This is a genomic window from Goodfellowiella coeruleoviolacea, from assembly GCF_024171785.1.
GTDB lineage: Bacteria > Actinomycetota > Actinomycetes > Mycobacteriales > Pseudonocardiaceae > Goodfellowiella > Goodfellowiella coeruleoviolacea.
This window is the reverse complement of the sequence record NZ_JAMTCK010000002.1, coordinates 575997-631338: the sequence shown is the minus strand read 5'-3', so window position 1 is coordinate 631338 and position 55342 is coordinate 575997. Positions and strand designations below refer to the sequence as shown.

General features: G+C 73.3%; 21 protein-coding genes (1 of these 21 running past the window's edge). 5 read left to right on the top strand and 16 right to left on the bottom strand.

The window, feature by feature from the left end; all coding sequences use genetic code 11:
- Together LX83_RS05995 and LX83_RS05990 are read right to left on the bottom strand one after the other, a co-directional pair.
- Positions 1-9261: type I polyketide synthase (locus tag LX83_RS05995; protein ID WP_308203916.1), on the bottom strand; the 9261-nt coding region annotated here is incomplete at its 3' end.
- A gap of 169 nt (positions 9262-9430) precedes the next feature.
- Positions 9431-12703, bottom strand: a complete 3273-nt coding sequence (locus LX83_RS05990) for an AfsR/SARP family transcriptional regulator (RefSeq protein WP_253767888.1) — start codon at positions 12701-12703, stop codon at positions 9431-9433.
- A 1262-nt stretch (positions 12704-13965) separates the two neighbouring features.
- Here LX83_RS05990 and LX83_RS05985 point away from each other — a divergent pair.
- On the top strand, positions 13966-14646 hold the full coding sequence (locus LX83_RS05985; RefSeq protein WP_253767886.1) for an RICIN domain-containing protein: 681 nt from the start codon (positions 13966-13968) through the stop codon (positions 14644-14646).
- Between the two features lie 84 nt (positions 14647-14730).
- Here the strand turns inward: LX83_RS05985 and LX83_RS05980 are convergent, their stop codons facing one another.
- On the bottom strand, positions 14731-15561 hold the full coding sequence (locus tag LX83_RS05980) for a hypothetical protein (RefSeq protein ID WP_253767884.1): 831 nt from the start codon (positions 15559-15561) through the stop codon (positions 14731-14733).
- Positions 15562-15720: 159 nt separating this feature from the next.
- On the opposite strand from LX83_RS05980, the gene LX83_RS05975 reads away from it, so the two are divergent.
- Positions 15721-16263, top strand: a complete 543-nt coding sequence (locus LX83_RS05975; protein WP_253767882.1) for a DinB family protein — start codon at positions 15721-15723, stop codon at positions 16261-16263.
- A gap of 209 nt (positions 16264-16472) precedes the next feature.
- Here the strand turns inward: LX83_RS05975 and mppR are convergent, their stop codons facing one another.
- From mppR to mppP, 3 genes are read right to left on the bottom strand one after another with little or no spacing between them, the layout of a single operon-like run.
- Complete coding sequence (mppR, locus tag LX83_RS05970) at positions 16473-17282, bottom strand: enduracididine biosynthesis enzyme MppR (protein ID WP_253767880.1); 810 nt, start codon at positions 17280-17282, stop codon at positions 16473-16475.
- Between the two features lie 12 nt (positions 17283-17294).
- On the bottom strand, positions 17295-18485 hold the full coding sequence (locus LX83_RS05965; RefSeq protein WP_253767878.1) for an aminotransferase class I/II-fold pyridoxal phosphate-dependent enzyme: 1191 nt from the start codon (positions 18483-18485) through the stop codon (positions 17295-17297).
- Complete coding sequence (gene mppP, locus LX83_RS05960; protein ID WP_253767876.1) at positions 18485-19636, bottom strand: enduracididine biosynthesis enzyme MppP; 1152 nt, start codon at positions 19634-19636, stop codon at positions 18485-18487. Before mppP ends, LX83_RS05965 begins: the two co-directional genes overlap by 1 nt.
- A gap of 350 nt (positions 19637-19986) precedes the next feature.
- Here mppP and LX83_RS05955 point away from each other — a divergent pair, with 350 nt between their 5' ends.
- Positions 19987-21501, top strand: a complete 1515-nt coding sequence (locus LX83_RS05955) for a glycosyltransferase family 39 protein (protein WP_253767874.1) — start codon at positions 19987-19989, stop codon at positions 21499-21501.
- A gap of 81 nt (positions 21502-21582) precedes the next feature.
- Here LX83_RS05955 and LX83_RS05950 read toward each other — a convergent pair whose 3' ends face one another.
- The 10 genes from LX83_RS05950 to LX83_RS05905 form a co-directional block, all read right to left on the bottom strand.
- Entirely contained in the window at positions 21583-22251 is a 669-nt protein-coding gene (locus LX83_RS05950; RefSeq protein ID WP_253767872.1) for a response regulator, read from the bottom strand.
- Complete coding sequence (locus LX83_RS05945) at positions 22227-23423, bottom strand: sensor histidine kinase (protein WP_253767870.1); 1197 nt, start codon at positions 23421-23423, stop codon at positions 22227-22229. Before LX83_RS05945 ends, LX83_RS05950 begins: the two co-directional genes overlap by 25 nt.
- Positions 23416-24723 (bottom strand): MFS transporter, encoded by a 1308-nt coding sequence (locus LX83_RS05940; RefSeq protein WP_253767868.1) that lies wholly within the window; start codon positions 24721-24723, stop codon positions 23416-23418. Before LX83_RS05940 ends, LX83_RS05945 begins: the two co-directional genes overlap by 8 nt.
- Positions 24720-26018: a serine hydrolase domain-containing protein gene (locus LX83_RS05935; RefSeq protein ID WP_253767866.1), complete on the bottom strand. Its 1299-nt coding sequence runs from the start codon at positions 26016-26018 to the stop codon at positions 24720-24722. The genes LX83_RS05940 and LX83_RS05935 overlap by 4 nt, the downstream gene beginning before the upstream one ends.
- A gap of 7 nt (positions 26019-26025) precedes the next feature.
- Positions 26026-38226 carry a non-ribosomal peptide synthetase gene (locus LX83_RS05930; RefSeq protein WP_253767858.1) on the bottom strand — a complete coding sequence of 4067 codons (12201 nt, stop codon included), beginning with the start codon at positions 38224-38226 and terminating at the stop codon, positions 26026-26028.
- Entirely contained in the window at positions 38223-47522 is a 9300-nt protein-coding gene (locus LX83_RS05925; protein ID WP_253767856.1) for a non-ribosomal peptide synthetase, read from the bottom strand. The genes LX83_RS05930 and LX83_RS05925 overlap by 4 nt, the downstream gene beginning before the upstream one ends.
- Before the next feature lie 34 nt (positions 47523-47556).
- Entirely contained in the window at positions 47557-48576 is a 1020-nt protein-coding gene (gene gntD / locus LX83_RS05920) for a guanitoxin biosynthesis L-enduracididine beta-hydroxylase GntD (RefSeq protein ID WP_253767854.1), read from the bottom strand.
- A gap of 121 nt (positions 48577-48697) precedes the next feature.
- A complete protein-coding gene (locus LX83_RS05915; protein ID WP_253767852.1) occupies positions 48698-49645 on the bottom strand; it encodes a TauD/TfdA family dioxygenase in 948 nt (315 codons plus the stop codon).
- A gap of 3 nt (positions 49646-49648) precedes the next feature.
- Positions 49649-49873, bottom strand: a complete 225-nt coding sequence (locus LX83_RS05910) for an MbtH family protein (protein WP_253767850.1) — start codon at positions 49871-49873, stop codon at positions 49649-49651.
- A gap of 28 nt (positions 49874-49901) precedes the next feature.
- A complete protein-coding gene (locus LX83_RS05905) occupies positions 49902-50804 on the bottom strand; it encodes an ArsR/SmtB family transcription factor (protein WP_253767848.1) in 903 nt (300 codons plus the stop codon).
- Positions 50805-51215: 411 nt separating this feature from the next.
- Between LX83_RS05905 and LX83_RS05900 the strand changes: the two genes are divergently transcribed.
- Both LX83_RS05900 and LX83_RS05895 read left to right on the top strand, forming a co-directional pair.
- Entirely contained in the window at positions 51216-54884 is a 3669-nt protein-coding gene (locus LX83_RS05900; protein ID WP_253767846.1) for an nSTAND1 domain-containing NTPase, read from the top strand.
- Between the two features lie 136 nt (positions 54885-55020).
- Positions 55021-55342, top strand: partial view of an AraC-like ligand-binding domain-containing protein gene (locus tag LX83_RS05895; RefSeq protein WP_253767844.1) — the 5' portion only. Its footprint extends 686 nt past the window's final position; the window shows 322 of its 1008 coding nt (coding positions 1-322); it begins with the start codon at positions 55021-55023; its stop codon lies beyond the right edge, outside the window.

Here is a 55342-nt window from a genome sequence, read left to right as displayed (position 1 = left end):
CACCGGCCGATCCTGACCATAGGTCGCCAACACCGCCTGCGCCTCGATCGGATCACCCAACGTCGTACCGGTGCCGTGCGCCTCCACCACATCCACATCGGACGGATTCAGGCCGGCGTTGGCCAACGCAGCACGGATCACCCGCTGCTGCGACGGACCGTTCGGCGCCGTCAGCCCGTTCGACGCACCATCCTGGTTCACCGCACTACCACGCACCACCGCCAGGATCGGGTGCCCGTTGCGCCGCGCATCCGACAACCGCTCCACCAACAGCATGCCCACACCCTCAGCCCAGGCAGTGCCATCAGCAGACTCGGCAAACGCCTTGCACCGACCGTCCGGAGCCAACCCACGCTGCCGGCTGAACTCCACGAAGGTGCTGGGCGTGGCCATCACGGCCACGCCACCGGCCAGCGCCAGTGAGCACTCGCCCTTGCGCAGCGCCTGGATGGCCAGGTGCAGCGCCACCAGCGACGACGAACACGCCGTGTCCACCGTGACCGCGGGGCCCTCGAAGCCGAAGGTGTAGGCCACCCGGCCGGAGATCACGCTGCCGGAGCCACCGATGAAGGAGTACGCCTCGATCTCCTCGGGCAGTCGGCCCACGCGTGCGGTGTAGTCGTGGTACATGGCGCCGGCGAACACGCCGGTCTGGCTGCCGCGCAGCGACGCGGGGTCGATGCCGGCCCGCTCCAGCGCTTCCCAGGTGGTTTCCAGCAGCAGCCGCTGCTGGGGGTCCACGACCACGGCCTCGCGTGGGCTGATGCCGAAGAACTCGGCGTCGAACAGGGCGGCGTCGTGCAGGAAACCGCCCTCCCGCACGTAGGACCGGCCGGGCTGGTCGGGGTCCGGGTCGTAGAGCCCGTCCAGGTCCCAGCCCCGGTCGGTGGGGAATCCGGTGATGGCGTCCTGGCCGTTGATGACGAGTTGCCACAGTTGTTCCGGTGTTCGGACGTCACCGGGGAACCGGCAGCTCATGCCCACGATCGCGATCGGTTCGTCGTCGGTTCCGGTCGTGGTCGGCGCGGACGGGGTCGGCGCGGACGGGGTCGGGGCGGCCGGCGCGGCGCTGGTGGACAGTTCCGCGCGCAGGTGCTCGATGACCAGGGCTGGGCTGGGGTAGTCGAACAGCAGGGTCGCCGGCAGCCGGAGTCCGGTCGCGGCGCCCAGCCGGTTGCGCAGTTCGACCGAGGTCAACGAGTCGAAGCCGATCTCCTTGAACGCCTGGCCGAGATCGATCGCGGCGGTGCTGGTGTGGCCGAGCACGGTCGCCACCTCGGACTGGACGATCCGGGTGATCTCCTGGTCCAGCTGGGTTCCGGTCAGCGCGGCCAGCCGGTGCTGTGCGGGCTCGCCGCCGGTCGCGGCCTTCCGCGGGGTGCTCCGGACCAGGTTGCGCAGCAGCGCGGGCACCGCGTCGGACGCGGTGTGGTCGAGCCGCAGCGGCACCAGGTTGGGTGCGCCGGTCGCGCGTGCCGTGTCGAACAGCGCGAGTGCCTCATCGGTGGCCAGCACCCCGACCCCGGAGCGGGCCATGCGCACCCGGTCGGTCTGGCCGAGGGTGCCGCCCATTCCGTCTTCCTGCTCCCACAGGCCCCATGCCAGGGCGGTGGCGGGCAGGCCGAGGGCGTGCCGGTGGCGGGCCAGCGCGTCGAGGAACACGTTGGCCGCCGCGTAGTTGCCCTGTCCGGCGGTGCCCAGGGTGCCGGAGATCGACGAGAACAGGACGAACTCGGCGAGGTCGTCGTCGCGGGTGAGTTCGTGGAGGTGCCAGGCCGCGTCCACCTTCGGCCGCAGCACCTCGGCCAGCTGCCGCGGTGTCAGCGACGACACCACGCCGTCCGCCAGCACCCCGGCGGCGTGCACCACCGCGGTCAGCGGCTGGTCCGCGGGAATGCCCGCGAGCACCCCGGCCAGCGCGGACCGATCGGCCACGTCGGCGGCGACCAGCCGCACGCCGGCCCCCAGCTCCCGCAGTTCGGCCAGCATGGCCGCGGCACCCTCGGCGGCCGGTCCACGCCGGCTCACCAGCACCAGGTTCCGCACGCCGGCCGCGGCCACGAGATGCCGGGCCAGGGTGCGGCCGAGTCCGCCGGTCGCACCGGTCAGCAGGACCGTGCCGTGCGGGTCGAGCGGCCTGGTGGCCGGCGCGCCGGTCGTGTTCGGGTCGAGCCGGGCGAGCCGGGGCACCAGGAGCTGGCCGGCGCGCACCGTGGCCTCGCGCTCGCCCGAGGCCACGGCCGAGGCCAGCTGGCCGAGATCGGCCGCGCCGGTCACGTCCAGCAGCCCGAACCGGTCCGGCTGTTCGGTCGACGCGGACCGGAACAGGCCCCGCACCGGGGCCACGGCCAGGTCCTCGACGGCCTGCCCGGTGTGCTCGTCCAGCGCGCTCTCGGTGAGCAGGACCAGCCGGGTCGTGGCGAACCGGTCGTCGGCGAGCCAGTCGCGCACCAGGGCGAGGGCACGCTGGGCGCTGTCCACGGCGGACTCGGGCAGCGCGCCAGTCGCCGACCACGGCAGCAGCACCACCGCTGGCGGTCGGGCGCCGGCGGTCACGGCCGCGCCGAGCGCGGCCAGGTCCGGGTGGGACGGCAGGCCGAACCGGTCCGCCCCCAACACCACCCAGTCCGCGGGCGTGGCGGCGGGGGTGGCCGGCAGTGCGGTCCACTCGACGTGGAACAGCGAGTCGGGCCGGGTGCGCTCGGCCCGGTCCAGTTGTTCGGCGGACACCGGGCGCAGCGCCAGCGCGTCGATCACGGCGACGAGCGCGCCGGTTGGGTCGGCGAGGGTGACCGAGACGGTGTCCGGACCGGCGGGTGCGAACCGCACGCGCAGCCTGGTCGCGTTGCTGGCGAGCAGCCGCACGTCGTGCCAGGAGAAGGGGACGCGCCCGTTGGCGACGGCGTGCAGGGCCGCGTCGGCCAGCGCGGGGTGCAGGCTGAACCGGCTGGCCTCGGTCAGCTCCGACTCGCCGAGGGCCACCTCGGCGAACACCTCCTCGCCCCGCTGCCAGACGGCCCGCAGGCCCTGGAACACCGGTCCGTAGGCGAAGCCGAGGCGGGCGAGGACGTCGTAGCGGTCGGTGAGGTCGACCGGGGTGGCGTTCGGCGGTGGCCAGGTGGTCAGGTCGATCTGCTGGGCGGGGTCCGGCGCGCCCGCGCCTGGCTCGTCGGCTGCGGTGGCCAGCGTCCCGGTGGCGTGCCTGGTCCAGGCGGTGTCCTCGGTGCTGTCGCCGGGCCGGGAGTGCAGGTGCAGGGCGCGCCGGCCGGTGGTGTCCGGGGCGGCCACGGACAGCTGCACCTGCAGCCGGCCGCGCTCCGGCAGGACCAGTGGCGACTCCAGAACCAGTTCCTCGACGCGGTCGGCACCGGTCCACCGGCCGGCCAGCAGCGCCATGTCCAGCAGTGCGGTGCCCGGCACCAGGACCCGGCCCAGCACGGCGTGGTCGACCAGCCAGGGGTGGGTGTGCCGGGAGAGCTGACCGGTGAACAGCAGGTCTCCGCTGGTCGCCACGGTCACCGCGGAGCCGAGCAGGGGGTGGTCGGTGTCCACCAGGCTGGCCGGCCTGGTCCCGGCCCTCGGGGTGAGCCAGTAGCGCTGGCGGTCGAACGGGTAGGTGGGCAGGTCGATGACGGTCGGTGCGGTGCCGGCGAAGACCTCGGGCCAGTCCAGGGCGTGTCCCCTGGTGTGCAGGCCGGCCAGCGCGGTCAGCAGGGTCGGCAGTTCGGGGCGGTCCGCCCGCAGGGCAGGCAGGAACGCCAACTCGGCGTGGCCGGCCGGTTCGACCGGTTCGGTCAGGCAGTCCTGGGCCATCGAGGTCAGCACGCCGTCCGGGCCCAGCTCCAGGAAGGTGGTGGCACCGGCCGCGTGCAGGTGGCGCACGCAGTCGGCGAACCGCACGGCGGCCCGCACGTGCCTGACCCAGTACTCGGGGTCGCCCAACTGTTCGGCCGTGGCCAGGGCGCCGGTGACGTTGGAGACGACCGGCAGCTGGGGCGGGTGGTAGGTGAGCGTCCGGGCCACCGCGCGGAACTCGGCCAGCATCGGCTCCATGGCCGGGGAGTGGAAGGCGTGGCTGACCCGCAGGCGCCGGGTCCGCCGCCCCCGGGCTCGCCACTGCTCCCGCACGGCGAGCACCGCGTCCGTCGCGCCGGAGACCACCACGGCGGTGGGGCCGTTGACGGCGGCGATGTCCAGCACGCCCGCGTGCTCGACCAGCAGCGGCCGGATCTCGTCCTCGGTGGCTTCCAGCGCGACCATCGCGCCGTCGGCGGGCAGTGCCTGCATCAGCCGGCCCCGCGCGGCCACCAGCCGCGCCGCGTCGGTCAGCGACAGCACCCCGGCCACGTGGGCGGCGGTCAACTCGCCCACGGAGTGCCCGGCCACCAGGTCGGGGCGCATCCCCCACCGGTCGAGCAGCCGGTGCAGTGCCACCTCCACGGCGAACAGCGCGGCCTGGGTGAAGCCGGTCTGGTGCAGGTCCTGCGCCGCCGGGGTGTCCGCCTCGGCGAACAGCACCTCGCGCAGCGGGCGCGGCAGGTGCGGGTCGACGGCCGCGCACACCTCGTCCAGGGCCTCGGCGAACACCGGCAGGGTCTGGTACAGCTCGCGGCCCATGCCCACCCGCTGGGCGCCCTGTCCGGTGAACAGCACGGCGAGCCGGCCCTCACCGACCCGGCCGAGCACGGTGTGCGGCGCGGACTCACCCCGCGCCAACAGGTCCAGGCTGGCCAGCAGGCCGGCGCGGTCCGGTGCGGTCAGCACGGCGCGCCGCTCCAGTGCCGGGCGCGCGGTGGCCAGGGTGAAGGCCACGTCGTGGCTGGACAGGTCGGGGTGGGCGGCGAGGTGCGCGCGCAGCTGCGCGGCCTGGGCGCGCAACGCGGTCTCGGTCCTGGCGGACAGCGTCCAGGGCGCGGTGAACGGGGGTTCGGGTCGGGGTCGCGCGGTGGGTGCCGACTCGGCCGCCGGGGCCTGTTCGAGGATCGCGTGCGCGTTGGTTCCGCTGATGCCGAACGAGGAGACCGCGGCTCTCCTGGGGCGGCCGGTCGCCGGCCACGGTGTGCTGTCGACGAGCAGCCGCACCGCACCCGCCGACCAGTCCACATGCGACGACGGCTGGTCCACGTGCAGTGTCTTGGGCAGCACGCCGTGTCGCATGGCCAGCACCATCTTGATGACCCCACCGACGCCGGCGGCGGCCTGGGTGTGGCCGATGTTGGACTTCAGCGAGCCCAGCCACAGCGGCTCGGTGCGGTCCTGGCCGTAGGTGGCCAGCAGCGCCTGCGCCTCGATCGGGTCACCGAGGCGCGTTCCGGTGCCGTGCGCGTCCACGGCGTCCACATCGGACGGTCGCAGCCCGGCGTTGGCCAGGGCCTGGCGGATCACCCGTTGCTGGGACGGCCCGTTGGGTGCGGTCAGCCCGTTGGAGGCGCCGTCGGAGTTGACCGCGCTGCCCCGCAGCACCGCGAGCACCGGATGCCCGTTGCGTCGGGCGTCGGACAGCCGCTCCAGCAGGAGGACGCCGGCGCCCTCGGCCCACGCGGTGCCGTCGGCGGCCTCGGCGAACGCCCGGCACCGGCCGTCCGGGGAGAGCCCGCCCTGCCGGCTGAACTCCACGAACATGCCGGGGCTGGACATCACGGTCACGCCGCCGGCCACGGCCAGCGCGCACTCCCCCGCCCGCAGGGCCTGGCCGGCCAGGTGCACCGCGACCAGCGAGGACGAGCAGGCGGTGTCGATGGTGAGGGCCGGGCCCTCCAGCCCGAAGGTGTAGGCGATCCGACCCGAGGCCACGCTGGTGGTGGTGCCGGTCAGCAGGTGGCCCTCCACGCCCGGCTGGGCCTCGTGCAGGCGGGGGCCGTAGTCGTTCGCGGTGGCGCCGATGAAGACACCGGCGCGCTGGCCGCGCAGCCGGGTGGGGTCGATGCCGGCCTGTTCGAACAGCTCCCAGGTCGTCTCCAGCAGCAGCCGCTGCTGCGGGTCCATGGCCAGCGCCTCGCGGGGGCTGATGCCGAACAGGGCGGGGTCGAACTCGGTGGCGTCGGCCAGGAAACCGCCGTGGCGGGCGTAGCTGACGCCGGGCCGCTCCGGATCGGCGTGGTGCAGCGCGTCCAGGTCCCAGCCCCGGTCGGTGGGGAACTCGGTGATCGCGTCCGCACCGGCCAGCACCAGCCGCCACAGCTCCGCTGGGGAGCGCACGTCACCGGGGTAGCGGCAGGCCATGGCGACGATCGCGATCGGCTCGCCGTCCAGCGCGGTCGTGGCCACCGGGGTGTCGGCCGCGGCGCCGAGCGAGTGCCGGGCGAGGTGGTCGGCCAGCACGGTGGGTGTCGGGTAGTCGAACAGCAGGGACGCCGGTAGCGGCAGCCCGGTGGCCTGCCCGAGCCGGTCGCGCAGTTCGACCGAGGTCAGCGAGTCGAACCCGAGGTCCTTGAACGTCCACTCGGGATTGACCGCCCGCGCGTCCGGGTACTCCAGCACGGCCGCGACCTCGGCGCGGACCAGGGCGAGCAGCCCGGCGGGATCAGTCGGCACCGAGGGTCCGGCCTGCTCGACCGGCTCCGCCGGGGTGCTCCCGCCCGGCTCGCGCTCCGGGGCGCTGTGCCGGGCCGGCTCGGATGTGCCGGGGGTGGCGCCGGCTGGCGCGGTGGAGTGGTTCAGCCAGTGGGGTTCCCGCTGGAACGCGTAGCCGGGCAGGGGCGCGCGCCGCCCACCCCAGTCCGCGAACACCGCCGACCAGTCCACGGCAACGCCGCGCACGTGCAAGCGGCCCACCGCGCCCAGCACCGACGCGACCTCGGGCCGGTCGGCGCGCAGCAGCGGCACCCGCGTCGCGGCGGTGGGCGTGCGCAGGCAGTCCCGGGCCATCGTGGTGAGCACGCCGGCCGGGCCCAGCTCGACGAACGTGGAGACACCCGCTGCCTCCAGCGCGCGCACCCCGCTGAGGAAGCGCACCGGCTCACGCACGTGCCGCACCCAGTACTCGGCGCGGGCCCACTGCTCCGGGTCGGCGAGCTGACCGGTGACGTTCGAGATGACCGGCAGCTTCGGGTCCTGATAGGACAGTCCAGCGGCCACCTCGGCGAACTCCGCGAGCATGCCGTCCATGTGCGGGGAGTGGAAGGCGTGGCTGACCCGCAGGCGCCGGGTCCGGTGGCCCCGCTCGGCGAGTGCGGCCGCCAGCTCGGTGACCGCGTCGACGTCACCGGACAGCACCACCGCGGCCGGTCCGTTCACCGCGGCGATCCCGACCTGGTGCTCTCGGCCGACCAGCAGCGGCCGCACCTCGTCCTCGTCGGCGTCCACCGCGATCATCGCGCCGGTGGCGGGCAGCGCCTGCATCAGCCGGCCCCGCGCGGCCACCAGCCGCGCCGCGTCGGTCAGCGACAGCACCCCGGCCACGTGGGCGGCGGCCAGCTCGCCGATCGAGTGGCCGGCGAGGTGGTCGGCAACGACGCCCCAGTGCTCCAGCAGCCGGTACAGCGCCACCTCGACCGCGAACAACCCGGCCTGGGTGTAGTGGGTCTGGTCGAGCGCGGCGGCGTCGGTGAACACCACCTCGCGCAACGGCCGAGGCAGGTGCTCGTCCAGTGCGGCGCACACCTCCGCGAACGCCTTGGCGTAGGCCGGGAACGCGGCCACCAGTTCGCGGCCCATGCCCAGCCGCTGGCTGCCCTGGCCGCTGAACAGCAGCGCCAGTCCGCCCCGGTCACCGGTGACGCCGAGCGCCCCGCCCCGGGCCGGTTCGCCCTGGGCCACCGCGGTCAGCCCGGTCAGCAGCTCGTCCCGGTCCTCGGCGAGCAGCACGGCGCGGTGGTCGAAGGCGGTGCGGTGGACGGCCAGCTCGTGGCCGATGTCGACCAGGTCCAGCTCGGGCCGGGCGAGCAGGTGTGCGTGCAACCGCGTGGCCTGCGCGCGCAGCGCGGGCCCGGTGCGCCCGGACAGCACGACCGGGACGGCCGGCGGGCGCTGCCAGGTGGCTGGCTGGCTCGGCGCCGGGTCCGCCGGGCTGGCTGGTGCCTCGGCCAGCACGACGTGGCAGTTGGTGCCGCCCATGCCGAACGAGGACACCCCGGCGACCAGCCGCTCGTCCGGTCGGGGCCACGGCCCGAGTTCGGTCTGCACCCGCAGCCCCAGGTCGGCCAGTGGGATCGCGGGGTTGGCCGTCCGGAAGTTCAGGCTCGGCGGCAGCTGGCGGTGGCGGATCGCCAGTGCGGTCTTGATCAGCCCGGTGATGCCGGCCGCCGCTTCCAGGTGACCCAGGTTGGTTTTGACCGAGCCGACCGGCAGTCGAGCGTCGACCGGTCGGCCCTGGCCGAGCACCGCGCCCAGGGCCGCGGCCTCTATCGGGTCGCCGACCCGGGTGCCGGTGCCGTGCAGTTCGACGTACTGGACCGCCGTCGGGTCCAGGCCGGCGGCGCGGTAGGCGCGCGCCAGCAGGTCCCGTTGCGCCGGCTCGCTCGGGGTGGTCAGGCTCGCGCCACCGCCGTCGTTGTTCGCCGCGCTGCCCTCGATCACGCAGTAGATCCGGTCGCCGTCGGCGAGCGCCCGGTCCAGTGGTTTGAGCACCACGAGCCCGGCGCCCTCACCGCGCACGAAGCCGTTGGCGCGCTCGTCGAACGTGTAGCACTGGCCGTCCGGGGACAGCGCGCCGAACCGGGCCGCCACGGTCGCGCCCACCGGCGCCAGGTTCAGGTTCACCCCGCCGGCCACGGCCACGGCTGACTCGCCCTGGCGCAGGCTGGTGCAGGCCAGGTGCACGGCCAGCAGCGAGGACGACTGGCCGGCGTCCAGGGTCAGGCTGGGGCCGCGCAGCCGCAGCGCGTAGGACAGCCGGTTGGCGATGACCCCGCGGTGCACCCCGGTCATCGTGTGCTGGGTCACCGCGTCCGCGCCGCCGGTGAACAGCAGGGTGGCGTAGTCGTCGGAGGCCGCGCCGACGAAGACCCCGGTGGGGGTGTCGGCCAGCGCCGCCGGCACGATCCCGGCGTCCTCCAGTGCCTCCCACCCCAGTTCCAGCACCAGGCGCTGCTGCGGGTCGATGGCCGCGGCCTCACGGGGCGAGATCCCGAAGAAACCCGCGTCGAAGTGGTCGACGTCGTCGAGGAACCCGCCCCGCTCGCCCGCTCGGTGTCCCGCCGAGTCACGCCGCCCGGCGGGGATCTCCCGCACGGCGCTGCGACCCGACCGGAGCAGCCCCCAGAACTCGTCCGGGTCGCCAGCGCCTGGCAACCGGCATGCCATACCGATGATCGCGATCACAGCGTTCCCTTGCTCCGTCCCAGGGGTCGGTACCTAGCTCAGGGATCGCCTGGCGAACAACGAGCCGACCGATTCGTTGGAGTTGCCGCGACGCTACGTCCGGGCACTTCCAAAGCGGTTTCAACCGGCTACCGGCAGCGCGGGAGTCACCATCCGTGTCGATGGCGTCTCACAACGTGCAGGCCAGGGACACCGCCTGCGCGAGTTCGCCCTCGCCCGCACCGTCCGTCGTGGACCGTCCGGAACGGATCTGGTCGAGCAGTCGCCACGCCCGCGTCTCCGCCGTGGCCAGCCCGATCTGCTGACAGATCAGGATGCCGTCGCGGCACAGCCGCGCCGCCTGGTCGCGCTCCCCCATGCCCTGGTGCGCCCACGACTGCCCGATGAGCGCCCGCGCCTCGATCACCCGCAGCCCGCTGGCCCTGGCCGTGGCCAACGCCTCGTCGCCGGCCCGGAGCGCCTCGGCGAACTCGCCGCGTCGAGCGTGCACACAGCTCAACCCGACCAGTGCCTCACCGATCGTGCTGGCGGACTCCGACGCCCTGGCGATCCGCACGGCCGCCAACTGGTGCTGCTGGGCCTCGTCCACCCGGCCCAGCCCGAGTTCGGCGCGGGCCAGCGCCTGCAACGCGTTGCCCTCGGTGACCCAGCTCCGTTCCTGCCTGGCCAGTTCGAGCGCGCGGTCGGCGTACTCGTGGGCCTGCTGGTAGTCGCCGGCGTCCACGGCGAGCAGGCTCAGCCCGGTGAGGGCGAACGACTCCCCGTGCACGTGCCCAAGGTCGCGGTGCAGCTGGCTGGCCCTGGTCAGGTGCTCGACGGCCTGTGCGCCGTTGCCGCGCAGCCACAACACGAAGCCGAGGCTGACCAGCACCGCGGCCTCGACCGCGCCCTTCTCGGCGCTCAGGGCCAGCGCCGCGGTCAGGTACTCGGTCGCCTCGGTCAGCTGGCCGAGTTGCCGGCACATGTAGCCCAGGTTGTTCAGCACCATCATCTCGCCCACCCGCGAGCCCACCATGCGGTGCAGTTCCAGGGCGCGGGCGAACTCCTCCCTGGCCTCGACCAGGCGCCCCGCCGCCCGCAGCGCGATGCCCAGGGTGTTCCTCGTCGACGCCTCGCCCTCCAGCCAGTCGCTGGTGCGGTGCACCCGCGCGGCCTCGGTCAGGCACTCGATGGCCTGTGCCCGGCGGCCCACGTGCAGGGCGCTGTTGCCGATGCTCTGCAGCATGAACGCCTCGACCCTCGGTTCACCCTTGGCGCGGGCCGCCGCCAGCACGTCCGGCGCGATGTCCAGCCACTCGACGCGGCGGCCCCGGTGGTGGAACAGGAAGCGCACGGCGTCGGCGAGGTACCAGGCCACCGGGTGCGGGCCGCGTTCGGCGGCCAGCGGCAGCAGGGCGGCGAGGTTCTCGTGCTCGCTGTCCAGCCAGGCCAGCGCCTCGGCCGTGGAGCCGAACCGCACGGGGGGCGCGTCAACCGCCGGCTCGTCCCGGGGCATCCGGGCCGCGTACCGCTGGAACCTGGCCTCGGCGGCGTCCACCCACGCGAGGTAGCACCGCGTCAGCCGGGTCCAGGCCGCGTGCCGGTCCTGGTCGTTCTCCTCGCCCTGCGCCCGGTCCAGCGCGTAGCGGCGCAGCAGGCCGTGCAGCCGGTAGCGGCCCGGGACGTGCTGTTCCAGCAGGTGCGCGGCGGCCAGGCGGCTGAGCTGGCGGGTCACCTCGTTGACGGGGGCGTCGACGAGCGCCGCGGCCACCGGAGCGGTGAAGTCCGGGCCGGGGATCAGGCCCAGTCGACGGAACAGCTGGCGCAGCTGCGGGGTGAGCGTCTCGTAGGACACGGCGAAGGCCCGGGTGATCGGGCTCTCCTCGGCGCCGTCCACGGTCAGCACGCGCAGCGGGCTGCCGTAGGCCAGTTCGGCCGCGAGTTCGCCGATCCGGGGAACCGGGGTGGCGGTGAGGTTGGCCGCCGCGATCCGCAACGCCAGCGGCAGGTGTCCGCACAGCCTGGCCAGCTCGTCGACCGCGGTCGGCTCGGCGCGCACCTGCGTCTCCCCGAGCACGCTGGCCAGCACGGCCCTGGAGTCGGCGGCCGACAGCACCCCCAGTGGCAGCGAGCGGGCACCGCAGCGCACGATCAGCTCGCCGAGCCGGTTGCGGCTGGTCACCACGACCGTGCCGACCGGTGGCAGCAGTGGGAGCACCTGGTCGGCGTCCCTGGCGTTGTCCAGCACCAACAGCATCGACCGGTCGGCCATCATCGACCGGTACAGGCCGATCCGGCTGTCCAGGTCGGCCGGCAACCGCTCGGCGTCCACCCCGATCGCCAGCAGCAGGCGACCCAGCGCCGCCAGCGGCGTGATCGGCTCCTGGTCCGCGTCGAAGCCCCGCAGGTCGACGTACAGCTGACCGTCCGGGAAGCGTTCCCGCACGCGCCACGCCCAGTGCACGGCCAGCGCGGTCTTGCCCACCCCGGCGCTGCCGTTGACCACCCACACGTCCGCGGCCGATCCCGCGTTCAGCTGACTGTTCAGCACCTGGAGTTCGGCGTAGCGACCGGCGAAGCCGCGGACGTCGAAGGGCAGTTCGGCCGGCCTGACCCGGGCCGCCACCTGGACGGCGGGGGCGGGCTCGTCAACGGCGTACTGGTCGTCCTGGTCATCCAGTCCCTGCAGGATCTGCAGGTGCAGCTCCTGCAACGAGCGACCGGGTTCGATGCCCAGTTCCGTGGCGAACCGGCGGTGGGTGTCGGTGTAGACGGCCAGCGCCTCGGAGGCGCGGCCGGACCGGTGCAGCGCGACCATCAGGTGGGCCTGCAGCTGCTCGCGGAACGGGTAGGTCTCGCTGACCCGTCTCAGTTCGCCGACGACCTGGGCGTGGCGGCCAGCGGCCAGTTCCGCGGCGAACAGCTTCTCCCACGCCGCGATCCGCCGTTCTTCCAGCACCTTGCCGTCCCGACTGGCCAGCGCGTCGGTGACCCCGCCCAGTGGCGGGCCCTGCCACAGTTCCAGCGCCTCCCGCAACCGCACCGCGCTCTCCCGCGCCCGGCCGGCGGCCAGGTCGGCGGTGGCCGCGACCACCGCGTCCTCGAACACCTGCACGTCCAGTTCACCTGGCCGCACCTCGATGAGGTAACCGGGTGAGCGCCGGACGATGACCGACCGGCCGAGCAACTTGCGCAGCTCCCACACCCGCACCTGAACCTGACCGCGCGCGCTCGTCGGCGGCTCGTCCTCCCAGAGCAGCGCGATCAATTCCTTTTCCGAAACAACTCTGTTCGCATTGAGCAACAACGACGCGAGTACGGTTCGCTGCTTTGGCCCCCCCAGGCGCAAAGTCCCGTCACCGTTGCAGACCGTCACCGGCCCGAGCAGTTGGTACCGCAGTTCCCCCTGACCATTCTGGGGGGAACCGTGGCTGGGTCCTTCGACCAATGTGGCAGTCGACATGTTCTGGATACTGCCAGCAAAAATCGGAAAAGCAATGATACCGATCACTACGCCCAACACCTCAGCTGACTGGACCATAAAGAGCAACGCCGCGTGGACCAGAGGAACCAGCTGGAGCAGCCGGCGGCGACAGTGAACACGGTTGCTCACAGTGAGTCAGCGGCGACTGCGGTCACCCGATCAGACGCAGCCGCGAGCGAGCAGACCTACCGAGACGGTCATTACGACCTCTTCACCACGGCATCATGATCACAGTACGTAACCAGCAAAGACTTTGCTGTCACTCGGTGACAAGTGCGCTCGGGCGCTGACACAGTGCGTAGAACGGGTCTGCGCCGGGGCCGCGTCCACGCTTCTCCACCACCTCCGGAATTGCGCCGAGAACAGCGGGACACCCCGAACAACGACCGCCGATCGGGGCCGCGCTCACCGCACGGACAAACCAGGTCGAGCACCGCCGGGTAAATAACCTAAAAACTTTCATGTTCTGCCCGGCCGGCGCGATCAGCCGTCCCGGGACCACCACCGCGATGCTTTCCAGCCAGCGCTGGAGAATGACATTCCCCCGGAGAATCCGGCCGCGGTACGGAACTGGTACTCCTGGTGACCACCCGAGCGGCCATGCACTGTTCGATCGCCTCGGCGAAGTACCCGGCCCCCTGAGGGCACTGCCCGACGGGAAAATCCCGCCGGCGGACATCCACCAGTCGCCGCTCGGCGAGGACCGGTCGGGGCTGAGCACAACGCGGCAGCACCGTTCGTTGTTCGCGACCAGCAGGCGCACCGGTTTGCCTTCGCGGTGAGCGCGATCGGATTTGGGCATCGGTGGCGGATCCGGTCAGCGGCTCGGTCGGCGAAGTCACGATCGACGCGAGAACCGCGCTCCCTGGCGCACAGCGGCGGCCGCGCCGCCCTGGCCGTCCTCACCTGCACCATCGACCGCACGTGGCCGAGCGGGCCGGCAGACCGCCCGGCCAACCGGCTCCCGCAGCACCGGGACGAGGCGGGCGGGGCGCCGCCCCGGTGAAAGCGGGTGGCGAGGCGACCAGCGAAAGAGTGGCGTGCGCACCATCGGGTTGCCCCGAACGGACAACAAACCCCGTTCGTGGACATCCCTATCGACCGTCAAGATCATTTCGTTACCGCGTTCAATTCGCCTTGACGCACCAACGCGCCGCCTGGGAGGGTCCCTGCGCGCGGCACGACGCCGCTTTCGTTCCACGGGGAATCAAGGGGATCTCGTGAAAAAGCAGCTCACTCGCATGGCTGTCCTGGCGGCCGCCGGTCTCGCCGTGTTCAGCGGTGTGCTCGTGTCGTCCGCATCGGCCGGCGCACCGGCGGCGGCGCCAACGGCGAGCAGCGGTGGCGAACAGCAGCACCAGCAGTCGATCGCCGAGGTCCTGGCCAAGGTCGCCAAGACCAGGCCGGGGGCGCAGCGGTCGGCGGCGGGCGAGGTCTCCGCGAACGCCGACGAGGTGATCGTCGAGATCGAGAACGTCAACAGCGTCAAGTGCTTCGACGTGATCAACGGCAGTGGCGCCAACGGTGCCGACGTCCAGCAGTACGAGTGCGCCAACGTCGGGCAGCAGCGCTTCCGGGTGCTCAACCCGGACCAGCCGTGGTCGTCGTTCCAGGCTCTGCACTCCGGCAAGTGCCTGGACGTCCGGGGCGGTTACCTGAGCAACGGCACGCAGTTGCAGCAGTGGGACTGCACGCCGGGTCTGCCCGCTCAGCAGTTCACGCTGTTCAACCAGTCCAACGGGTCGGTCGCCATCGTGCCGCAGACGGCCTGGGAGGCGAACGCGCTGCGGGCGAAGTGCCTGGACGTGCGGGGTGGCGCGACCGGCAACGGGGCGAAGATCCAGCAGTGGGAGTGCGGCACCGTCCGCGACGACAACGAGGACGTGGTCGTCGCCCAGCAGTTCAGGCTCTGGCTGGTGTGACACCCGCTGTGCGGCGGTGACACCACTCGGGCCCCCGACCACGTGGTCGGGGGCCCGTTGTCGGTTCTGCTGACGTCACAACAGCTATCGACGCCGGTTGCGCGGCACGTGGCCCTGGCTCAGCGACAGTTGGTGCTTGGCCTGGATCCACTGCTTCACCGCGGGCCTGGTGGCCAGGAACAGGCTGAGCAGGCTGACGCAGAGCATGGCCCCGCTGCCCAACAGCGAGCCCAGGTCAGCGGCGCCGCGAAACAGCGAACGCCCGAGCGCCAGGCCGAGCACGCCCACGGTGATGCTGCCCGCCATCTGTGACGCCGCGGTGTTCGGGAAGTGCTTGTGCGCGATCGACAGCGCGCCCAGCGCGTTCAACACCCCGAAGCCGCCAACGATGAACGCCAACAGCACGCCGATGAACAGCGTGGCGCCGTCGGCGACGAAGCTCACCACGACGAAGACCGCCAACCCGAGCATGCCCGCGGCCAGGATCCAGTTCAGCACGGCCAGCACGGTGAGTTCGGTGGGCCGCGGCGGCAGCGCCGCCTGTTGGTGCGGCGGCAGCGCCGCCTGTTGTTGTGGCGGCAGCGCCGCCTGCTGGTGCGGCGGCTGGGCCGCGTACGGCTGCTGCTGCGGCGAGTGGGGCTGGTGCGGCGGATAGCCCTGCTGCGGTTGCGGATACCCCTGCTGCTGCGGATAGCCCTGCTGCGGTTGCGGGACGGGCTGCCCTGGGTAGGCCTGGGGCGGGTAGCCCTGCTGCGGCGGGTACGGCTGCTGCTGCGGGTAGCTCGCCTGCTGTCCCGGATAGGACTGCTGTCCGGGGTAGGACTGCTGTCCCGGGAAGGGCGGCTGCTGCGGGTACGGCTGCTGGTACGGCTGGTTGGGCTGTTGGTGCCCGCCCCACTGCGGTGATGACGTCATCTGAGTCCCCTCGGTCGCCGGGAGACTCTACTGTCGCGGCCAGCCGCCGGTCACAGGTTCCAGCACACTGCTCGGGCGGCTCGCACCGCGTCCGTCCAAAACGGATGTACTCGGATAAATCGGTGGCGGCTCACCGGGTGGCTGCGGCAGGCTCCGCCAGTGCCAGTTGCTCGTGTTGACCTGCTGATCCGCCAACTCGACATCGCCTGGGCGCTGTTCGAGCACCACGTGACCGACCTCGACGACTCACTCTGCCGCTGGGAGCCGGCGCCGGGCTGTTGGACCGTGCGGCCGGACGGTCGGGGCCGGTGGGTGGCCGACTGGGCGGTCCCCGAACCCGATCCCGTGCCCACCGTGTCGATCGCGTGGCTGACCTGGCACATCGGTTTCTGGTGGACCACCACGCTCGGGCACTGCTTCGGCACCGGGGCGCCGGCGCGCGAGGAGATCACCTGGCCGGGCAGTGCCGCCGCCGCGGTGGACTGGCTGCGCGGGCTGCACACCGAGTGGCGGGCGGCGCTGCTGCCGCTCACCGACGCCGACCTCGACGCCACCGACCGGACCGCCGGCCTGCCCTGGGGCGGGGATCTGACTCTGGCGGACGTGGCGGGTTGGGTCGTTGTCGAGTTGACCAAGAACGTCGCCGAGATCGGCTCGGTGCACCACCTGTACGCGGCACAGCAGGCCAGTGGCCACGCCTGAGTGGAGCGGTGACCGGGGTCGCCCGTTTGGCGGAAAAGCCTGATCTACCCCGATTGTCCACTCCGCACTACTGTGCCGGCGGCCTGTCGCTGGTTGACTTGGTTGCGGAGCTTCCCCCAAAAGCTCCGGCCGTTTTCCGTCGACGGGAAAACCCAGGCCCGCGCGGACGCCGGACAGGCCCCCGGCGTCCGCGCGGACCGCGGCTGGGCTCACGCCTCGCCGAGCAGTTTGCCGCCGCACAGGGTTTCCGCGTAGGAGAAGACATAGCCCTGGTCGATCTCCACCGGCAGCAGGCCGGCGAAGTCGGCGTCGGGCACCGAGGGGAACCGGAGATCGGCGTCACCCGCCCAGATCTCGCCGAACTCCACCCCGGTGACCTCGGAGGTGACCAACTGGGCCAGCGGTGGCTCCGCGGAGGTCCAGGTGGGGAACATCCGGGTGTGCACCAGCGGCACGGCGTGCAGCTGCGGCGGCTGGGTGATCCGGCGTTCGGTGCGCACCGTGATCTCGGCGACGCGCCGGCCGTGCACGGACAGGGCGCCGTCGAACCGGCCGGGCGCGTTGGGCTTCGGCCCGGCCAGGCCAACACTCCTGGGCCGAGTCTGGTGGATCGCGCCGAACTGCTTGGGCATGCCCTGCACCCAGCCGCGCAGCATCGGCACCGGGCTGTCCACCCAGGCGTAGGGGCAGCGGGCCATGGGCACGCCGTTGTGCTCGCAGGCCAGCAGGATCAGGAACTCGGCGAACTGGCACCGCTGCGGATCGGCGAGTTCCGCGCCGGATTCCGAGCACCACTGCCACTCGGCGAAGATCGCCGCGGCGGCGCCGGGGTCGCTGCCCAGGCTCAGCCCCGGCGGCAGGAAGCGCGCGGCCGCCTCCGGGTCGACCCGGTAGTCGACCATGATCACCTCGCCGGAGAAGTGCCACGGTGGCGGCGTCAGCATGGCCGAGGCACCGGTCGGCGACAACGGCAGGCTGTATCCCGTCGGCCCGGTGTTGACGGGCGCGGTCATGGTCATCGTCGTCTCTCCTCACAGGTGGGTCACGGGCACGGGCTGCCAGGCCGAGGCGAGCAGTCCGGCGGCTGTGACGAGCTGATCGGGTGCGGTGAAGCTGTAGGCGAGCCGGACGGCCGCGTGCGGTCCGGCGCCGAACCGGGAGCCCGCGGCCACCCGGACGCCGGCCGCCTCGGCGGCGGCCAGCAGGTCGGGTTCGGACCGGGTGGTGCAGCGAACCCACAGGAAGTAGCCGCCGGCCGGCACCTGGCACGCGAAGTCCGGGCCCAGTGCCGGCAGCAGTGCGCCGGCCAGCGCGTCCCGGCTGGTCCGCAACCGGTTCCGCAGCCAGGTCAGGTGGCGGTCGTACGCGCCGGAGCGCAGCAGGTGTGCCACGGCCAGCGAGGTGACGTGGTTCGCCGAGCCGCCGCTGACGAACACGGCGTGGTTGGCCAGCCTGGTCACCACGTCGGGAGCGGCCAGCAGACAGCCGAGCCGCAGCCCCGGCGCCAGGGTTTTCGACAGCGTCCGCAGCCGGATCACGCCGTGGTAGTCGGCGAGTCCGGCCATCGAGCACGGCGCGGGCGTCGCGTCGAGGTCGAGTTCCGCGTAGGCGTCGTCCTCGACCACCAGCACCCCGAGGCGCTGGGCGACGGCGAGCAGGTCGCGTCGCCGGGCCTCGGGCACGACCAGCCCGGTCGGGTTGTGGTAGGTGGGGATCAGGCAGGCGAAGGCCACCCGGCCGCCGTGCGCGCGCACCGAGGTGACCGCCTCCTCGAACGCGGCCGGGTCCATGCCGGCGCCGTCCATGGCCACCGGCCGGGGGCGCAGCCCGCAGTCGGCCAGCAGCTGACGGCCCAGGTCGTAGCCGTACTGCTCGACGAGCACCACGTCGCCCGGCGTGGCCATGGCCGTGGCCAGCAGGTACAGCGCGTGCGACGTGCCGGCGGTGACCAGGACGTGTTCCGGGCCGCAGGGCCGGTCATCGGCGCGGGCCACCCGGTCGGCCACGGCCGCGCGGAACGGCACGGCTCCCCGGTCGTCCCCGTAGGCCAGCGCGGCCGACCCGAACTCGGTGAGCGCGCCGTGGTAGGCAGCTGCCAACAGGTCGGCCGGGAGCAGGTCGGGGTCCAGGTAGCCCGGACCGAGGTCGAGGACCCCGTCCGGGCAGACCTGCTGGACCACCCCGGTCCGCCAGGCACGTCGGTGGGACAGCGGACCGGCCATCACCCGGCCAGCAGCACCGACCGCAGCGCCTCCGCCGCCTTCACGACCGAGGAGGCCGACCGGGACAACGCGATCCGCAGCGAGTGCGCACCCTCCTCGGGCCGCGCCCAGTGGAACTGCTGGCACGGCAACGCGTACACGTGGTGCTCCCGCAGCGCCGTCCACACGTCCAGCCCGGTGCGCTCGCCGAGGTGCACCCGCTCCACGCTGGCCCGGCTGTCCGGGTCGGGGAAGGTCACGCCGGGGATGTCGGCCAGCCGCTCGCGCAGGATGGTGCGGTTGGTGGCGATGAAGCGGTGCAGCTCGGCCAGGCCGCCGCCGGCCGCGTCCTCGGCGAAGCGCCGCACCATGGACATCACCAGCGGCGAGATCCCCAGCAGGATGTCCGAGTAGACCTTGGCCAGCGGCAGTCCCACGTTGGCCGCGGAGACCAGCCAGCCGATCTTGAGTTCCAGGGTCGGCCACAGCTTGCCGGTGTCCTCGATGACCACCCAGCGGCAGCCGCTCTCCTCCAGGATCGCGTAGTGGTCGTAGTGGGCGCGGGTGTCGAAGCCCCGGAAGGACGTGTCCAGGGTCAGCACCACGCCGTGCTCGGCGCACTGCGCGGCCAGCGCGCGCAGCCGCTGCTCGGACACCACCCGCCCGGTCGGGTTGTTGGGCGTGGTGACGAACACGCAGCCCACCGAGCGGAGCAGGTCGGCCGGCAGGTCGCCGCCGTGCAGCACCTCCTCCTCCAGCGGCACCAACCTCAGCCCGACGCCCTTGAGGATGTCCGGGATGTTGTCGAAGGTCGGGTGCACCAGCGCGATCGCGTCGGTGGCGGTGGCCAGTGACCGGGCGAAGATCTCCATGGCCACCGACGAGGAGTAGCAGCTGAGCACCCGGCCGTCCGTCGCGGGGTAGGAGCGCTGGCCGAGCAGCTCGAAGTAGGTGCGGTGGGCCTCCCTCTCCACCTCCTCGACCGGGCGCTTCACCGCCTCGGCCCACAGGCTCGGCAGTTCGTCGATGATCCGGCCCTGGGTCGGGGTGAGTTCCTGGCGTGCGTGCCCGTCGGAGAGGTTCAGCGGGCTGTTCAGCGCCAGGTACTCGAACTGGGTGAGGTTGCCAGGGCTGGTCTGGGTGACGACCGGGCTCATCTGCGTGTCCTGCATTCCGATCACAAGCACCTTAGGTAGAAGGAATGGGCTTGGAGCCACCCCGACCGGATACGCGATTTCCGCGCCCAGCAGAGCGCGGTTGAGGCGTTTCTCCGCACGATGACAATCGTTCAGAACCATTTCCGGTCGCTGGTGAACTCACCGGCGACTGCGGTGAGCAGCCGGGACGAAACGGTGCTAGCAGTACAGCATTTCCCGACAACGACTGTCCACGAGAAAAAATGGCGCACCAGCCCGCGACCTGCGCGTTTTCCGCACAAATCAAGACCGTTGCCAGGTTGCCGGACCGCGGTCAGGCTCCGGACGACAATTCGTGTCCCGGTGCCCGAGTGAGGTGCATGACCGTGTCCGCCACGATCGAGACCAGCGATCGAACCTGGGAAGTCCGCGCGCCGGCGCTGCGGACACGCCCCGTGCTCGCCGTCACCGCCGCGTTCACCGCGCTGCTGGCGTTGACCGCCGGCCGGTACGGCTACTACATGGACGAACTGTACTTCCGGGTGGCCGGCAACCACCCGGCGTTCGGCTATGTCGACCAGCCGCCGCTGGCGCCGCTGTTGGCCAGGGCGCAGATCGCCCTGTTCGGCGACACCGTGTTCGCCATTCGCGTGGTTCCCACGCTGCTGGCGGCGGTGTCGGTGGTCGTCGCCGCCCTGGTGGCCAGGGAACTCGGCGGCGGTGGGCGGGCCCAGGTGTTGGCCGCGGTCGCGGCGAGCGCGTCGATGGCGACGCTGGCCGCCGGGCACGTGCTGCACCCGACCGCCGTGGACCACCTGGTGTGGGTGACCGTGTGCTGGCTGCTGGTCCGGCTGCTGCGCACCCGCGACACCCGGCTGTGGCTGGCGATCGGCGCGATGGTCGGCCTCGGCCTGCTCGCCAAGTACCTGGTGGTGCTGCTGGTCGTCGCGCTGGCCGGCGGTCTGTTGCTGGCCGGTCCCCGGGAGGTGTTGCGCAGCAGGCACCTGCTGGGTGGTGTCGTGCTGGGGCTGGTGATCTCCGGCCCGGTGCTGGTGTGGCAGGCGGTCAACGGCTGGCCGCAGTTCTCCATGGCCGCGGAGATGTCCGAGTCGTTCAGCGTGGGCAGCGCGATCAGCTTCCTCATCGGGCAGGTGCTGATGATCGGGCTGTTCCTCACCCCGGTGTGGATCGCCGGCCTGGTGGCGCTGTTCCGCCGCCCGGCGTGGCGGCCGTTCCGCGCGCTCGGCGTGGCCTACCTGGCGATGGTGGTGTTCCTGGCGGTCATCGGTGGGTTCAGCCGGTACACCGAGGGGCTGCTGACCGTGCTGCTGGCCGCCGGGTGCGTGCCGCTGGCCGACTGGACGCGCGGCATCACCCGGCGGGTGCTCGTCGCCGCGGCCCTGGCGCTCAACGCGCTGATGGCCGTGGTGATGGCGGTGCCGGCGCTGCCGGTGAGCGCCTACGGCCCGGACTCACCGCTGGCCGGTTTCGGGGACGCCCAACTGGGGCAGACCGGCTGGCCGGAGCTGACCGCCCAGGTGGCCGAGGTGTACCGGACCCTGCCCGCCGAGGACCAGGCGCGTGCCGTGCTGTTCGGCTGGAACTACAGCGAGGCCGGGGCGCTGGACCGGTACGGCCCGGAACTGGGCCTGCCCGCCGTCTACAGCGGCCACAACTCCTACGCCGACTTCGGCGTGCCCCCGGCGGACAGGACGGTCCTGCTCGCGGTGGGCGCGGAGCCCGCCACGCTCGCCCCGCTGTTCGGCCACTGCGAGACCGCGGCCACGCTGACGTTCGCGCTGCCGCACCTGGACCAGGACAAGCCGGTGCTGGTCTGCCGCGATCCGGTCCGCCCGTGGCAGCAGCTGTGGCCGAGCCTGAGCTGGGTCGGCACGTTCTGACCGGCGGCGAGCGGTCTTTCCCGGTGTGGCGTTCGGCGTGTCCGGCTCGAACGCCACACCCGCGTGTCCGGGACGGGCCGGTCAGCCGCGCAGGTAGGTGAGCACGGCCAGGACCCGGTGGTGGCCTTCGGCACCGGACAGGTCCAGCTTGGTGAAGATCGCCCCGATGTACTTGGCGACCGCTGCCGCGCTGACGCACAGCCGCTCGGCGATGGCGGCGTTCGCCCTGCCCTCGGCCATCAGCGCCAGCACCTCGCGCTCCCGGGCGGTGAGCCGGTCGAGCAGGCTGGAGGTCCGTTCCCGGTGCAGCAGCTGCCGCACCACCTCGGGGTCGATCACGGTGTCGCCGCCAGCGATCCGCTCCACCGCGTCAACGAACTCCCGCACCGCGCCGACCCGGTTCTTCAGCAGGTAGCCCAGGCCGCCGGCGCGCTCGCGCCGGTCCGCCTCCAGCAGTTCGAACGCGTAGGTGGCCGCCACGTACTGGGTGAGCACCAGCACGCCCAGCCGGGGGTGCCTGGTCCGCAGTTCCACGGCCGCGCGCAGGCCCTCGTCGGCGTATCCCGGGGGCATCCGCACGTCGGTGACCATGATGTCCGGCTGCTGCTCGTCCACGGCCGCGGTGAGCGCCTCGGCGTCACCGACCGCGGCGACCACGTGGTGGCCGAACCGCTCCAGCACCGCGGCCAGTCCCTCCCGCAGCAGCACGGAGTCCTCGGCGAGCACTATCCGAAGTCCGGCGTTTCCCATGGCAGCTCCACTCGCAGTTCGGTCGGTCCACCCCGTGGGCTGCGCACCGCGAGGGTGCCGCCCACCACGGCCACCCGGTCGGCCAGCCCCAGCAGCCCGGTGCCGCGCGCCGGGTCGGCGCCACCGGTGCCGTTGTCGTGGACGACCAGCACCAGGCGCTCCCCCCTGGCCGCGCCGGTGATCCGCGCGCAGGAGGCCTGGCTGTGCTTGACGACGTTGGCCAGCGCCTCGCTCACCGCGAAGTACGCGGCCAGTTCGACCTGGGGCGCCGGCCGGCGGGGCAGGTCGAGTCGCACGGTGACCGGCAGCGGGCAGCGGTCGGCGAGTTCGGCCACGGCGGCGGGCAGGCCCCGGTCGGTCAACACCTGGGGTCGGATGCCCCGGATCAGCTCCCGCAGGTCCGCCAGCACCCCCTCGGCCTCGGCCCGCGCCTTGGCGACCAGCCGGGGTCCGTTCCCGGCCAGCCCGGCCAGGTCCAGTTCGGCCACGCCGAGCGTCATGATCAGCGCGACCAGCCGCTGCTGGGCGCCGTCGTGCAGGTCCCGTTCGATCCGGGTGCGCTCCGCCTCGAACGCGTCGACCAGCCTGGTCCGGGAGTCGGTCAGCTCCTGCACCCGGTCGGCGAGGCCCGCGGCGGGCCGGGTGAGCAGCCTGCGGGCCACCGCCGCCTGGCCCAGGGCGAGCAGCCCGACCAGGTAGCCGACCAGCGGGACCAGCACCAGGCCGGCGAGCACCGCGGCGGGCGCGCCCACCGGGCCGTCCACGTTGACGATGGGGTCGATGTCGAGGACGAACTCCAGCAGCGGTGACACCGGCACGACCAGCGCGGCCAGCGCGACCACCACGGCTACGAGGTCCACCACGCCGATCACCGCGGTGAACGCCACGGCGTAGCCGAAGCCGCGCCACAGGCAGCCCCGGCCCGGCGCCACGTGCTGGTCGACGATGCGCAGCCGGTGGCGCTCGGCCGCGGCGATGGGCATGGCCAGCAGCAGGTCGACGGCGAGCACCACGACCACGGCCACCGGCGCCGCCCACGGTTGGGGCACCGCGTTGACGCCCTTGACCAGCGCGAGGACCGGCAGCGCGCCGAACGCGCCGAGCGCGACGTACCACAGCGCCCGCCACGGTCGACCGGACAGCAGGAACCGGGGATGGATCAGCTCAGCCACGCGCGTCCACGGTCTCCTCCGCGCCCTCCCCGTCGGCGTCCCGCCCAGCTGCGGCGGCCTGCCCGTCCGGGGTGGCCGGCCCGGGGCGCACCGACGGGAACCGGCGCAGCCGGGGGCTGGCCGTGACCGCGAGCGCGACCGCGGCCAGCACGGCGGAACAGGCCAGCAGCCCGGGCGTCGCACCGGAGTCGGCGAGCAGACCGCCCAGCAGCGGGCCGAGTGCGCCCGCCCCGCCCGAGCAGAACCCGAGAATGCTGCTCATCCTGCCCCGCAGCCGGTCGGGGGTGGTGACCAGCTGGTAGGTGAGCACCATGGTGTTGGCCACCGGCACGAAGAACATCATCACGCCGAGCAGCACCCCGAGCAGGATCCCCGGCGGGGTCAGGGCCATGGCGCCGACCAGGGCCGCGGCCAGCCAGGAGAACCCGAGCAGGATCACCGGCTCGGGCAGGGCCGCGCGCAGCCGGTCGGCGAACACCCCGCCCAGCAGACCGCCGGCCCCCATGCAGGCCATGGTCAGGCCGATCTCGCCGGCCTCGACGTTCTGTTCGCCGGAGACCGCGAGCACGATGATCACCAGCGCGCTGAACACCAGGTTGCACACGATCATCCACAGCAGGGTGACGCGCAGCAGTGGATTGCCCAGCAGCCAGCGGAAGCCCTCGGCGACGTCGGCGCCGATCCCCTGGGCCGGTTCGCCATCGTCCGGAGTGGACACGCGACGCGGCAGCCGCAGGAACACCAGGGCCACGAAGGACAGTCCGAGCATCACCGCGTCCGCGGCGATCGGGGTGACCGGGTGCACGGTGAACAGGAAACCGGCCAGTGCCGGGCCGAGCAGGGTGGCCACGAACGGCCGGGCGCTGTTGCGGGCCACCGCCCGAGCCAGCTGGTCGGCGGGCACCACCTGGGGCAGTGCCGCGTGTTCCACCGGGTCGAACACGGCCCCGAGGAACCCCTCGACCGCCGCGACCACGAGCACCAGCGCGAACCCGGCGGTGCCGGTGAGCACGGCCAACGCCAGGCCGGTCATCACGGCGGCGCGCAGCCCCATGCACACCAGCATGATCCGCTTGCGGTTCCACCGGTCGGCGATCACCCCGGCCGGCACGATCGCGACCATGTTCGCCGCCATCAACACCGACGAGGCGATGCCGATGCTCAGCGGGGAGCCGGCCAGCGCGAGGATCAGCAGGGGGAAGGCGATCTGGGTGATCTCGGCGGCCAGTTCGGAGAAGAGCTGGCTGCTCCACAGGATGTGGTAGTGGCGGTTGCGGGACAGCGGCACGGGCGCGCTCATCCGGTCACCTGCCGCCGCCGGGCCAGTCGGCCGGTCACCTGGATGTGGTCGATGCCGCCGGTGTCCGGGTCGCGCAGGAACCGTCCACTCAGGACCGTCGTGCCGAGGCGGAGCTGGAAGCGCAGGTCGGGCAGGCAGGTCAGCGGGACGGCCTGGGCACCGTCGAGCACCAGCGCGAGACCGTCGTCGTCCTGCCTGGTCACCACGAACTCGGCGGGCCCGTTGGCGTAGTGGCCGGCGCCGTCCGGTGGCCCGGCGACCGGGGTGGCCTCGCCGGGCTCGCGCCCCCACTCCGGGGGCAGCACGTGCCGCTCGGCCAGTTCGGCGCACAGCTCCCGCCACAGCGCCGCGCCGGTCGAGCCGTTGGTGGTGAGCGCGACGGCCGTGCCGCGCTCCGGGTCGAACCGCAGGTGGCAGGAGGTGCCGTCGCCGGTGCCGTCGTGGCCGAACCAGTCGGCGCCCGCGCCGCGGTAGCGCGCCCAGCCCAGGCCCCACCCGTCGGCCATGCCGTACGGGCCGACCCGCACGTCGGCGAGCTGGTCCTGGCACATCAGCGCGGCCGTGGCCGGGTCGAGCACGTCGGGGGCCGGGGAGTTCGCCGAGAACAGCGCCGCGAAGGCGAGCAGGTCGGCCGAGGACAGCGCGAGCGCGCCGTTGGGCGCCTCGACCTCGGGCATCACCTGCTCGGCCACGGGCAGCACCCGGTCGTCGGTCAGCACGTGCCCGCACACCACTCCACGGCTGCCCGCGGCGCCCACCACGAACGCCGGGGTGATGCCCAGCGGTCGCAGCAGCACCGACTCCACCGCCTCGGCCCAGTCCAGTCCGGTCACCTCCTCCACCAGGTGGCCGGCCAGCAGGTAACCGACGTTGGAGTAGGAGAACACCGTGCCCGGCGGGTGCTCCGGGGCCAGCCGCGCCGGGTAGCGGGTCACCCAGCGGCGGCGCGGCACCCCGGCCGCGGCCTGTTCGTCCACGTTGGACTCCAGCCCGGCGGTGTGACTGAGCAGGCGGCGCAGGGTCACCCCGGGGTGATAGCCGGCCACCGGCTCGTCGAGGTCCAGATCGCCGTCGGCGACCAGGACCATGGCCAGCGCCGCGGTGAACGGCTTGGTGAGCGACCCCAGCGGGAACGCCGACCGCGCGGTGACCGGCGTGGCCGCGCCGTGGCGTTCCCGGCCGGTCACCACCGTGACCGAGGCGCTGTCGTGGCAGACGCTGAGCTGGGCGCCGGGGACCCGGTGGCGTTCGGCCAGCCGGGCCAGCAGCGACCCGAGATCCTGCTCGTTGGGCACGGTTCACTCACTTCTCTGTCAGGTGCGCGACAACGGCCCGCAGCGCGGCCCGGAACCGCTCGCCGACCCGCTCGACCGTGGCCCGCTCGTGCACGTTCTCCGAGTAGTACCAGGTGAACTCCAGCCGGCCGCCGGCGACCGCGCCGACCACCTCGACCAGGTGCGCCAACCGCTCCCCCGGGTCCTGTTCCCGCCCGATCGCCGGGAGCAGGCCCTGGATCAGCGAGTCCTCGGCGACGGTGGCGACCTCGTCGGTCTGCCCGTGGTAGTTGAACACCACCTGCGCGGACCGGCGTTCGCGCAGCCCCGAGTCGGGCGTGAGCCAGCGCAGCGCCCCGTAGCCCAGCCCGTTGCCCGGCACGGCCCGCAGCTGCCGCCGCACCGACTTGACCAGCTTGCCCCAGTCCTGGTCGGTGACGGTGATGGCGACCGGGTAGAGCGTGGTGAACCAGCCGACCGTGCGCGACAGGTCCACGTCGTCGAACAGGTCCTCGCGGCCGTGGCCCTCCAGGTCGATCACCACCTCGTCCCGGCCGGTCCAGCCGCTGAGGGCGTGGGCGAGCGCGGCGAGCAGCACGTCGCTGACCCGGGCGCGCAGCGCCCCCGGTGCCCGGTGCAGCAGCACCTCGGTCTCGTCCTCGCTCAACCGGACCGACACCGTGCGGGTGGAGGCCACCGTGGCCGGACCGTCGCCGTCCACGGGCAGCGGCGCCGGCTCGGGCAGGTCGGTCCAGAACGGCAGTTCGTCGGCGAGGCCGCCGCTGGTGGCGTGCTCGGCCAGCCGCCGCGCCCAGGTGCGGAACGACGTCGTCCTGGCGGGCAGCCGGATCGGCTCACCGGCCGCCGCCTGCCGGTAGGCGCGGTCCAGGTCGTCCAGCAGGATGCGCCAGGACACGCCGTCGACCACCAGGTGGTGCACGGTCAGGAACAGCCGGGCCGAACCGTCCACAGTGAACAGCAGGGCGCGCAGCAGCGGGCCCTCGGCCAGGTCCATGCCGGCGTCGGCCGCCGCCGCCAACCGGTCCACCTCCTGGTCGACATCGTCCACACCGGACAGGTCGGGCACCTCCAGCGGGTCGGTGTCGGTCACCGGCGCGTTGTGCTGGCGCCAGCCCGCGTCATCCCGCGCGAAGCGCATCCGCAGCGCGTCGTGGTGGGCCAGCAGCGCGCGCAGGGCCGAGCGCAGCGCGGCCACGTCCACCCCGGTGCACAGGTCGACGAACACCGACTGGCTCAGGTGGTGCGGCGCGCGCGGTTGGCTGGCCAGGAACTCGTGCTGGATCGGGGTCAGCGGCACCGGGCCCACCACCGGCTCCTCGTCCTGGCCGGCCGGTGTCCCGGCCTCCTGGACCACCGCGGCCAGTTCGGCGACGGTCTGGTTGAGGAACAGGTCCCGCGACCGGACGGTGAACCCGGCCTGCCGGACCCGCGCCACCACCTGGATGCTCAGGATCGAGTCGCCGCCCAGTTCGAAGAAGTTGTCGGTCACGCCGACCCGGTCCAGGCCGAGCACGTCCGCCCAGATCTCGGCCAGCGTCCGCTCCACGGCGGTGCGGGGCGCCAGGTGGACCGCGTCCGGCTCCAGTCCGACCTCGGGTTCGGGCAGCGCCTTGCGGTCCACCTTGCCGCTGGTGTTCCTGGGCAGCTCCGGCAGGGTGACGAAGGCGGCGGGCACCATGTAGCCGGGCAGCGCCCGCCTGGCGTGCTCGCGCAGGTCCGCGTGCGTCGGTGGGGTGTCGGTGGCGGGGGTGACGTAGGCGACCAGCCTGGGCACGCCCACACCGCTGTCCCGCACCACGACCGCGGCCTGTGCCACGCCGGGGTGGTCGGTCAGCACCGCCTCGATCTCGCCCGGCTCGATCCGGTAGCCGCGCACCTTGACCTGGTCGTCGGCGCGGCCGAGGTACTCCACGATGCCGGCGTCGGTCCACCGCGCCAGGTCGCCGGTGCGGTACATCCGGCCGCCGGTGAACGGGTCGGCGACGAAGCGCTCCGCGGTCAGCGCCGGCCGGTTCAGGTAGCCCCTGGCCAGCTGCGGCCCGGCCAGGTACAGCTCGCCGGCCACACCGGTCGGCACCGGCCGCAGCCACCGGTCCAGCACGTACACCCCGGTGTTGAGCACCGGCCGGCCGACGACCGGGCGTTCGCCGTCGGCGACCCTGCAGAACAGGGCGTCCACAGTGGACTCGGTGGGGCCGTAGAAGTTGTAGCCGGTCGTGCCGGGCGCGGCGCGCAGGTCCCGCCAGATCGACTCGCTCGCGGCCTCGCCACCGAGCATCACCACCCGGGGCACGTGCCCTCGGCCGGGGTCGAGCAGTCCGGCCGGGACCAGTTGCTCGGCGTAGGAGGGGGTGAGGTCGAGCAGGTCGATGCGGTTGCCCACCACGTAGTCCACCAGCGCCTCGGGGTCGCGGCGGGTGAGGTCGTCCACGACGTGCAGTTCGTGCCCGTCCACCATGGCGAGCACGCCCTCCAGGAAGGTGTCGAAGGAGAACGCCGCGGTGAGCGCCACCCGCAACCGCCGGCCCGCCTGCGCGCTCTCCGGCCGGAAGAACCGCTCGCTGTGGTTGACGAACAGGTTGGCCAGCCCGCGGTGGGTGAGCACCACGCCCTTGGGCCGGCCGGTCGACCCGGACGTGTAGATCACGTACGCGGGGTGCTCCGGCAGCACCGCGACCCCGGTCGGCGGGGTGTCCGGGAAACCGGGCGCGGCCGCGTCCAGCACCCGGGTGTGCTCGGGCAGCTCGATCTCCGCGCCGGTGTTGAGCACCAGCGCGGGCGCGGCGTCCGCCAGCAGGTAGCCGATCCGCTCGGCGGGCAGGCCCGGGTCGATCGGCAGGAACGCGGCGCCCGCCCGCAGCACCGCGAGCAGGCCGACCACGGTGTCGGTGGTGCGGGCCGTGGTCAGCCCCACCACCTGCTCCGGCCGCACCCCCAGGGCGATCAGCTGGCGGGCGAGGCGGTTGGCACGCCGGTCGAGTTCGGCGAAGGTGAGCGTGCCGTCCTGGGCCACCACCGCCGTGGCCGCGGGGGTGACCACGGCCTGCACGGCGAACTGGGCGGCCAGGCTCACCTCGGGCACCCACTGCCTCGGGTGGTCCGGGTTGGCGCCCAGCGGGGGCAGCGCGCGCAGTGGCCGCCTCGGGTCGGCGACGACCTCGGCGAGCAGGGCGCGCAGGTGGTCGACCAGCCGGTCGATGGTGGCCGACTCGAACAGGGTGGTGCTGTAGCCGATGGCGGCGAGCAGCTGGCCCTCGCGCTCGACGAAGTCGAAGGTGAGGTCGTGGCTGACGGCGTCGCTGACCACCGGCAGTTCCTCGACGTCCAGGCCGGGCAGGTCCGGGCCGCCCGACCGGCTCGTCTCCAGTCCGACCATCACCTCCACCAGGGCGTTGCGGCTGGGGTCGCGGTCCGGCGCGGCCAGCTCGACCAGCCGCTCGAACGGGACGTCCTCGTGCGCGAACGCCTCAAGCACGGTGTCCCGCGCCCGCCCCACCAGTCGCTCGAACGACTCGGTCTCGTCCACTGTGGAGCGCAGCACCACGGTGTTGACGAAGAAGCCGACCAGCGACTCCAGTTCCGTGCGGTTGCGCCCGGAGGTGGCGGTGCCCAGGGTGATGTCCCGCTGGCCGCAGTAGCGCGCCAGCAGCAGCTGGACCACGGCCACCAGCACCATGAACAGGGTGGCGTCGCACTGCCTGGCCAGTGCCTTCAGCCGCGCGCCGAGTTCGGGGTCGATCTCGACCAGGCGCATCTCGCCGGCCGCCTCGCGCACGGCCGGCCGGGGCCGGTCAACGGGCAGGTCCAGCGGGGTCACCCCGACCAGCCGCTCCCGCCAGTACGCCAGGTGTTCGGCCATGGCCGGTCCGGACCAGGCTTCCCGCTGCCAGGCCGCGTAGTCCGCGTACTGCACCGGCAGCTCGGCCAGCTCGGCCCGCTCCCCGCGCAGCGCCGCCGCGTAGCAGGCGCCCAGTTCCTCGGCGAGCACGCCCATGGACCAGCCGTCGGTGGCGATGTGGTGGATGACCAGGGTCAGCACGTGGTCCTGCTCGGCCAGGCGGAACAGGGTGGCGCGGTGCACCGGGCCGGCGGCCAGGTCGAACGGCCGCGACGCCTCGGCCTTGACGGCCGCCACCAACCGCTGCTCGGGCAGGTCGACCACGGGCAGGTCCGGTGTGGACGGTGGGTGCACCACCTGGACGGCCTGGCCGTCGCGGGTGGTGTAGGTGGTGCGCAGTGGTTCGTGCCGCTCGACCAGGTGGCCGAGGGCGGCGCGCAGCGCCGGCCGGTCCAGTGGACCGCGCAGCCGCAGCGCGAACACCGTGTTGTACTCGGCGCTGTCCGGTTCGAACTCGCTGAGGAACCACAGCCGCTGCTGGGCGGAGGACAGCGGCAGCGGCTGGTCGCGGTCGACCCGGCCGATGCCCGTCGGCTCGGTGCTCTCCCCCGCGGTGCCGAGCACCTGGGCGAGCCCGGCCACGGTCGGGGTGTCGAACAGCTGCCTCGGCGAGACGGCCACCCCGAACTGGGCGCGGATCCGCGAGATGACCCGGATGCTCAGGATCGAGTCACCGCCCAGGTCGAAGAAGTTGTCCTGGGCGCCGACCCGTGCCACGTCGAGCACCTCGGCCCAGATGGCGGCCAGCGCCGGCTCGACCGGCCCGGTGGGCGCCACGTAGTCCACCCCGCTGTCCAGCACCACCTCGGTGGTGGGCAGGGCACGCCGGTCCACGGTGCCGCTCGGGGTCATCGGCAGCGCGTCCAGCACCACGAACGCCGAGGGCACCGCGGCGGCGGGCAGGTTCGCCGAGGCGAACTCGCGCAGCGCCCGACTGTCCGGAGTGGACTCGGCGGCCCGGTCCGGTACCACGTACCCGGCCAGCCGCACCACACCCGAGGCGTCCTGCCAGGTCGCCGCGGCCGCCGCGGCGATGCCGGGGCAGCGGGCCAGCACGGACTCGACGTGGCCCAGCTCGACCCGGAAGCCCCGGATCTTGACCTGGTCGTCGGTGCGCCCCAGGCACTCCAGGTTGCCGTCGGCGCGCCAGCGCACCAGGTCGCCGGTGCGGTACATCCGCTCGCCGGGCACGAACGGGTCCTCGCGGAACCGGTCGGCGGTCAGCTCAGGGCGGTTGAGGTAGCCTCGGGCGATGCCGTCACCGGCGATGTAGCACTCGCCGGCCACGCCGACCGGCACCGGCCGCAGCCGCGCGTCCAGCACGTAGACGCGGGTGTTGGTGAACGGCCGGCCGACCGGGACGTAGGCGGCGTCGCCCACGGGGTCACCGCCGAGGCGGAACAGCGTGGAGTCCACTGTGGTCTCGGTCGCGCCGTAGGCGTTGACCACCACGGTGTCCGGGCCGAACACCTCCCACACCCTGGCCGCCTCCGCGGCGGGCCAGCCCTCCGAGCCGACCATCAGCACCCGCAGGTCCTCGGCGCGCACGCCGCGCCAGGCCAGTTCGGCGGCGAGTTCCCTGGCCAGCGCCGGCACCGTCACCATCAGCTGGGCGCGGCTGTCCAGCAGCAGGTCCAGCAGCGCGGGCGGGTTGGCCACCACCTCGGTCGGGCAGATCACCATGGTGCCGCCGAACAGCGCGGACAGCAGGAAGTCGCCGAAGAACAGGTCCACCGACAGGCTGGACACCGACAGGCAGCGCGCCCGCAGCTCGGTCAGCCCGTACTCGGTGTCCCAGGCCCGCACCATGTGCCGCACGTGGCGGTGCTCCACCATCACGCCCTTGGGCCGCCCGGTCGACCCGGAGGTGTAGACCACGTAGGCGAGGTCGTCCGAGGCCACCGCGGTGACCGGTGCCGTGGCCGGGTGGCGGGTGTGGTCGAACTCGTCGACGCACACCAGCTCGGCCGCGGTCTCGACCAGGCCGACCAGCCGGCGCTGGGTGATCACCACCGGGGTGTTCGCGTCCTCGGCCATGGTGGCCAGCATGCTCGGCGGGTAGTCGGGGTCCAGCGGCACGAACGCGCCACCGGCCTTGAGCACCGCCAGCAGCGCCACCACCGCGTCGAGGCCGCGCTCGACGCAGACGCCGACCAGCACGCCCGGCCGCACGCCCAGCGACACCAGGTGGTGGGCCAGGCCGTTGGCGCGGGTGTCCAGCTCGGCGAAGGTGAGGTCGGTGCCGGCGCAGCTGACCGCGACCGCGGTCGGGGTGGCCGCGGCCTGCTCGGCGAACACCTCGTGCACGCAGCGGGCGTCCGGCCGGGGCGCCGCCGTGTCGTTCCAGGCGGTGAGCACCTGGGTCCGCTCCCGCTCGGTGAGCGGGTCCAACTGGTCCAGGGACACGTCCGGGTCCTCGGCGATCGCGTCGAGCACGGTCACCAGGTGGCCGAGCACGCGCTGCGCGGTGGACTCGTCGAACAGGTCGGGGTCGTAGCCCAGCAGCAGTTCGAGCGAGTCGGCCGCGTAGGCGGACAGGGTGAGCGCGTAGTTGGTGTTCTCCTCACCCGAGTAGTCGCGGATGGTGAGCCCGTAGCGGGTGGCGGCGTCCCCGTCGTAGGGGTAGTTCTCGAACACCACGATGCTGTCGAACAGGCTGCTGCCCCTGGGCACGGCGCTGTAGCCCTGCACCTCGGCCAGGGACAGGTACTCGTACTGCCTGGACCGCACCTGGGCGTCCTGCAACCGGCGCAGCCAGTCGAGCACCGGCTGGTCGCCGTCGACGTCGACCCGCACCGGCACCATGTTGATGAACAGCCCGACGATCTCGTCCGCGCCGGGCAGGTCGGCGGGGCGGCCGGACACGGTGCCGCCGAAGCACACGTCCCGCTCACCGCTGTAGCGGGACAGCAGCAGCGCCCACGCGCCCTGCACCACCGTGTTCAGGGTGAGCCGGGCCGCGCGGGCGCGCTCGGCCAGCCGCGCGGCCGGCAGCACCACCTGAACCTCGCGCGAGGAGCGGGACCGGTGCGCCCGCACCGGCGCGCGGTCGAACGGCAGCGGGGTGGGCGCGGTGAACCCGGCCAGTTCGGCGCGCCAGTGCGCCTCGGCCGCGGCCCGGTCCTGGCTGGCCAGCCAGGCCAGGTAGTCCCGGTACGGCCGGCGCGGGGTGGCGGTGGCACGCGGATCGCCGGTCAGGCTGGCGTACTCCTGGAACACGTCGGTGAGCACCTTGGCGAAGCTCCAGCCGTCGGCCACCAGGTGGTGCGCGGTCCAGTAGAGCTGCACCCGGGTGTCGGACAGGCGGACGAGGGTCATCCGCAGCAGCGGCGCGCTGGCCAGGTCGAGTTCACCGCGGTCGGCCCACAGTTCGGCCAGGCCGGCGCGCTGCTGCTCGGGCGAGCGGTCGCGCCAGTCGTGCTGGGTCAGTGGCAGCCGCACCCGCGAGCGCACCACCTGGACGGGCTCGTCCACGCCCTCCCAGACGATGGCGGTGCGCAGTGCCGGTGTCCGGTCCACCACGTGCTGCCAGGCCGCGGCCAGCGCGTCGGGGTCGCTGACCCCGTCCAGCAGCGCCCCGAACCGGCCGGCGTAGACGTCGGTGCCGGACCCGGGGGTGCTGGTGGCGGACAGCGAGTGGAACAGCATGCCGCTCTGCATGGGCGTGAGCGGGTAGATGTCGTCCACCGACCGGCCGTTGCCGGCGATCCGGTCCACGGTGGCCTGGTCCAGCCGCGCCAGCGGGAAGTCCGAGGGGGTGCAGCCGCCGGCGTCGGGTCGCGCGCAGTGGCGGACGATCTCGGTCAGCGCCCCGGTCACCGCCTGGGCCAGGCGGGTGATCGTCGCCTCGTGGTGCAGTGCGGTCGAGTAGGCCCAGCGGAACACCAGTTCGCCGCGCTCCACCACGCTGTTGATCTCGATCAGGTGCTGCCGTGCCTGGTGCGGCGCGCGCTCGGGGTGCTCGGGTGACGGGCAGATCCGGGTGTGCAGCGCGCCCCCGTCCACGGCGTTGTCCAGCCGGCCCAGGTAGTTGAACGCGACCTGCGGCTGCGGGCCGCCCGGCCGCTGCTCCGGCGTGCCCAGGTGGTGCAGGGCGCCGTGGCCGAGGCCGTTGCCCGGGACCGCGCGCAGCTGCTCCTTGACCGACTTGAGCACCGCGCCCCAGTCCCCGCCGGGCACGGTGAGCAGGCACGGGTAGGTGGTGGTGAACCAGCCCACCGTGCGCGACAGGTCCACGTCGTCGAACAGCTGCTCCCGGCCGTGGCCCTCCAGCTCGACCAGGGCGGCCTCGCCGCCGGCCCAGTCGACCAGCACCCGGGCCAGCGCGCTGAGCAGGACGTCGTTGACGCGGGTCCGGTAGACCTCGGGCACGGTGCGCAGCAGCGCCTCGGTGTCCTCGGCGCTCAGTCGGGCGGTGACCGTGCGCGCCGACGCGATGGTGTTGGCGCCGTGGCCGTCCAGTGGCAGCGCGGCCACGTCCGCGCCGCGGCGGCCGAACTCCCGCCAGTGCTCCAGTTCGGCGTCGAACCCGCCGGCGCGCACGTGCTCGGTCAGCCGCCGGGCCCAGTCCCGGAACGAGGTGGTCTTGGCGCCCAGGTCCACCCGCTCGCCCCGGGCGGCCTGCTGGTAGGCCAGGTCCAGATCGGACAGCAGGATCCGCCAGGACACGCCGTCCACCACCAGGTGGTGGGCCACCAGGAACAGCCGCCGCGGCGCGCCGTCCTCGGGCACGACGAGCACCGCGCGCAGCAGCGGGCCGCGGTCCAGCTGGAATCCCCTGGCGAACCCGGCGAGATCGGCTTCGTCCACTGTGGACACGCTGATCCGGTGCAGCACGGCCGCGTCGGCCGGGGGCGCGTTGTGCAGCTGCCACTGTCCGGCCACGTGCTCGGCGCGCAGCCGCAGGGCGTCGTGGTGGTCGACGAGCGCGCGCAGCGCCGTCTCCAGCGCGGTCTCGTCCACCGCGCCGGCCAGTTCGAGGTACATCGACTGGTGGAACCGGTCCAGGCTGTCGGTCAGCGTGTCGAAGAACCAGTGCTGGATCGGGGTCAGCGGCACCGGGCCGACCACCGGGCCCTGCTCGGCGACCGGGGCGGCCTCGGTGGTGGCCTCGGCGGCCAGTTCGGCCACGGTCTGGCGCAGGAACATCTGCCTGGGCGTCAGGTTCAGGCCGGCGCTCCTGGCCCTGGCCACGACCTGGAGGCCGAGGATGGAGTCGCCGCCGAGGTCGAAGAAGTTGTCCTCGACCCCGACCCGCTCCACCCCCAGCAGGTCGGCCCACACCTCGGCGAGGATCCGCTCGGCCTCGGTGCGCGGCGCGACGTAGTCCAGGCCCTGGTCGCGGCCGCCGGTGGGCGCGGGCAGCGCGCGCCGGTCGATCTTGCCGTTGACGGTCAGCGGCAGTTGGTCCAGCACCACGAAGGCGGTGGGCACCATGTGCTCCGGCAGCTGCTCGCGCAGCTGGGCGCGCACCTGGGACAGGTCCGGTTCCCCGGCGCACACCAGGTAGCCGACCAGCCGGGTGGTGCCCAGCGCGTCGGTCTTGACCGCGGCGGCGGCCTGGCTCACCCCGGGCTGGCGGCCCAGTGCCGCCTCGACCTCGCCGAGTTCGATGCGGAACCCGCGCAGCTTGACCTGGTCGTCGGCGCGGCCGGCGAACTCCAGCCGGCCGTCGGGCAGCCAGCGCGCCCGGTCGCCGGTGCGGTACATCCGCTCGCCCGGCCCGGCGAAGGGGTCGGCCACGAACCGCTGCGCGGTCAGCGCCTCCTGGTGCAGGTAGCCTCGGGCCAGCCGGGTGCCGGCCAGGTACAGCTCACCGGGCACGCCCACCGGTGCCGGCCGCAGCCGGTCATCCAGCACGTAGGTGCGCACGCTCGGGATGGGCCGGCCGATCGGCACCACGCCGGTGGCGGCGTCGGCGGGCCGCAGCGGGTCGCTCAGGGTCGCGCACACCGTGGACTCGGTCGGCCCGTAGCCGTTGATCATCACCCGGCCGGTGGAGAAGGACTCGGCCAGGGCGGGCGGGCACGCCTCGCCGCACACCACCAGCCGGGAGCCGGCGGGGATGGCGCCGGCGGGCAGCGCGGCCACCGCGGTGGGCGGCAGGTTGAGGTGGGTGATCCCGTGCGTGGCGATCAGCTCGGCGAGCGGTTCGCCGGGCAGCCGCTGCTCGGCCGTGGCGAGCACCAGGGTGCCGCCGGACAGCAGCGCCAGCACCAGTTCCCAGAACGCGCCGTCGAAGCTGAGCGAGGCGAACTGCAGCACCCGGGCGTCCGGGCCGGCGCCCAGCCGCTCCCGTTGCACGCGCACCATGTCGTGCACGCCGGTGTGGGTCACCACCACGGCCTTGGGTCGGCCGGTGGAGCCGGAGGTGTAGATGACGTAGGCGGCGTTGTCCGGCCGCTGTGCCACGTCGGTCGGTGGCGTGCCGGGCAGCGCGGCCAGTGCCGCCACCGTGTCCGGGTCGTCGAGCGCGAGCCGGGGCGTGCCGGCCGGCAGCCGGCTGCCCGAGTCGCCGCTGGTGAGCGCCAGCACCGGCGCGGCGTCCTCGGCCATCACGCGCAGCCGGTCGGCCGGGTACTCCGGGTCCAGCGGCAGGTAGGCGGCTCCCGCCTTGTGCACGGCCAGCACGGCCACGACCATCTCGACCGACCGGGGCAGGGCCACCGCCACGAACCGCTCGGGTCCGGCGCCCCGGGCGCGCAGCAGTCGGGCCAGCCGGTTGGCCCGGTCGTCGAGTTCGCCGTAGCTGACCCGGTGCTCGCCGAAGACCAGGGCGGTGGCCTCGGGCCGGGCCGCGACCTGCTCGGCGAACAGCTGCACGGTGGTGCGCGTGGCCGGACCGGTGCCGGTACCGGGCCAGGAGGTGGTGAGCAGCGCGTGTTCCTCGGCTGGCAGCACCGGCAGGTCGGCGACCAGCCGGTCGGGATCGGCGGCGATCGCGGTCAGCAGCGTGGTCAGCCGCTGGCCGAGCCGGGCGGCGGTGGCCGGGGTGAACAGGCTGGTGTTGTAGCGCAGCTGCGCGGTCAGGCCGCCGTCGTGCTCGGTGAAGTCCAGCACCGCGTCCGTGCCGCACACCACGGTGGGCGGTTCGACGTCGGTGACCCGCAGGCCCGGCATGCCGGCCAGCGGCGGTGGGGTGTTCTGCAGGTTGACGATCACGTCCACCAGCGGGGAGCGGGCCGGGTCGCGGTCCGGCCGCAGCACCTCGACCAGCCGCTGGAAAGGCACCTCCTCGTGGGCGGTGGCGTCCAGCACGGTGTCCCGCACCGCGCCGAGGAACCGGGTGAACGGCACCGATTCGTCCACTGTGGAGCGCAGCACCAGGGTGTTGACGAAGAACCCGGCCAGGTTCTCCAGTTCGGTGCGGGTGCGGCCGGAGGTCGCGGTGCCCACCGCCACGTCGGTGGTGCCGCAGTGGCGGGCCAGCAGGATCTGGGTGGCGGCGACCAGCACGGTGAACAGGGTGGCGCCGCGTTCGGCGCACAGCGCGCGCAGCCGCGCCACCACGGGCTCGGGCACCGCGAAGGTGTGGGCCGCGCCCGCCGGGTCGCGCACGGGTGGCCGGGGCAGGTCGGTGGGCAGTTCCAGCGGGGACAGCCCGGTCAGCTGGCCGCGCCAGTAGTCCAGCTGGCTGCCGAGTTCCGGGCCGGCCAGCCGGTCCCGCTGCCACATGGCGAAGTCGGTGTAGCGCAGCGGCACCGGCGCCAGGTCCGGCGCCACCCCGCGCACCCACGCGGCGTAGAGCGTGTTCAGGTCGTTGACCAGCAGGCCGAGCGACCAGCCGTCGGTGACGATGTGGTGCATCGCCAGCACGAGCACGTGCTCCCGGTCGGCCAGCCGGATCAGCCTGGCCCGGAACACCGGGCCGGTGCGCAGGTCGAACGGGGTGCGCACCTCGGCGAGCAGTTCGCCGGCCAGCGCGGCCTCGCCCTCGGCGGAGCGGTCCACCACCGGGAAGTCCACAGTGGATGGTGGGTGCACCCGCTGCACGGGCTGGCCGTCCACGGTGTCGAAGGTGGTGCGCAGCGCGGCGTGCCTGGCCACCACCCCGTTGACCGCCGCCCGCAGCGCGGCCACGTCGAGATCACCGGTCAGCCGCAGGAACTTCGGCACGACGTACTCGATGCTGTCCGGTTCCACCTCGTAGCGGAACCACAGCCGCTGCTGCGCGGCGGACAGCGGCCACGGTCCCGGCTCGGCCAGGCGGGGGATCTCGTCGTCGGTGTGCTCGTCCTCGCCGGCCAGCCGGCGCAGCAGTTGCTCGCGCAGGTGGTCCGGCAGTTCCGCCAGCCGGTCGTCGATGCTCATCGCAGCTCTCCCAGGACGCGGTCCAGCACGGTCTCGGCCAGTGCCCCGATCGTGGGGGCGTCGAACAGCTCGCGCGGCGACACCGCCACGCCGAACGCGCGCCGCAGCCGGGACAGCATGCGCAGCGCGGTGATCGAGTCGCCGCCCAGCGCGAAGAAGCTGTCGTGCACGCCGATCCGCTCGGCGGAGAGCACCTCGGCCCAGATCCGGGCCAGCGCCTGCTCGGTGGCGTTGCGCGGGGCGACGTGCTCGGCGGCGCCGACCCGGTGCGGGCGCGGGTCCGGCAGCGCCCGGCGGTCGACCTTTCCGTTGCTGGTCAGCGGAATCCGGTCGAGCGGGACGAACACCGACGGCACCATGTACTCGGGCAGCTGGCTGGCCAGCGCCTCGGCCAGCGCGCCGGGGTCGGGACTGGCACCGGCCGCCGCGGTCAGGTAGGCGGCCAGGTACTTGCGGCCGTCCTCGTCGTGGGCGACGACCACCGCGTCGGCCACGGACTCGTGTCCGCGCAGCGCCGCCTCGATCTCGCCCAGCTCGATGCGGAAACCGCGGATCTTGACCTGCCCGTCGGCCCGGCCCAGGAACTCCAGTTCCCCGTCGGCGGTCCACCGCACCACGTCGCCGGTCCGGTACAGCCGACCGCCGTCGCCGAACGGGTCGGCCACGAACCGCTCCGCGGTCAACCCCGGCCGACCGAAGTAGCCGCGCGCCAGACCGGCACCGGCCAGGTACAGCTCACCGGGCAGGCCCGGCGGCACCGGCGTCAGGTGCTCGTCGAGCACGTAGCCGCGCATGTTGTCCATGGGCCGGCCGATGGGCGCGGCACCGCTGCCCTCGGCCATCGGGCGGCAGGTGGCGAAGGTGGTGGTCTCGGTGGGCCCGTAGACGTGCACCACCTCGGTGCCCGGGCAGTGCGCCAGCACCTGCTCGAACGCCTTCAGCGACGCGGCCTCGCCCCCGGTCCACACCTCCCGCAGCCCGGCGAAGCAGTCCGGCGCCTCCTCGGCGAACAGGTTGAACAGCGCCGTGGTGATGAACACGGCGGTCACCCCGTGCGCGGAGACCAGCCTGGCCAGGCCGCGCGCGTCGAGTTCACCCGGCGCGAGCACCACCCGACCACCGGACAGCAGGGGCACCCAGATCTCATAGGTGGCCGCGTCAAAGGCGTGCGGCGAGTGGAACAGCACCCGCTCGTGGCCGCCGGAGCGCCAGCGGTGGTCGGCGGCCAGCGCCACGATGTTGCCGTGGGTGACGGCCACGCCCTTGGGCAGCCCGGTGGAGCCCGAGGTGAACATCACGTACGCCAGCCGGTCCGCCCCGGACGAGGTGGGCAGCGACGCGGTCACGTCGGGCTGGTCGGTGTCGACCACGAGCACCGGCCGGCCGGTGGCCCGCGCCTGGTCGGCCAGCGACTGGTCGGTGAGGACCAGCACGGCGGCCACGTCGTCGGCCACCCAGCGCAGCCGCTCGGCCGGGTAGCTGGCGTGCAGCGGCACGTACACCCCGCCCGCCCTGAGCACGGCCAGCATGGCCACCACCGCGTTGCTGGTGCGGCCCATCAGCATGGCCACCCGCGACTCGGCGGTCACGCCCCTGGCCACCAGCAGCCGGGCCAGCCGTTCGGCGCGGGCGTCCAGTTCGGCGTAGCTGACCTCGCCCTCGTCGGACACCAGGGCGACCGCGTCCGGGGTGCGCCGCACCTGCTCGGCGAACAGCTCGGGCACGGTCCGCGCGGCCGGGACCGGCTGGGCCGTGTCGTTCCACTCGGTCAGCACCCGGCGGGCGTCGGCCGGGGTGAGCAGCGGGATGGCCCCGACGCGGGCGTCGGCCTGCTCGGCGACCCCGGTCAGCAGCGCGACCAGGTGCCCGCCGAGCCGGCGCACCGTGGTGGCGTCGAACAGCTCCGGGTCGAAGCGCAGCGTGAACGACAGCCGCTGGCCGGGGTAGACCACCACGTTCAGCGGGTAGCCGTTGACCTCGTTGGCGGTCACCTCGCGGATGCGCGGTGCCGGCGCGGAGCGGTCGATCGGGTAGTTCTCGAACACCAGGATGCTGTCGAACAGCCGGGTGCCGGCGGGCAGCTCGCTCCAGGCCTGCACCTGGGACAGCGCCACCGACTCGAACTCCCTGGCCTGCGCCTGCGCGTCCTGCAGCTCCAGCAGCCACGGCACCAGGTCGCGGGTCCCGTCGACCCGCACCCGCACCGGCAGGGTGTTGATCAGGATGCCGGCGATCTCGTCGGCGCCGACCAGGTCGGCGGGGCGACCGGACACGGTGGCGCCGAAGCACACGTCCGCCTCGCCGCCCAGCCGCGCCAGCAGCACCGCCCACGCGCCCTGGACCAGGGTGTTCATCGTCAGCTTCGCGGCGCGGACCAGGTCGGTGAGCCGCGCGGTCACCTCCTCGGGCACGGCGATGTCCACCCACTCGGTGGAGCGGGGCCGGTAGGCGGTGGTGGGTGGCCGGTCGTAGGGCAGCCGGGTCAGCGTGGTGAACCCGGCCAGCACGGACCGCCAGTGCGCCTCGGCCACGGTCTGGTCCTGCTCGGCCAGCCAGGCGAGGTAGTCGCGGAACGGCCGGCTCGGTGCGGCTGGCCGGCCCGCGTAGGCCGCGCACACCTCGGCCAGCAGCCGGTGCGCGCTCCACCCGTCCAGCAGGATGTGGTGGACCAGCCAGATCATCCGCACTTCGGTGTCGGACAGCCGGACGAGGGTGACCCGGGTGAGCGGGACCGCGCTCAGGTCCAACCGCCGGGCCCAGTCCGCGTCGACGATGCGCCGCAGCTCGGTCTCGGGGTCGGCGTGGCCGCGCAGGTCGTGCTGGCTGACCGGGACCTGGACGTGGGCGTGCACCACCTGCAGCGGCTCGTCACCGCCCGCGCCCACGATGGCGGTGCGCAGCACCGGTGTCCGGTCCACCACCCGCTGCCACGCCGCGGCCAGCGCGTCCAGGTCGTCCACCCCGTCCAGCAGCACGTCGAACTGCACGAGGTAGGCGTCGGACTCGGGCGCCATCAGCGTGTCGTAGAGGATTCCGCTCTGCATCGGGGTCAACGGGTAGATGTCCGCGACCGAGCGCCCGTCCTCGACCAGCCGGTCCACCGCGACCTGGTCCAGCCGGGCCAGCGGGAAGTCCGACGGGGTGCGCCCGCCGGCACCGGGTGTGGTGCAGTGCTGGACGATCGCCGTGACGGCGTCGGCGAACTCGGCGGCCAGGCGCTCCACTGTGGACGCGTCGTGCTGGTTGGCCGAGTAGCTCCAGGTGAACTCCAGCTGGCCGGAGCGCACCGCGCCGACAATCTCCAGGGCGTGGCCGCGCCGGTCCGCCGGGTCCTGGCGCAGCTCGATCGCGGACACCGCGCGCAGCGGCCCGGTGTCGGCGGCACCGCCGTCGAACTGGCCCAGGTAGTTGAAGCTGACCTGCGGGGTGATCTCGGGAAGCCGGTCCGCCGCGCCGAGGTAGCGCAGCGCGCCGTAGCCGACACCGCGCCGGGGCACCGCGCGCAGCTGCTCCTTGACCGACTTCAGCTGCCGCGCCCAGTCGCCGCCGGTGTCCACCAGGGTCACCGGGAAGTAGCTGGTGAACCAGCCGACCGTGCGGCTGAGGTCGATCTCGTCGAACAGCTCCTCGCGGCCGTGGCCCTCCAGGGCCACCAGCACCCGCTCGCGTCCGGTCCACCGGGACAGCACCCGGGCCAGTGCGGCCAGCAGCACGTCGTTGATCTCGGTGCGGTACACGTCGGGCACCTCCCGCAGCAGGGCGCGGGTCAGGTCGGCGTCCAGCCGGACGCGGGCCTCCCGGGTGGTGTCCACGGTGTTCGGGCCGGAGCGGTCCCGCGGGATCCCGGCGTCCTCGGCCGAGCCCCGCGCGCTCCAGAAGGGCAGTTCGTCGGCGAAACCGCCACCGGTCACGTGCTCGGTGAGCCGGATCGCCCAGTCGCGGAAGGAACTCGTCCGGGGACCGAGGTCGACGGGGCGGCCGGCGCACGCCTGGGCGTAGCCGGTGGCCAGGTCCTCCAGCAGGATCCGCCAGGACACGCCGTCGACCACCAGGTGGTGCACGGTCAGCAGCAGCGTCGGCGTGGCCCCCCTGGACAGCACGGCGGTCAGCAGTGGACCCCGCTCGATGTCCACATCGGACAGCGAAACCGGATCGACGCCGGGCTCGGCGATGCGCAGGATCTCACCGTCCACTGTGGCGGCGACGTCCTGGCTCCAGCCGTCCTCGCCCTGGGTGTAGCGCGAGCGCAGCGCGTCGTGCTGCTCGGTCAGGGCGATCAGGGCCGTGCGCAGCGCCGCCTCGTCCACGTCCGGCGCGAGTTCCGCGGTGAGGTACTGGTTGAACAGCCTCGGCCGGGTGAACCGGTCGAACAGGTAGTGCTGGATGGGGGTCAGCGGGGCCGGCCCGGTGACCGGAGCGCTGGTTCGCGGGGTGGCCTGGTCGCGCACCACGTGCGGGGCCAGGTCGGCGATGGTCTGCCAGCGGAACAGGTCCTTGGACGTCAGCCGCAGCCCGGCCCGCTGGGCCCGGGACACCACCTGGATCGCCAGGATGGAGTCGCCGCCCAGGGCGAAGAAGTTGTCGGTCACGCCCACCCGGTCCACACCGATCGTCTCGGCCCAGATCCGGCTGAGTTCGGCCTGCACCGGGTCGGTGGGCGCGACGTGGTCGTCGCCCGCGTCCGCCGGGGTCAGCGCCCTCGGGTCGGGCAGCGCCCGGTGGTCGACCTTGGCCGTGGCGGTCAGCGGGAACGCGGCCAGCGTGACGAACGCGCTGGGCACCATGTACTCGGGCAGGGTCCGGCCGAGGTGGGCGCGCAGCGCCGCGCTGTCCACCTCGGTGTCCGTCGCACTGGTCAGGTAGGCGGCCAGGTACTTGCGGCCCCCGTCCTGACGGACGCTGACCACGGCGTCGGCCACGGACTCGTGTCCGCGCAGGGCCATCTCGATCTCGCCCAGCTCGATGCGGAAGCCGCGGATCTTGACCTGTCCGTCGGTGCGGCCGACGAACTCGAACTCGCCGTCGGCGGTCCAGCGCACCACGTCGCCGGTCCGGTACAGCCGACCGCCGTCGCCGAACGGGTCAGCCACGAACCGCTCCGCGGTCAACCCCGGCCGACCGAAGTAGCCGCGCGCCAGACCGGCACCGGCCAGGTACAGCTCACCGGGCACACCGGGTGGCACCGGGGTCAGCTGCTCGTCCAGCACGTAGCCGCGCATGTTGTCCATGGGCCGGCCGATCGGGGCGACGGCGAGCCCCGCCGTCAACGGCCGGCAGGTGGCGAAGGTGGTGGTCTCGGTCGGGCCGTAGCCGTTGACCACGGTCAGTTCCGGGCAGTGCGCGAGCACCCGGTCGACGGCGTCGACCGACACCGCCTCACCGCCGGTCCACACCTCGCGCAGGCCGGCGAAGCAGCCGGGATCCTCGTTGGCGAACAGGCTGAACAACGCCGAGGTCAACCACATCGCGGTGACCTGGTGGGCGGCCGCGAGGGCCTGGACGCGTTGGGGGGTCAGCTCGCCCGGCGCGACGATGACCGTGCCGCCGGACAACAGCGGCTGCCACATCTCGTAGGTGGCCGCGTCAAAGGCGTGCGGCGAGTGGAACAGCACCCGGTCGTGGTTGCCGTTGCGCCATCGGTGGTCCGCGACGAGCGCCACGATGTTGCCGTGGGTGACGGCCACGCCCTTGGGCACCCCGGTCGAGCCCGAGGTGAACATCACGTACGCCAGCCGGTCGGCGCGCAGCGGCACACCGGGGTTGGTGGTGGGCTGGGCGGTGATCTCCGGATCGGCGTCCACCTCGATCACCGCGCAACCCACGGCCAGTGCCCGGTCCCGCATGGCCTGGTCGGTGAGCAGCAGGGGCGCGCCAACCTCGTCGACCACCCGGCGCAGCCGCTCGACCGGGTAGCTGCTGTGCAGCGGGACGTAGGCGGCACCGGCCTTGAGCACGGCCAGCATGGCCACCACCGCGCCCGGGGTGCGGTCCAGCAGCACGGCCACGGTGGACTCGGCGCCCACTCCCCTGGCGAGCAGCAGGTGCGCCAGCTGGTTGGCGCGCGCGTTGAGGTCGGCGTAGCTGAGCGTGCCGGTCTCGGCGACCAGCGCGACCGCGTCGGGTGTGCGTCGGGCCTGCTCCTCGAACAGTTCGGACACGCCGCGCTCGTCCGGGTGGTCGACGGCGGTGTCGTTCCAGCCGTTCACGACCAGCGCGGTCTCGGCGTCGGTCAGCATCGGCAGCTGGGCGACGGATCGGGCCGCGTGGTCGGGCAGCGCGCCCAGCAGCGTGGTCAGCCGCGTGGACATCGCCGCCACGGTCCCGGCGTCGAACAGGTCGGTGTTGTACTTGACCAGCACGTCGAGCCCGCCGTCGGCCTGCTCGGTGAACTCGATGGAGATGTCGAAGATGGCGGACACCTCGGGCAGCGCCAGCCGCTCGGCCCGCGCCCCGGTCAGCGTCAACGACTTGTGCAGGCCGCTCTGCAGCACCACCATCGCCTGCACCAGCGGGGTGCGGCTGGCGTCACGCTCCTGGCACAGCTCGTCCACCAGGCGTTCGAACGGAACCTCCTGGTGCGCGAACGCACCGAGCACGGTCTCCTTCACCTGCCCCAGGAAGTCCACGAAGGACTGCTGTCCGTCCACTGTGGAGCGCAGGACCAGGGTGTTGATGAAGCAGCCGACGAGGCGTTCCAGCTCCGGCCGGTCGCGGCCGGACACGGCGGTGCCCACGGCCACGTCCCGCTGCCCGGAGTGCCTGGCGAACAGCACCTGGCAGGCGGCAACCAACGTCATGAACAGGGTTGCCCCGTGCGCCGCGCTGAACTCGGTCAGCGCCCGGGTGAGCGCGGCGGGCAGGGCGAACCGGTGGTCGCGGCCCACGGAGGTGCGCACGGCCGGCCGGGGGCGGTCGGTGGGCAGTTGCAGCGGCGCGAGGTCGGCGAGCTTCTCCCGCCAGTAGTCCAGGTGCGGGGCCAGCCGCGCGTCGGTGAGCAGGTTGCGCTGCCACACCGCGGCGTCGGCGTAGCGCAGCGGCAGCGGGGCGAGCCGGTCCACGCCGCCCGCGTTGTAGAGCGCGCTGAACTCCTCCACCAGCAGCCCCATGGACCAGCCGTCCACCGCGATGTGGTGCAGGCCGAACAGCAGCACGTGCTCGTCGGTGCCGAGTCGGACCACCACGAAGCGCACCACCGGGCCGTGGACCAGGTCGAACGGGGTGCTGATCTCGTCGGTGAGCACCCGCTCCAGCTCGGCCTCGGTGGTCTCCACCACGCTGACCGGCGGTTCGGTGGCCGGGTGCACCACCTGGGTGGGCGTGCCGTCGACGAGTTCGACGGTGGTGCGCAGCGGCTCGTGCCGCTGCACCAGTCGGGCGCACGCCGCCCGCACCGCGGCCAGGTCGAGTTCGCCGTGCAGCCGGAATCCGAAGTGGACGTTGTACTCCACCGCGTCGGGGTCGAACTCGTGGAAGAACCAGAACCGCTGCTGGGGGAAGGACAGCGGCAGGGTCGCGGTGGCCGGCACCGAGGGAATGGCCTGCTGCACGTCGGTGGCGGCGTTGCCGGCGCGGGCGGCCAGCGCGGCCACCGTGCGGTGGTCGAACAGCACCCTGGCCGGCAGCTGCACGTCCAGTGCGGCGCGGACCCTGGGCACCACCCGGAACGCCAGCAGGGAGTTGCCGCCCAGCTCGAAGAAGTCCTCGTCGGCGCCGACGTGCTCAAGACCGAGCACCTCGGCCCAGATCGCGGCGATGGTCTGCTCGACCGGGCCCGTCGGCTCGCGCGAGCCCGCCGCGGCCGGCGCGGCCTCGGAATCGGGATCGGGCAGCGCGTCGCGGTCCAGCTTGCCGCTCGGCGCCAGGGGCAGCCGCGCCAGCGGCACGAACGCGGCGGGGACCATGTGCTCGGGCAGCGTGGGCGCGAGGAACTCGCGCAGGCTGGCCGGGTCGGGCAGGGTCTGGTCGGTGGGCACCAGGTAGGCCACCAGGCGCCGGTTCTCCGGGGTGTCGCCGCGCGCCGCCACCGCGGCACCGGCCACGGCCGGGTGGCGCAGCAGCGCGGCCTCGATTTCGCCCGGCTCGATCCGGTAGCCCCGGATCTTGACCTGGTCGTCGGCGCGCCCCAGGTAGTGCAGGACGCCGTCGGTGTCCCAGCGCACCACGTCACCGGTGCGGTACATCCGCTGGCCCGGCCCCTGGAACGGGTCGGCCACGAACCGCTCGGCGGTCAGCGCGAACCGTCCCAGGTAGCCGCGGGCGAGTCCGGGCCCGGCCAGGTACAGCTCGCCTTCCGCACCCACGTCCACCGGACGCAGCCGCTCGTCCAGCACGTAGGCGCGGGCACCGGCGACCGAGCCGCCGATGGCGACCGGACCGGGCGCCAGCCGGGCCCCGGGTTCGACGAACAGGGCGACACACCCCACCGTCGCCTCGGTCGGCCCGTACTCGTTGACCACGGTGGCGCCCGGGTGTCGCTCCCGCCAGCGGCGCAGTGCCCCGTCGGTCAGGGCCTCGCCGCCGATGACCAGTTCCCCGGTCGGGGAGAACGCCTCGGGCAGCGCCAGCAGCATCGGCAGGTGGCTCGGCGTGACCTTGACGAACGACGGTTGCCTGGGCAGCGCCGGGGCGCTGTCGTCGAGGTCGCCGACCAGCACGCAGCCGCCCACGACCAGCGGTCCCCACACCGTGGTGACCGTCAGGTCGAAGGCCACCGAGCCGTGCAGCAGCGCGGCACCGGCCAGCCCGGGGTAGTTCGCCGCGCAGTAGCCGAGGTACTCGGCGAGCTGCCGGTGCTCGATGCCCACGCCCTTGGGCCGGCCGGTCGAGCCGGAGGTGTAGATGACGTAAGCCAGGTGTTCCGGTCGCACCGCGGGGGCGGGCGGCGTGACCGGCTGGTGCTCGGCGTCGGTGCCGACGGCGTCCAGGTGCACCAGCGCCGTCTCGGGCGCGGGCACCCGCTCGGCGAACCGCCGCTGGGTCAGCACCGTGCCGACCCCGGCGTCGGCCAGCATGAACGCCAGCCGCTCCCGCGGGTGGCCCGGGTCCAGCGGCAGGTAGGCGCCACCGGCCTTGAGCACGCCGAGCATGCCGACGACCAGGTCCGGGCCGCGTTCGGCGCACACGCCGACCAGCACGTCCGGTCCCACGCCGCGCGCGACCAGCTGACCCGCCAGTCGGGTGGCCCGCGCGTCGAGTTCGGCGTAGCTCAGCGATTCCGTTCCCGAGCGCACCGCTGGCGCGTCCGGGATCCGGCGCACCTGCTCGTCGAACGACTGGAGCAGAAACCTGACAGTCACCGTGACCCCCAAACTCACAACGGACGCAAGACGTTCAGTAGATGACCCGCGAGTCGGCGCTGAGCCGGGAGTCCCGGGACTTGCGCAGGTCCCTGGCCACGTTGAGCCGGCGCAGCCAGCGGTCGGTGCCGTCGAACCGCGCCTTGAACGGCTTGCGGCCGTGGACCACCCGGTAGTTGTCGATGAAGCACATGTCGCCCGGGCGCAGCACCACCCCGCCCATGGCCTCGTCCACCGCGGCGCACAGCGCGTCGAGTGCCCGCTGCTCCTCCGGCCCCTGCACGCCCTGCATGTAGTACGGGTCGACGCGCAGGTACGGGTCCTCGGGCGCGCCGAACAGCACCTGCACCGGCTCGGGCTCGGCGAGCGCCCGCTCGACCCGTTCGTTGCTGCGCCGACGCAACTGCTCGACCAGGGGGTCGCTCGACTCGGCGCCGGTCTGGTTCTCGGCGCGGTGCGAGTTGTCCGGCAGGATGCGGAACCGCGGCTCGGAGAGGATCTTGCGGGTCTCGTCGTCGAGGCGCACGTCGGCGATGTCGGCGGCCGTGGTCTCCACGCCGTCGGGGTTGCGCAGGCACATCAGGCCGAGGTAGTCGGTGCGCAGCGGGTGGAACGCGTCCTCGGTGTGCCAGGTGAGCAGTTCGTCGCTGCCCCAGCCGATCTGCTCGTGCTCGTGTTCCTTGATCGGGAAGATGTCGTGCATGATCCGGCCGTCCTGCTGGGTGGCCCAGCCGATCGGCTCCCCCAGCAAGGTCGCGACCAGGTAGAAGGCGATGTCGTAGCGCAGCGACGCGGACCGCGCCGGCTTGTCCTTCCAGTGTGCCGGGGTGGGGCCGAGGTCGGCGTCGACCACGGGCAGCCCGGACACCACGAGCATGCCGGCCGGCTCGTCCAGGTGGAACTCGCGCAGCTTCCTGCGCAGCTCCCTGGGCAGTTCCTCGGCGTGCAGCCGGGCTTCCCGGTGGAAGGCCGGTGTCTCCACCGTGTCGTAGCGCTGACTCAGCTCGCTGACAGCGGCCTCAATCGAGCGGATGTCCTCATCACGCAAATTCACCTGCAGCAACGCAATTCCTTCCGTGACGGGCGGTCCACGCCCTGGAGCCCCGGCCGCTGGGAAGCCTCGCCGAAGTCGCGGCCGGGCTCCAGGTCTTTGACGACAGAGCGAAAACCAGCGGTCAGGCGGCCGCGGAGGGCTCCGCCATGGCGACCGCGATGCGGCGCGGACCGGTGAACGGCTCACGCGCGTGCGTGCTCAGCATGTTGTCCACCACCAGCACGTCGTCGCGCTGGTAGTCGAACCGGGTGGACGCCGCGCGGTAGCACTGGCGCAGGTGCTCGACCACGTCGTCCGGGATCACCCCGCCGTCGCCGTAGTAGGTGTTGTTCGGCAGGTTCTCCACACCGCACATCTCCAGCAGCCCGAGCCTGATCTCCTCGGGCAGCGTGGTGACGTGGAAGAAGGTGGCGTGGTTGAACCACACCAGGTCACCGGTCACCGGGTGGCGGTGCACCGCGTCGCGCACCGCCCTGGTGCGCAGCCGGTCCCCGTCCAGCCACTCCACCTGCAGGCCGTTGCGCGCGCAGTACGCGTTGACCTCGTCCCGGTCGTCGGTGTTGAACGACTCCCGCCACGGCAGGCCCAGTTCGTCGCTGTAGTTGCGCACCACCATCCACTTGCGCCGCTCGAACTCCGCGCGGATCTCCGGGTCGATCGACGCGTACACCTCGCGGGTGGACGCCAGCGGGGTCGCGCCCTGGGTCAACGGCGGCTCCACGCAGTAGAAGTACAGGGTCAGCGGCCAGACCGCCTGGTAGGAGTTCTCGTTGTGGGCGAAGATCTCCTCCTGCGGCGGGTAGTCGGTGGAGGTGTAGACGTTGCCGCTGATCCGGCTGCGCGGGGTGGACCGCTCCGAGTAGGTCAGCGGCGTGCCGGACAGTTCCCGGACCACCTGGTCGAACCCGTCCACGCCACCGACGTCGAAGCCGCGCAGCAGCACGGCGCCGTGCCGGGTCAGCTCGGCCCGGATCTGCTCGCGGTCGCGGCGGATCCGCTCGTGCACCGATTCCCCGTCACCGGTGATGACCAGCGCGAGCGTGCGCCGGCCCGTGTCGACTCCGCCCATGGTTCAGGCCCCCTGGTTCTGGCTCATGGCCTCGACCAGGCTCTTCGGCCGCATGTCGGTCCAGTTCGCGGTGATGTGGTCGAGCGCGGTCTGCCGATCGGCGTCGGCCAGCGAGACGGTCCACCCCGGGGGCACGTCGGCGAAGGCGGGCCACAGCGAGTACTGCCCCTCGTGGTTGACCAGGACCAGGTAGGTGCCGTCGGGGTCCTCGAACGGATTGGTGCTCACGTGGATCTCCCTTTCGTGATCAGCTGGATCAGATGAGTTCGGGCTGGCGGGGAGCGGGCATGACCGGTCCTCGGCTCTGCAGCAGGGCCACGCCCAGTTCGGTGAGCGAGTGCAGCACCGTGTTGCGGTTGCGCGCGGTCATCACCAGGCCCGCCTTGCGCAGCACGGCGGCGTGCTTGCTGGCACCGGCCGCGGAGATGCCGAGCCGCTGGGACAGCTCACCGGTGGTGCAACTGTCGGTGAGCGCCTGCAGCGCGGCCGCCCTCGTGTGGCCGACCAGCGCCTCCAACGCGTGGTCGTGCGACTCCTCGTCACCCCACAGCTCGACGGTGACCGCCGAGTCGGTGGGCACCGAGAACACCAGCGCCGGGCTGCCGCTGGTCCGCTCGGCGTCGAGGAAGACGCAGGTCCGCCCGGACAGGAACAGCGAAGGGCTCAGCAGCAGGCCCCGACCGCGCAGGTGGACGTCGCGGTCGGTCGGGTACGGCACGGTCAGCACCGGCGAATCCCACTGCAGCTTCGGGTGCAGCGCCCCGAGCAGGCCCTCCACCCCGTTGGTGATCGCCACCCGGCCGAGCGCGTCGCGAACCGACTCCAGGTGCCCGCGCACCCGGTCCCAGTACGGCGTGATGGCGGTCCGGCAGAACTCGAACACCGTGGCCGCTTCCCGGTCCGCGCGCCGGTCGTCGGCGTCCGGGTGGCGTTCCAGCAGCCAGAGCAGATCGTCCAGGTGCGGCCGGTTGCGGCCGGACAGCTCCTCCAGCGCGGCGGCTCCCAGCAGGCCGCGCACCCGGCGGCGCCAGATCTGGAAGGGGGTGGCCGCGCCCCGACCGAACTGGTGCAACGCGAACACGCTCTCCGCCACCGGCCCCAGGGTCGCCGACATCCGCGTGCGAGCCAGGTCCTCGACGGAGAAGTGGATTCTCAACATGCAGGCCCCTTGCCTTTCCCCAGACGTGGGCGCTCTCGCGCACACGGCGCAGCGGGCGTGCTGAGGCGACACGACCCGGCAGCCCGGTCGTGTTGGTGACAAACCGCCGTCCAGGACGACGGCCCCCAGTTGCCCGACACCAGCCCGCAGCGCGGGCGGCTTCGCTGCACGGCCGAACTCCCCAAAGCCCGACCGCTGGCTACGGTCTAGCAGAGCGGATGGTTGTCCGGCAGCGATCGGACACCCGGACAAACAACAAGATGGAAAATTACCAACCATTTGGCCGTAACCGCTGCCCTATCTGGTCGCAATATTCCCTACACACCGCCGTGTGCTCGCTCCGCCGAACGCCGGTCGTGTACTACCTAGAGCAGCGCCTTGATCGAAGTGGTGTCTCTGGGAGGACACGTCATGGGACGGCCGGAACGCACGATCGACCCAGCCAAAGGCCCGTTGCAGCGCTTCGCGTTCGAACTCAGGCAGCTGCGGGAAACCGCGGGTAGACCCAGTTACCGCGAGTTGGCCAAGCGGTCGCACTACTCCGTCACCGTGCTCTCCGAGGCCGCCGGTGGCAGCACCTTCCCCACGCTCGCGGTGACCCTGGCCTACGCCGAGGCGTGCGGTGCCGACCGGGCGAGCTGGCAGGCGAACTGGGAACGCACCGCCGCCGAGCTGGCCGAACATCGCGACGACAACCAGGACGCGGCCCCGGACAACCCGCCCTACCTGGGGCTGTCCCCGTTCCGGACAACCGACGCGCCCCGGTTCCACGGCCGCGGCGCCCTGGTCGCCAGGCTCCGGACCCGGGTGCTCGACACTCCCCTGCTGGCGGTCTTCGGCGCCTCGGGCGCGGGGATCTCCTCCCTGCTGCGCGCCGGCCTGCTGCCCGCCCTCGCCGACTGCCACACGGTGCTGATCACCCCGAGCGACTACTTCGCCAATCCAGTTGCGCACCAGCGAAAACTGAGCGAACTTCTCCCCAACGCCGGGACAACCACCGCTCCCGGCCCCGTCGGCGGCCGGACCGCGCCCACGCACACCGTGCTGGTCGTCGACCAGTTCGAGGAGGTGTTCGCCGACGGCCGCGACGAGCGGGACCGGGACGAACTCGTCGACGAACTCCTCGCGTTCGCGGCCTGTCCCGAGCACCGGGTCGTGCTCGCCGCCCGGGCCTCGGTCACCGCGCGGTGCGCGGCACTGCCCCGGCTCGGCCCCGCCCTGGCCGGCAACGGACTCCTGGTCGGGCCGATGAGCCGGGAGGAGTTGGCCGAGGCGATCAGCAAGCCGGCCACGGACGCCGGCGTCAGGGTGGAGCAGGCGCTCGTCGAGGCGGTCACCGCCGACGCCATGGGCCAGCCGGGCGCGCTCGCCCTGACCGCGCACGCCATGCGCGAGGTCTGGCGCCGCCACCGCGGTCGAACCCTGGGCGTGGCCACCTACCACGAACTCGGCGGCATCCCCGGCCTGCTCGCCGCCCGGGCCGACGAGGTCTACCTCGGGTTCAGCCCGGCCGAGCGGGCGACCGCCCGCGAACTGCTGCTCCGCCTGACCGCCTGCCCCACCGGCGCCGACCACGTGCCCCGCCGGGTGCCACAGGCCGAACTGCTCGGCGACCGGCCCCACCACCGCGCCGCACGGGTGCTGGCCGAACTCACCCGCGCCCGGCTGGTGTGCGTCGAGCGCGACGGCGTCGTCCTGGCCCACGACGCGCTGCTGCGCGAGTGGCCGCGCATGCGCCTGTGGCTGAGCGAGGACCGGCACCTGCTGCGCTGGCACCAGCAACTGAGCGAGGACGCCACCAACTGGCAGCGCTACGACCAGGACAGCGGTTTCCTCTACCGCGGCGCCCGGCTGGCCGCCTACCACGACTTCCCGGCAACCCGGCTCAACCACCGGGAAAGGGCGTTCCTCGCGGCCAGCCGCAAGGTCGAGGCCAGCGAGCGGACCGCCCGCCGGGCCCGCCGGATCACCCTGGCCACGGCGCTGTCCCTGGTGCTCCTGCTCGCCGGGGTGACCGGGCTGGCCTACTCGCGCGCCAGCAGCTCCACGGCCGCGCAGCAGACCGCCTCGTCACGCCAGCTCGCCTCCAGCGCGCTCGCCGAACTGCCCGTCGACCCCGAACTCGGCCTGCTGCTGGCCAGAACCGCGGTGGACATCGCGCCCACCGAGGACGCCGCCACCGCGCTGCGCCAGGCCGTGGTGGACACCAAGATCCGCGCCGTGCTGCCGACCGGCCAGGGCGCGGTCTCCGGTGTCGCCTACAGCCCGGACGGCCGCTGGCTGGCCACCAGCGGCATGGACGGGACGATCCGGATCTGGCCGCGCGACACCTCGCGGGACGCCGCGCCCCGGGTGCTGCGCGCGGGCGAGGCCACCCACAGCCCGGTGTTCAGCCCGGACGGCGGGCTCGTCGCCACCGCGACCGCCGCCGGCGACGTGCTGGTGTGGGACCTGAACGGCGACGGCTCCCCCCGCCTGCTGCGCGGACACGTCGGCGCTGTCCGGGCGGTGCGCTTCTCGCCCGACGGCAGGCTGCTGGCCAGTGCCGGTGACGACGGGAGCGCGCGGCTCTGGGACGTGGCCAGCGGCCACGAGCTGCGCGTGTTCCGCGGCCACGACAAGGCCCTCGGCGTGGCGTTCAGCCCGGACGGCCGGCAACTGGCCACCACCGGCAGCGAGGGCGCGATCCGGCTGTGGCCCACCGAGGACGGCGCCGAGCCGAACCTGCTGGCCAGCACGAGCAGCGCCGTGCAGGCGGTCGCGTTCAGCCCGGACGGCGACCGGGTCGCCACCGCCGGGATGGACGGCACGATCCGGATGTGGCCGCTGAGCACGGCCAGCACCAGGGTGGTGCTGCGCGGCCGGGCGGATGCGATGGCGGCCGTGGCGTTCAGCCCCGACGGCGAGCGCGTGGCCGGCGCCGGCGCGGACGGAACCGTGTGGATCTGGCCCGCTGACGGCGGCGAGCCGGTCGCCCTGCCCGGTCACCGCAGCGCGGTCGCCGGCGTCGTGTTCAGTCCCGATGGCCTGGAGCTGGCCAGCGCCGGCGCGGACGGGACCGTGCGGGTCTTCGACCCCACCGGACTGGGCGCGCAGCAGGTGTTCCACGGGCACACCGGCCCGGTGACCGACGTCGCGGTGAGCCCGGACGGGCGGCGGGCCGCCAGCGGCGGCGTGGACGGCACCGTCCGGGTCTGGCCGCTCAGCGGCGGCGATCCCGTCGTGTTCACCGCCGGGGCGCAGCCGGTGTCCTCGGTCGCGTTCAGCCCGGACGGCACCCGCCTGGCCGCCTCGGTGGCCGACGGGACCGTGCGCCTGTGGCAGGTCGAGGGCGCGGGCCAGCCCCTGGTGCTGGCCGCCAACGACCACGGGTCCGTGCGCGGCGTGGCGTTCAGCCCGGACGGGCAGTTGCTCGCCGGCGGCGGGGACGACGGGGTGGTGCGGATCTGGCCGGCCGATGGCAGCCGGCCACCCGTGCTGCTCGGTGGGCACGACGGCGGCATCCGGGACGTGACCTTCAGTCCGGACGGCACACGCGTCGCCACCGCCGGAAACGACGGCACCGTGCGGATCTCGCGGGTTGACGGCAGCGGCTCGGCCGTCTCGCTCAGCGGACACGAACACGGTCCGGTGTGGAGCGTGTCGTTCAGCCCGGACGGCCGCTGGCTGGCCAGCGGCGGCAGCGACGGGACCGTGCGGATCTGGCCCACTGACGGTTCGACCGCTCCACTGGTGCTGCGGGGGCACCAGAGCGGCCCGGTGTGGAGCGTGATGTTCAGCCCGGACGAGAACTGGCTGGTCAGCGCGGGCGAGGACGGCACCGTGCGGGTCTGGGCCGACGACGGCAACCACCAGTCGTTCGTGCTGCGCGGGCTGGGCCCGTCCATCGCCAAGGCCGTGTTCACCCCGGCCAGCGACCAGCTCGTCACCGCGGACGACGACGGCACCGTGCGGGTCCTGCACTGCGACGCGTGCGCGCCGCTGCCCGAGGTCCGCGCCCTGGCCGACGCGCGGACCAGCCGCGAACTGACCCCGGCGGAGACCCAGCGCTTCCTCGACGACACCGCGTACGGCAACTGAGGCGGCCCGCACGGGCCGTGGACCTGCTCCGGCGGGGTTGGCCAGTCAAACGGGAAAGAATTACGCACGATGTCGCCACCGGTGAGCGGGGGGAAGATCATGTCGATCACCGAGCTGAACCGGTGGGGTGGACCTGATGGGGGTGGACAGGGTGTTGGTGAACGCGTTCGACACCAGGAGCGTGCCGGCCGCGGACCGGTTCGACCACTGGGTTGATCTCGGCTGCCGGTCGCTGATGCCCGCCTGGGTGCGCAGCGACCACGAGAACGACTTCCGCGCCTGGCTGCGGCTGGTGGACCTGGGTGGCGGGGTGCAGGTGTCCGCGATGGCCTACCCGTCGGTGCGGGTGCGCAGGCCCGAGGCACTGGTCCGGCGCTCCGACCCCGAGGCCTACCAGGTCAACCTGATCCTCGACGGGCACACCACGCTCTGCCAGGGCGAGCGGGAGGTCTCGCTCG

Excerpts from the sequence above, each read along its gene's own strand:
- LX83_RS05990 (WP_253767888.1), bottom strand. The coding sequence starts at position 12,703 with ATGTCGACTGCCACATTGGTCGAAGGACCCAGCCACGGTTCCCCCCAG.
- LX83_RS05985 (WP_253767886.1), top strand. The coding sequence starts at position 13,966 with ATGGCTGTCCTGGCGGCCGCCGGTCTCGCCGTGTTCAGCGGTGTGCTC.
- LX83_RS05980 (WP_253767884.1), bottom strand. The coding sequence starts at position 15,561 with ATGACGTCATCACCGCAGTGGGGCGGGCACCAACAGCCCAACCAGCCG.
- mppR (WP_253767880.1), bottom strand. The coding sequence starts at position 17,282 with ATGACCATGACCGCGCCCGTCAACACCGGGCCGACGGGATACAGCCTG.
- LX83_RS05965 (WP_253767878.1), bottom strand. The coding sequence starts at position 18,485 with ATGGCCGGTCCGCTGTCCCACCGACGTGCCTGGCGGACCGGGGTGGTC.
- mppP (WP_253767876.1), bottom strand. The coding sequence starts at position 19,636 with ATGCAGGACACGCAGATGAGCCCGGTCGTCACCCAGACCAGCCCTGGC.
- LX83_RS05950 (WP_253767872.1), bottom strand. The coding sequence starts at position 22,251 with ATGGGAAACGCCGGACTTCGGATAGTGCTCGCCGAGGACTCCGTGCTG.
- LX83_RS05940 (WP_253767868.1), bottom strand. The coding sequence starts at position 24,723 with ATGAGCGCGCCCGTGCCGCTGTCCCGCAACCGCCACTACCACATCCTG.
- LX83_RS05930 (WP_253767858.1), bottom strand. The coding sequence starts at position 38,226 with ATGAGCATCGACGACCGGCTGGCGGAACTGCCGGACCACCTGCGCGAG.
- LX83_RS05915 (WP_253767852.1), bottom strand. The coding sequence starts at position 49,645 with ATGGGCGGAGTCGACACGGGCCGGCGCACGCTCGCGCTGGTCATCACC.
- LX83_RS05905 (WP_253767848.1), bottom strand. The coding sequence starts at position 50,804 with ATGTTGAGAATCCACTTCTCCGTCGAGGACCTGGCTCGCACGCGGATG.
- LX83_RS05900 (WP_253767846.1), top strand. The coding sequence starts at position 51,216 with ATGGGACGGCCGGAACGCACGATCGACCCAGCCAAAGGCCCGTTGCAG.